The sequence below is a fragment of the Candidatus Krumholzibacteriota bacterium genome, from assembly GCA_016932415.1.
Classification (GTDB): Bacteria; Krumholzibacteriota; Krumholzibacteriia; order Krumholzibacteriales; family Krumholzibacteriaceae; genus Krumholzibacterium.
On sequence record JAFGCX010000035.1, the window covers coordinates 1 to 57671 of the forward strand.

Genomic DNA, 57671 nt, shown 5'->3' on the forward strand with positions numbered 1-57671 from the left:
ATAGAGGATTGCGGCCGCGCCGCAAATGCTCACAACGTTATGTGGCATTTATTTTACTTTCGCGAGAAGAAGGAAGACACATATATTTCGGGCGAGGGGGTAATATCATGAAACATGCTATTCTTGCTCTGTCAATTTCTCTATGCGTTTCCGTTCAGCTTGGTTGTGGAGAGGATAATACTATTTTTGACTTGCCAAGTTGTGATTGCAATGTAACCGATACGGTTACGGTTGATCTCGGGGCAACTTTTACTATTACTCTTTTTGCTGCATATTCAGTAGGGGAATGGTGGGAATTTGAGAAAGGATTTGATGATCAATACGTAGAGCTTGAGTCGTATAAGCTTATTCCTGTAACTCCTGTTGATCCAAATGATGATATATGTGGGATAGCCTATTATCAGAATTGGAAATATAGAACAAGAAAACAAGGCGTTGTATGTGCCACGCTGATATATAGATGTATCAATGAAGATAGATCACAAGATGAAAAGAATGTACTGGTAATAATCGAATGAAAGATTCTTGTTTAAACGCCACATAACAGAGGCATTTGCGCACTCGCCCGATGCGGGCTCGGTTGTCACGGCCGCTGGGGCTGAGTGCTTGCAGATAAACAAGTGGAGGGGCAGCGCCGCAAGGGCTCACAATGTTATGCGTCACATGGGGAAGATGTTATGAAACACGTTTTGATTATTTTCGGAATACTCTTAATTGTAATTTCTTGCTATGATGAGATATCGACGACGATACTAAACCAGCCAAACCTGATATATGAAATTGAGGTTGAGACAGACCGGTGGCGCTCATACGTTGAGCCTTTTCATACCTTTTCATATGATACATTTATTGTGCAAGAGGGAGAGTCGTTTGGTCCTGAATTAGATCCGGGAGAGTATCGCTTCACGCTGTATGCCGCGTTATCCGCTGACTCGGTATTGATTACTTTCGATGAGGGACTTGTTGTTGTTGGGGAAGCGATTGCTCAACCTTCAAGTCATAGATATGTCGGTCTGTCAGAGCTTGAGGCATGTTTAAGGACAAGAAGTTACGATTCCGGGAGTGATTACTGTATAAGAATACTTAAATAACATTTACTAAATTAACCCATTACCTGAGCCCGAGGCTCTCGGACAGTGACTTCGAGTAGTTCAATTACTTTGTTGAAATTCATAGGAAAACGTAGTAAAATACAAAGCAAGCGTAAGAGGTTAAATAATCACTTAGGGGACAATACATTGTTAAGGAGGACAGAGTCCTTTTCAGCTCGCCGTATAATGGATGGGTCTGCGCATTCTCCCTTGTCGATCTGGCAGCAGGGAACCCAGGTTGCCAGGCTCTGACCGGCAGTTGGATCAATTGACGCTCCATTATGGTGAAAGGGGGAAAATATGCTTCACAGATATAGCATGGCGTATAGCACATTGATTATTCTCATGCTAGTTCCTGTTACTCTTTTGTCTCAGACTGGTACTCCGGGATATATAGGACTTTACACTGAAAATTATAGTGATTCCCTGCCTGTGATATCCAGCTATTGCCCATTTGAGGGGATTAACGCTCAAGTCGAGATGTGGATTATTTGCCGACCGAATGAGTTGGGACAATGCGCTGGTGAATTTAAAATTGAGTACCCGGATAACGTAGACTCGGTTTTAGTCACTGTCAGTCCGGATGTATGTGTAATCATGGGCACATTGGGGACCGGAATTTATTATAGTTATTACGAGTGCCAGACTGAATGGAATTGTCCATTTCATCAGACGCTCCTGATTACTTCCCATGAGAGGTCATCCGTGAGTGTTGCGGGGTATCCGGCTACAGGACTGATTTCCTACGCAGATTGCACAGATTTGCGTTCATCCTACGAATGTGTAGCAACTCATGAACTGAACTTGAATTATAGAGATGACGACTACGGATGCACGGAAATCGACATAGGAGTAGAGATAGAATCATCAAGCTGGGGAGTAATCAAGCGGCTATGCAATGATTGAACTGATTACCGCACCGCATAACACGCAGTAAATTTTCAATGTCGCGAGACAATCTCTGAACCGGCAGCTGATGCATCAGGCGTTGAGAATGAGAATGAATAATAGATGGTGAAAATAACGATCTTCTGTATTCTGATGATCCTTGCTGGCGGGTCGCGGGCTCAGCTGCCTCCTAATCCATCCGAGTTCTACGTGGGGACCTGGGCTGACGAGGCTCACCTGGAATCGGTCGTGTGCGGTGACACCGGAACGGTTTTTCAGCTTTATACCATGGCGTGGATCCCCTCAGGATCCGGTCTGAACTATATCACGCTAAGATTTGATTTTCCCGGCTGCCTGGACGGCTCGGCGCGTCCGGTGTTCAGCGAATATTATTTGAAACTGATAGTGGTAGATTATGGGACTGGCGGGACTGAATGGACTGTCCTGTTCGACCAGTGCCCGTCTGGATGGGTGCTTGTCTTCAGGCAGGATATAATGATAATCGATCCTGATCAGTGTGGGGTGATCATTGCGGGAGAACATTCGCTCGCCCGTGATTGCGATTTCGTTCTGCGGGACCTGACTGTTCTGAATGATTTGTCGATAAACGGTCCGGGCTGTGATCCGACACCGACGGGGAACGGCACCTGGGGAAGGATAAAATGCCTGATGGGGAGCGAAAGTTAATTCGATGGGTGGTATTGAATCAAGTTTCAGACTGATTCCAATCGTCCCGGCCGCGCAGCGAGCCATCAGAGCATTACGTAAAAATCAGTCAGTGTCTCCTCTCGCTTTTATAGTCGGTTATATACCTGGGTTACTGATAGGAAGTTTATATTGGCGAGAGGAAACATTTAAAATAAACGCAATGACAGACAAATAAGGCGCTCCTTCCCGGTCATTCAATTATTTCAATTTGAAAAAATCAACATCATTTATTATATTGAACATAGTGAAAAAGGAGGGGGATCATGGATGACTTGAGGCGAGCGTTCTCGTATTTCGTTGTCTGCGTATTCCTTGCTGCCCAGATGTCTTGCTCGGAAAAAGTGAATGAACCTGATACCGAGCCTCCTGCAGTCGGGATCTCTTATCCAACAGATTTATCGACCATAACTGATCAGGTCCACATTTTGGCTGAATGTCATGACGAGAATGGGATTTCGATTGTTCAATTCTTCGTGGATGATGTATTGATCGCTGAAGATAGCAAACCACCATATGATCAGATATGGTATACGGGCTTCTGGCTCGACAGGCAGGGCTATGTGCTATCTGTCGTCGCGAAAGATCAAAATGGTAACATCGGGACTTCAGCACCTGTTACGGTAACTTTGGCAAAGGATTCAGAGTGCGTCCCGGAATTGATCGAGCCTGAAAATGGTAGTGTTATTAATCTGTGGGATGAATACTCGTTTAGCTGGCGGCCAGTGCATGGAGCCAGGGGTTATATCCTTAAAGTGCGAACGTCTGATTTTGAATTCAATCAATATTTTTGCACATCAGGGGGCCCGCAGGAATGTTTCGTGAATCTCAAAGAAACGATCTTTTCTGGACCGATAATGCCCTATAATGCGCCTCCTTTCGGCGATTGGAGCGCTGATGGGTATTGGTCAGTACAGGCTTACTGGAGCAGCTATTATCTTTCGAGTTGGAGCGAAGAGCGGTATGTTCGATTCTCCGATTAGAACAGTTAACAGATGCGATCGCGCATTGTTTAAGTGGGTGGGAGAATGATCATGAATAAGTTTTTCATACTTTGTGCGTCATTTCTGATGATGGTATCGTTGATGAATTCATGCAGTGATACGACCATAAGCCCAGACGGAGATACAGAAACACTTCTTAATGCTAACTTCCGCGAAGCTGATCTCGAGGATAGCGGCTTTCTGACCTCTAATTTTTCATATAGTATTAGTGACGGGAAAGTTATGCTTCAACCTTATGACACCTACGCGTATATGGAATCATTGGAGCAATGGGAAGTTACTCCCGGCTATCTCTACAGATTGACAATCCAGCTTGAAACCGAAGAGTGCGATGACGGTCCAGGTTTTGATCAGACGAATTACTGCGGATTATTATGCAATGATCTTTACCCGGTCTGGATTGTTACGGAAAACCAGGAGTATTTGACAAGGAGTTCCTTTGTAAATGGTATCGACGGTTGGACTTGTTTCTCCGACGAATTCTGCCCCCGGTATGAAACCTATGTGTTTGAAATAACTCAGAACAGTGTCGTCGGCTTTGTTATTGTCGATAATGATCATGTTGAATTTGTAGATTGTGGAGAAACAAATACTGGAACAGTCGAATCGATAAGAATAAGCATCCGCATGGAATCTTCCGGAGGTGTTGGGTTAGGCTCGAATCCTGTTCTTAAAATCCGCAAAATCATACTTCAAAAAGTGACGCTGGAGGATAATTGAAACCGAGAATCGTGTTTCTGTTCCAGCGAATAGAATCTCTCACGCGCCCACGCAGTGAGCGCTCACAAGATAATTCCATGCGTATCCGGTTATCGCGTTTAAGGGCGAGTGTAGTACCCGCTGTAGTGCTATTGACTCTGGCAACTTCCTCTGTCGAGGCCGCGAGAAATAATAAGGCTGCGATTACAGGGACCGGATCTGATTTGAACCAAGAAACCCTGGATTACCCTGAGTTGGAAGTCTATCTGTCGTTCTCGATTTCCAGGCCTCAGCTGGAGGGCGATTTCGACGGAGAATCTTTTTTCGAGGGTGCGGGGCTTGTTCTTCTGGTACCGAAAGTAAAACCCGCCCTGGGTTTCGGCGCGACTCTTGGAGTGAAAAGGCGGCTTGGAAGGACCCTCAACAACGCGCTAGGAGCTGAAATATATGTTATACGTTCAAACCACAACGGCTCATGGCTGGGTCTGCCGGGCGAGGGTGTCTTATGGGATGTAGGCGCCGGCCTCTCCTGGCATTTTCTGACTGACCGCCGCGTCCAGCCCTATTTTAAGGGGTCCATGGGATTTACGGGGTTTGATTTCAATCTCGATGACGTCCCCGAAATCGATACATGTCCCTTTGCCGGCACGAAATGGGCCTTTGGCTTCGGCCTGTCAGTATACCTGAACCAGATGTGGTTCCTCGATATAGGGTTATCAGGCAATAAATATCGATTCGGAGCTCCAGCGGATATCCGCTCCATCGTCCTTGATCCTCCTCTAACTTCCAGCACATTTGATTTTGAAGGCCGCATATGTTTCCGATTCTAAATAGATATCCGGCAGATCCCAAAGATTCCTGAAATCGGCGTTCGAAGGAATTATCCTTGAATAATTATCCATTTCCTGTTGTATCTGGTAGGGATATCATACGCTGAAACAAAGATCGTACAGGAGGAAGCGCCGGTGTTCTGCCCAGAGTGTAGATCCGAGTATCTTGATACTGTCACGACCTGCCCTGATTGCGGGGTGCCACTGGTCGAGCGGCTCGAAGTGCCAGATGAGAATGATGGAGATATATCCCCTTCTGACAGTGAAGAGATCGAATTCGTGAAGATCCTTCATACATTCAGTCCGAACGATATTCTTATGATAAGAAGCGTGCTCGATGCCGCCGGGGCGACTTATTTCATTCAGGGAGAAATGCTGAACTGCGTCAGGCATGCCGCTGAACCTGCCATACTTCTTGTTGCAAAAGACCAGGAGGATGAGGTAAGGAGCCTGCTCAAGGATATGGATCTGGGGTACTTCATAGTAGCGTCATTGAAGACAAAAAAAGGCAAGCCAGAAAAATAACCATCCTGATTTAAAGTTGTGTTTATTTAAATTGCCAAGTATATTTAATCAAGTGGCATGAGACCTCCCCACAATTAAAACTGGCTGATGTGATGACTGCTGTTTTCCTCAGCCATAAGGAGGTATGTCGAGATGAGACGGTTCTCCCGGTTATCTATTTTTGCAATGCTCTTGGTCCTTGTGATCACTCCAGCCGGTTGCAAGGATTCGATACTGACAGCTGACGAAGAAGAGGACGTTATTAATAGCTCGAATCTCGTTCCACGGATCGATCAGGAACCATTTGTGATTATCGACACTCCACCATCAGCGGTGACAATGTTTCCAACCGTCTTCAGATTCAGCTGGCACAGCGGTATCGGTACAGATCCCAAGCGTGTTCGATACCTGCTAAGCCCTGTCGTCGACGAGAACGGCATATACGATCCGATGTTTGATATCATAGGCGATCTGAACGAGAATCCATGGCGATACGAGGATATGTGGTCCCGCTGGTACTCGTATGCCGCCGGTAACGATATGGGCCGAGAAGTCATTATAGGAGACGATGAAGAGATCGATATCAACAAGGCTTATGTATTCGCCGTTCAGGCGATAGCCCCCAGAAAAAATATGACGAAAACATTTTACAGAAACGTCAACGCAAGGAATTTTCTGGTCACCGTGCAGACTTCTCCCATTACTCTGAATATTTCGGAGCCGTTTCTCGGTGGATATGTCTTTATGGGTAATTATTCGATTATCAGCGTCGAGGTTCCCGTTGGGACACCTTTGAATTATTCCTGGAAAGGTGACGCGACCAGGTATGGTGGAGAAATCGCCGGGTATCGTTACGGTTGGGATATCAGCGATCCAGACGATCCCGGGCAGTGGGAAACCGTGTTCTCGCTGGATAATGTTTCGTCGCCGGAAAAAGTGTTCGCGTCTGGAATTCACACGCTGCTTGTCGAGGTCATCGATACGTTCGGATTCTCGACAAAAGGTTGTATGAAGATTACTATAGTGCCATGACAGAAAAGGAGAGCGATATTCCGGCCCAGGTGTGGATCTGAATATCCGCAATTAATAATGTATCAGAATGGTGTTGGGATTGATATCAGCGGTCTGCCCACAGATGATGGTATTTGTGGCCGCTGCCAGTGTTGAACAGAAGTACTTTTTCACCATCCCTGATCCATCCCCTGGCTCTCAGTTTCCTGAACGCCGATAAGGTGGCTCCCCCTTCCGGAGCGGTAAATATTCCCTGCGTCCGGCCGATCAGATCAGCATCATCGATCATCTCAGCGTCCGAGACCGAGACGGCAGTCCCACCACTTTCTCTTATCGCGCGCAGAATCAGGAAATCACCGATCGCGGCAGGCACCCGAAGCCCGGCGGCGACAGTCTTTGCCCCCTGCCAGTATTCAGCGAATTCCGTTCCGTTCTCAACTGCCCGCACAACCGGCGCGCAACCTTCCGGCTGAACACTGACCATGCGTGGCCGCTCAGACCCGATCCATCCAAGCTGTTCCATCTCGTCGAAGGCTTTCCACATCCCGATCAATCCTGTGCCTCCACCGGTCGGATAGATTATTACATCGGGTAACTGCCAGTTCATCTGTTCGGCAATTTCGTAGCCCATTGTTTTCTTGCCTTCAACCCTGTAAGGCTCTTTCAGGGTGGAAATATCAAAACGGCCAAATTTTTTAACGCCCTCGGCGGCGATTTTTCCGCAATCGGTGATCAGGCCGTCGACCAGAGTTACTTTCGCCCCGAGAGCCTTGCATTCGGCGATAAATGGAACTGGGACATCCGAGGGCATAAATACAAAGGCTTTCATTCCGGCCAAAGCGGCGTAGGCGCTCATCGCGCCAGCGGCGTTACCGGCGGACGGGATCGAAACTTCTTTTATGCCGAGCTCTGAAGCGCGTGAAAGAGCTACGCACAGCCCCCGGGCTTTAAAAGACGTCGTCGGGTTCAACCCTTCGTCCTTTATGAAAATATCCTTGAAGTCTATCTGTTCGGCCAAATTTTTCGCGTGAAATATCGGCGTAGAGCCTTCGCCCAGGGAAAGACGATATCTTATCTCTTTTACCGGCAGGAATTCGTGATAGCGCCAGATAGTGGATGCTCTGCCGGCGAGGGCTTCCTTTTGGACAGATTTCTTCGCCGCTTCGAGATCATAGCGGACCAGCAAGGGTTTTCCGCAATCGGCGCATAAATTCCAGATCTTGTCAGCGTCAAAAGTCTTTCCGCACAATCCGCACTCAAGATGAGAAAGATAAGTCATAGATGCTCCTGTTTTGCCGATCGATATTCATATCCGATCCGGTACCCGATGATACTACTTAATCCTGAAAATACCATATACAATATTCTGGAATCGTGTTATAGATAGACCATTACAAACATACGAAAGGAGACTGTATGTCAGGGACGACAAGAGCAAAGATGATCGTTGCGATAGTACTGGGCTTGATTGGAATAATAATAGTCCTGCAAAACTTCCAGCCGGTAGAGACAAAAATCCTCATCTGGAGGCTTACCATGCCTCATGTAGTATTTCTGGGGATCGTTTTTGCTTCCGGATTGATCCTGGGCGCGGTAATTACGTTCATTCTCTATATGCGGCAGCTGAATAAGTGAGTCATCGGTTTCTGAAAAGGTGTGAAATCCATGTTCAGGATATTGATCATACTTATCATGGCGATTTTTTTCAGTTCCTGCGGCGGGAAGAGATCTGAAAAGACAGGTAAAGACCTGACCAGGGCGCAGAAAGACAGTGTTCTGGCCGAATCGGACCTCCCCGGCGCGAAAGTGGTCGGAAAGGCGATTTCTGTTGCCGACTCGGCCGCCGCGAGGGCCGAGCGGCTCTATGGAGAAACACAAAAATAAAGGGTCAGAAAAACCCGGTTCAGAGTGAAATTCTTGCCGATAATCCGATTATTTTAGGTGCAAGTTATCCGGACTTGTGTTAAATGGTATTGATTATCCGGGCGATATGACTTCTCCCGGATAATCAGTTGATGGATAATTCTATCTGACCGGGTATAGACCAGAAATGAAAAGCAACTCGAAAGACGATATCCTCAAATTCGATCTGAGGCCCGGCTTCATGATAGCGGGAAAGTACGAAGTCGTGGAATTGCTCGGCAGGGGCTGGGAGGGGGAGGTATATCGTGTCCGCGAGAAGATGATCGGGCTTGATCGAGCCGCGAAACTCTTTTTCCCACAGCGAAACAGCAGGAATAAGACATCGAATTTCTACGCGAAAAAATTGCACAAATTGCGTCATTGTCCAATTCTGATCCAGTATCACACTCAGGAGAAGATACTGTTCAACGGTGTTTACGTAACGGTGCTGGTCTCTGAATATGTCGAAGGGGAACTGCTTACAAAATTTCTCAAGAGGCAGCCCGGACGGCGTTTGACTCCGTTCGAGGGGCTGCATCTGCTCAATGAGCTCGTGATCGGTCTTGATGTAATACATAATTCGCGCGAATATCACGGAGATCTTCATGACGATAATATCATAATCCGACGGGTCGGCCTGTCCTTCAATATCAAGCTGGTCGACATGTTCGACTGGGGAGCGCCAAAGGGAGAGAATATCCGCGAGGATGTGATCGACCTGATAAGGATTTTTTATGATTCCCTGGGGGGGGCGAAGACCTATCCCGGACATCCAAAAGTGATAAAGGATATCTGTTGCGGGCTGAAAAAATCGCTGATCTCCAGAAAATTCCGTAATGCCGGGCAGCTGCGAAGGCATCTGACTACGATGGAGTGGCAGTAAGAATATCCTTGCTCCCGCAGGGGGGCTGGTAGCGATCAGATAATCCCGGTCATGAAATATTGATTTTGAATATTTGGGGCAATTTTCTGTAATAACAGCAGAAACTCGTTTCAAACGGTGTTCGACCAGAAGGGGGAACCATGAAGATAGGACAAGCAATCCTGGAATTCCTGATAATTTTCGTAATCGCGTTTTGCGTATCCTCGGGCGTCTCTTTCCTGTGGAACCTGCTCTTTCATGGCATGGCTATCGTAGATTGGGAGACATCGAGCCGGCTGGGCGTCATTCTAGGAGTGATAGGGCCCTACGTGATATCGAGGAGCAGCAGGAGCGCGAAGTAAAACAGGCGGCAGAGACCCCACTCAGGAACGATTGGAGGGAAAATGCGCAGGAGACCAGCCATAGCTGTGGTGGCAATAGTGGTATTGCTTACTGCGAGCGATCTCTCTCTCGCCGGAGGGTTATCGATCCGGATGAGAGGCGGGGGCACAAAAGTGACTGGAGACAAGTTCGAGGATTCGCAGTTCCGGATGATCACCGGAGTTGATCTGCTCTATCCTATCGCTAAAAGATTCCACGCCGGATTGCGCGTGGGATATTCAAAATGGGAACCAACCAGCATACCGATCTCTCTTGTCGGATCTTCGCGGATGGTAGACGGCACCATATCGAATGTCGAGATCGCCGGGACGATAAGGTATGACGAACCTTTGACCAGGTTTGACCGACTGAGCATTTTCGGTGAGGCGGGGATCGGGTTCTGTCTTCTCAATTCAAAAGCGGATGTATACTCGCGTCCGGTCATCCCTGATCCAGGTCCCTGGGAGTATCTGTATACGATCGATTCGGAAAACAGGCCCTCTTTCTGCGCAGGCGCGGGGCTGAACTTTCGCGTGACAGAATTGGTCGGCCTGGAAGCGCTGGCCGCTTACAGCTATATTTTTACCGCCGACGAGCCGACAAAATTCTACTCATTTAACGGCTGTATTGTGTTAAATTTGTTCTAGATCGAATTTGCCGAGTTGATAATTGAATGACCAGTACTTAGCGGCCGGGACTGTGAAGGGCTGTTTCTGCCCGTCAGGTCAATGATAAAGGTATAACAGTGGGTATCTCCAGGACAGTCTATACGATGGGGACCAGGGCAAGAGGGACTGACGTCATAGGGATCCGCGACCGACTCCTTCAGTCGCAGTGGTGGAGCAGGGAGCGTTTTCGCGAGCACCAGCTCGCGCGGCTCAACGATCTTATAGCCCATGCCAGGAGCAATTCTCCTTTTTACAGAAAGATATTCGAGGATAACGGGCTTCATGGCGGGGTGTCGGATCTCGATCAGCTTCGCCTGCTTCCATCGACAGGGAAAAGAGACCTGATCGAAAAGAACGATCTGATCCAGAACCAGGGGTCAGGCGGAAAGATGATTCCTTCCCGGACATCGGGTAGTACGGGGGAAGCGCTTCGATTTTCAAGGTCCGCGCCCTGGGACGCCGCGCATCGCGCCGCTATAGCTAGAGGATACAGCTGGTACGGCGTCGAACCATGGATGAGAAACGGTCTTCTGTGGGGTATTCCATCTTCCTTTTCCGGGAGGTTGAAAACGCGTTTCGCCGACGTCCTGCAGAACAGGTTCAGGACAAGGAGTTTCGATCTCAGGCCTGACACGCTTGAAGATTTTTACGACAGGCTCCGGGGAGCTGAATTCCTGGAGGGGTATTCGAGCATGATTTTCGAGCTTGCCCGTTTTATAAATGAGAACCACCCCGGAGATGACAGGCTGCCGCTGAGGATGATCAAAGGGACTTCGGAGAAGATATATCCGTATTACCAGGAAGAGTCGAAAAAAGCTTTCGGGATGAAGATCGTCGGTGAATATGGGGCGGCTGAAACGGGGATCATCGCCTTCGAATGTCCCGAGGGAAGCATGCATCTGAACATGGAACACGTTATAGTCGAAGTCGAAGAAGAGGAGATAATCGTCACGAACCTCCTGTCCCATTCTTTCCCGGTTATCCGCTACAGGCTCGGGGATTACGTCACGCTCGATGAGGATTCAAAATGCCCGTGCGGGAGGGATACGCCGATCATAGCAGAGATCACCGGGCGGACGGGGAAGCTGATCCGAGGAATAAGCGGAGCGACCTTTCCGAGCCTCGTCGTGTATTATATCATCAAGAACGTCACTGGCGACAGCTGCCAGATAAGGGGACTCCAGGCAGTACAGGAACGGGAAGGAGCCCTCATCTTCAGGGTCGCGGCTCCGCCGGATATCGATCCTGATTCAAGGTCGGCGATCGATGCGAAGATAAAAAGGGCGGCGCGGCGCTATTTCAACGAAGAGATCGAATCATCGATCGAATTCGTGTCTTCTCTTCGCCAGGAGAATGGGAAAATGACTGATTTCATCTCTCATGTCCAGCCGCGGCGCCAGCGATCCTAAAGCATGCCAAGCTGCCATAGAAGGAAGATCACCCTGTCGGCGTCGTCCTCTATCTGCTTGCTGACAGGAGTGCCTCCCGAGTGTCCCGCTTTCGTGTCATAGAGAAGCAGGATCGGGTTGTCAGAGCCGTTATTTTCATGCATCAGCGCCGTCATCTTCCGGATATGAAGAGGAGCGACACGCGTATCGGAATCGCCCGAGATATATAGCGTTGCCGGGTATTTCGTCCCCTTCTTCACGTTATGATACGGCGAATAGGCATGGATATATTTGAACTGCTCCGGATCGTCAGCAGATCCGTATTCTGGGACCCAGAAACGGCCGAGCATGAATTTATGGTAGCGGAGCATATCGAGAAGCGGATATGTGCAGACGACCGCCTTATAGAGCTCCGGCCGCTGGTTTTCGACTGCGCCGACGAGCAGGCCGCCATTGCTACCACCTGAGATCGCCAGCCTCGAAGGGCTGGTGTATTTATTGTCGATCAGCCACTCGGCCGCAGCGATGAAATCGTCGAAGACATTCTGTTTCTTTTCGCGTATACCGGCCTTGTGCCACTTCTCACCGAATTCTCCGCCGCCTCGCAGGTTCGGCATGGCGAATATGCCTCCTCTTTCCACCCAGAGGACACCAAGGGCCGAGAATCGGGGGGTGAGGCTAACGTTGAATCCCCCGTATGAGGTCATCAGAACAGGGTTGTCGCCGTCGAGCTTGATGCCTTTTGAATGAACAAGGAACATCGGGATCTTCGTTCCGTCCTTCGATTCGTACCAAACCTGGTCTACAGCGATCGTCTCCGTATCGACAGGGACATCGAGCTTTGCCCAGATCTGCTGTTTTCCCTCGACCATATCGTATCTATATATCGTCGTCGGTACGTGGAATGATGAAAAGACGAAGAAAGCTTCATTCCTGTCCCAGTTGCCCGCGATCCCGCTTACGGAACCGAGCGTGGGAAAGGATATCTGCCGTATGAATTTTCCATCCGGCTCGCAGATATCGACCCTGGAGACGACGTTGTCAAGGTAGCGCAGGCAGAGTTTTCCTCCCACAAGTGAGAATCCTTCCAGAACGCGATCCGATTCGGGGATCACTTCTTTCCAGTTTTTCGGCGCGGGGTCGGACATATCGGCGACCATTATTTTTCCGTTCGGGGCATTCCAATTCGTCTGTATGTAGGCCTTGTCGCCTATTATCTCGGGGAAGAAATTGGCGTCTATATCGTTGACGACAGTCTTGACAGGCCCATTCTCGCTGAGGTCCTTGTAGTATATTTCGACCTTTTCCCCGGCCGAACCGTGGAAGACCAGGATCCCGAGATATCGGCCGTCTTCCGAGAGTCCGGCGCCGATCCCGATTCCCGCTCCGAAACCTTCACCGAATATCTCCTCGTCATCCGCCATATCCGAACCGATTTTGTGGAAGTAGACCCTGGACCCAGAGAGTGGATTGTGAAGGGAGTAATAGAATCCGCTGTTGTCCGGCATGATAGATATTCCGAAATAGAGCCCCTTCGGCAGCTGATCCGGAAGGTCTTCCTTTTTATCGACATTGAAGAGGCGGACGGTCAGTTCATCCTGACCACCCTCACGGATGCCGTAAGCGAGGAGAGAGCCGTCCCTGCTTACGTCGAGCATGTCGACGCTGCTCGACTGGTCCTCGCTCATACTGTTGGGATCGATCAGTACGACATCTTTGCCTTCGAGTCCTTCTCTCATGTAGATAACGAATTGATCCTGATCGGCCGAGCGGCGCGAAAGAAAATACCTGTTGCCGCGGACGGTGGGGATACCGATCCTGTCGATCTTCATCAGGGCGGTAAGCCTCTCAACGAGCTCCTTGCGCCCTGGAAGCTGATCAAGGATCGAATGGGTGTATTCGTTCTCTGCCTTTATCCATGCCCTGGTCTCGGCACTTTCCTGATCCTCGAGCCATCGGTACGGGTCGACGATCTCGATTCCGTGCAGGGTGTCGACGACATTGTCTTTTCTCGTCACAGGTGGACGGGGTACTGTTATCTTTCCAGCGTCAGCGAGAGTGACGGCAGCAAGGGAAAGAGTGAATAAAAGAAGCAGGCCTCGAAGAACAATTTTTCCAAATCCCGGCCGCGCTGATTTACCTGACATGGGCGGTACCTCCCTGGTTGAATCGGAGATGCTGTCCGACAGTTTGACTACCGGTCAGAAGCGTATCAATCAACTGCTGACTGCATTTTTCATCCAAATATTCTTATTTATGCCCGTGATAGACCTTGGCGACAATCTTCCAGCCGTCCTCGAATTTCAGGAGGGACAGATAGTCGGTATATATGAGTTTTCCATCTCGTGACGCTTCGATCTTGGCGCTTGCGCATCCTCCCGTGACGTCAAGAGCGACTATTTTGCAGTCCATTCTGACTTTTGTCCTGTCAAAAGAGGGATCACTTTTGCGCTTTTCGATCCCCGCGATCCAGGTATCTATCGGGTAACGGTTTATCTTGTTACCATCTGCCGAGAAAATTGCGAAATCAGGATGGAATCCATTGCGCATCGTAGCGGTGTCCTGGTCGTTGAAAGCGCCATTGAAGTAGCTTGACTCGATTACTTTCCTTACATCTGCCTGATCGTCGGCGTGGATCGCTCCCGCGTAAAAAGCCGTAATCAGGAGAAGTGCTATAATGAGTGTAAAAGATTTTTTCATAAGGCCCTCCTTTTTTCCGATCTTGTCAATCTACCATCGTATCGGCCTGTCCCGGCCGCCATTTCCATTCCGGAGACTCATTTTATCAATTACGACTGAATTTGAACAGGGATAATTATTCCTTTTGACGATCAGCCTATGCTTGATAGAATCATCCCCGCGGTCCAGGGCGATTGAATAATAATCAGGAATCGAAAGGGAGTCGCAGCGGATGAATGATCTTAATGATAATACGACCGTCAACGTGCCGGTCGCGCCCCGCGAGCGGATCGCCGAGATCGACACTCTTCGCGGATTCGCGATGCTCGGCATCCTGATCATGAATATCCAGTCGTTTTCCATGATGAGCGCGGCATACCTGAACCCGACCGCGTATGGCGATCTCGAGGGGATCAACAGGTGGGTCTGGATCCTGAGCCACATATTCGCCAACATGAAGTTCATGACGATCTTCTCGATGCTTTTCGGCGCCGGGATCGTGCTTATGACCGGCAGAATGGAGGAACGCGGAAAGAGCTCGGCCGGCATTCACTACAGGCGGATCTTCTGGCTTATCGTTATCGGGCTTATTCACGCGCATCTTCTCTGGCACGGAGATATTCTCGTGCCGTACGCCCTCTGCGGCCTTCTGGCCTGGCTGTTCAGAAGGCTTTCTCCGGGCAGGCTTCTTTGGATCGGTTTGGCAGTTGTGGCCGTCTCATCCCTGCTCTTTATTTTTTTCGGGATCACGATGCCGTACTGGCCGAAAGAATCGGTCCGGGGAACGATGGCAAGCTGGATGCCGACCGCGGAGCAGATCGCCGAAGACCTCGCCAATCACAGGGCTGGATGGCTCGGTCAGATGGCTCACCGGAGCAGCGACTCCCTCAAGATGGAGACGGTATATTTCGTAATGGGTTCAGCCTGGAGAATAGGCGGTCTCATGCTTATGGGAATGGCTTTTTTCAAATGGGGGATCCTCACGGGGAAAAGATCGGCGAGGTTCTATCTGTCGATGGCGATGACCGGCCTCGCGACAGGTCTTACTATTGTAATCTTCGGACTGCAGAAGAATTTCGCCGCCGGCTGGGCCATGGAATATTCGTTCTTCCTCGGCTCCCAGTTCAATTACTGGGGAAGTATTCTCGTTTCCGGCGGATATATCGGCATTGTCATGCTGGCCTGCAGATCTGCTCTGTTAAGGGGGATCACCTCGAGACTCGCCGCGGTAGGAAGGATGGCCCTGACAAACTATCTCTCCCAGACGCTGATCTGTACGACGATCTTCTACGGCCACGGATTCGGGCTCTACGGCAGCGTAGAGAGGAAATGGCAGATCATGATCGTATTCGCAATATGGATCCTCCAGTTCTATCTTTCTCCTCTCTGGCTCAAGTATTTCAGATTCGGACCGATAGAGTGGGTCTGGCGCTCGCTTACGTACTGGAAAGTACAGCCGATGCGGCAGGTATAATTATGGCATATCTGGTAATTTTTTCAGGATCTGCGATTTGGAACGGTTATTGATTCAATAATAGATAATTATTGACCTGGAGGGTATTTCGAATGATTTTCTGTCGTTTTCGACAAGGAGGCGCGAAATGAGAGCTGGAAATCTTTCACAGGCTGTTTTCGCTTTATCGCTTATCTTTCTGGTATCGCTGGCTGGTTGTTCCGGATCGGACAGCGGAGGGAGCAATCCTGATCCTGATACTACAGCGCCTTATGTGACCGGAAGCTATCCGGCAGATGGCGCTACGGGAGTCTCAAGGACAGGTCCGTTCTGGATCTCCTTCAGCGAAGCGATGGACGAGGAAAGCTTCGATGGCAATATCATTGTCTCCGGGGCCGCGTCGTTCGATTTCTACGCGAACGATAATTGTGACACTCTTTTCTTTGCTCCCTATTCCCTGCTTTCGGCGAATACAACTTACGGGATCGGGATCGAAGCGGATGTAGAGGATCTTGCCGCCAATCCGATGGGCGCCGCATATGATCTCTCTTTCACGACCAATTCCGATGTCGATAATACTCATCCCCAGGTCTTGTCGGTCTATCCGGCCAATGGCGCTACCGGTGTAAGTTCAGGTGAAGTGATCGTTATCACCTTCACTGAACCGATTATTCAGTTCGACGACTGGGATACCCCGGCGCACATCATAATCACCCCGATGCCTGAAGATGGATACTTCGAATTCCAGGGAAATTCAGTCTTTATCTATCATTCGCCATTCCCCTCCGAGACCCTGATCAGTGTCGAGATCACTTCCCTTGTCGAGGACCTGTCGGGAAATAATCTATCGCTGCCGTATTACTATTCATTTACGACAATCGCCGATAATGTCAGGCCATATCTGGCCAGCGCCTCTCCCTCGAATCACGCGACGGGGGTGTCGACCGAACTGGAGACGATGAGTTTTACATTCAGCGAACCGATGTATCCTGAATTCGATATGCCTGACGAGAACGTCGACGCGAGGATAATGCAACTCTTTGCCGGAAACCCCGAATGGAACGAAGATTATTCCTCGCTGGAAATATCGCTTGCCAACGATCTTCTTCCCGGGTGCACCTACTGGGTCTATTTCGAGGATGTCACCGATATGGCGGAAAATCTTATTACACCAAATCCGACATATTATTACTTCTCCACGGCCGGGGAGACTTCGTACTATCCGGTCGGAGATATGTACACATGGTATTTCATCAGTGAATATGCCGAACCGGCCAAGGTCGCCCAGGCAGAGCCCGATTACGAAATGTACAGGAGAATAGAAAACTATAACCCGTCGACGGGATATTTCGATGATGTCTTCAAAAGATGGGATGGAACGATTGAAGACAAGTCGTTCCTCCGGCTCGATGGAAATACAGTCTATCATGTCGGTCGCGAGGAATATGATGACGGGGTCTCGGTAATGACGATGATTTGGGATGATCCGATGCCTTACATCAAGCTCCCGGTCCCCGATCATGCCGGTGAATCATGGTCCGTATCGGCGACGCTCACGGTCGAATCAGAATTGGTGATGTCGATCTCCGGTACATGCGAGATCGAATCGGGGACAACGACTGTAGAAGCCCCCGGTATGACGGGAGTATTCCGTCAATGTTACGTGCACCATCTGTATGTGACCGTGCAGAACTATGACGAAGGAGAGCCGAGCGGCACGAGCGACGTTCATCAGATCACCTATCTGTGCGAAGGAGTCGGCCCGGTCATGTATACCGATTTCAGCAGCGATCCCCCTTATGAACAGTATGATTCATCGATCATAAACTGGTACTTTGGATCTCACGAGTAGGGCAATGACCGATCTTTACAATTCAGCCGGCGGATGGGAAAAGGTCCCGTCTGCCGGCTGTGTCTATGATTCGTTCAATAAAACCAGCTTAACCAGAGATTAATATAAATAGGAAAGGGTATCTCTCTTGACTTTTAGAGAGCCTCTATTTATGTTGCCAACGAAAAGAGGTTCTCAACACGACAGGAGGAATATTAATGGCTGATAAGTCGTTTAATGCCTTTGAAATGGCGCAATCGCAGTTTGACAATGTGGCCAATATTCTGGATCTCGATGAAGGTACAAGGGATCTGCTTCGTTTTAACCAGAGAGAGTACCATGTGAGCATCCCCGTTCGCATGGATGATGGAAGCTTTAAAGTATTCAGGGGTTTCAGAGTTCAGCACAATGATTCCAGAGGTCCGGCAAAGGGTGGAATACGTTTTCATCCGATGGAAACAATAGATACTGTGAGAGCCCTTGCCATGTGGATGACATGGAAGTGTGCCGTAGTGGATATTCCTCTGGGAGGAGCCAAGGGTGGAGTGATATGTGATCCGCATAATCTCAGCGCCCGGGAACAGGAAGGCATATGCCGAGGGTGGATCCGTCAGCTCTCGAGGGATGTGGGACCTCTAAACGATGTTCCAGCGCCGGATGTAATGACATCACCACAGCATATGTTATGGATGCTTGATGAATTTGAAACCATCAGGGGGGCTAAATACCCGGGATTTATTACTGGAAAACCTGTGGGGATGGGAGGCTCGCTTGGCAGGACAGAGGCGACCGGGTATGGAGTAGTATTCAATATTCGTGAGGCTCTCAAGGAGTTGAACATCTCCCCCGCTGATACGACAGCGAGCGTTCAGGGTTTCGGTAATGTCGCCCAGTACGCTGTCGAGCTTTACACAGAGATATGGGGAAAAGTCATCTGCATATCCTGCTGGGACCAGAAAGACCAGGTCTCTTACAGTTTTAAAAAAGCTGATGGGATCGATCTGAAGGAACTAAAAAATATTACGGACAGATTCGGTGGAGTTGACAAGAAGAAAGCCGAAAGTCTGGGATATGAGATTCTTCCTGGTGGCGCCTGGATCGAGCAGGAAGTCGATATTCTGATTCCGGCAGCTCTCGAAAACCAGATTACGATGGAGAATGTCGGTAAAATCAGTGATAAGGTGAAGATTATTGCCGAGGGCGCGAATGGACCGACGACACCTGGAGCAGATAAAGAGATTGCCAAGCGCGGCATTTTCATGATTCCTGATCTTCTGGCGAATGCCGGTGGCGTAACCTGCAGTTATTTTGAACAGGTCCAATGCAACATGAACTATTTCTGGGAGAAAGACGAAGTTCTTGGTAAGCTTGACACGAAAATAACAAACGCATTCAACGCCGTCAATGAAATGGCAAAATCCCGAAAGCTGTATATGCGCGACGCGGCTTATGTCATAGCCGTGGGACGCGTGGTTGAAGCGTGCAGGGAACGTGGCTGGATCTGATGGTAGAAAGAGATTAAAACCGGCATTCAACAGGAAATTTGATTCAGGACTGAAACGAAATCAGGCTTATCGTTTTGCCAGGGTTTGCCGTTGGTGATTCGATGGGATATTTATACTGGATATAGAGACTCACGAACGTGGGCCGGTGGGTATTTAATTACGATTTTCCTCCCGGGTTGACGGGAAACCCCGGTATACGCTGAGAGTATCTTCCTGCGAGAGGTGTTCGCTGATGGCCAGGAAAAGATACAGTCCTCACAAAGGTTCACTTGTTCCGTTCGACCGCACTTTATTTTCAAACAAACATAAATTTACATATATCGGAAAGGGGGAAATCGGTGGCAAGGCCCACGGATTGGCCGAGTTCAAAGGTATTATTGAATCGGGGGTCTTCGACAGGTTTTCTCCGGATATTTCTGTAACGATACCCGCGTTAACGGTTATTACTACCGAATATTTCGATCAGTTCATCAGGCAGAATGACCTCAAAGAGATAGCGTTTTCAAGCGCGAGAGATGATTTGATCGCCAATACCTTTCTGCAGGCCAGGCTTCCGGTTCAGCTGCTTGGAGATCTGAGGTCGCTGGTTCAGCAGGTCCATACGCCTCTGGCGGTGCGTTCTTCGAGTATGTTGGAGGATGCCATGTTTGAACCGTTCGCAAGCGTGTACGGGACAAAAATGATACCGAATAATCAGCCGGGCGTGGACTCAAGATTCCATAAACTTGTCGAAGCGATAAAATATGTCTATGCTTCGACCTTTTTCAAAGCCGCGGCAAATTACATGAAAGCTACTCATCACACCCTTCATGACGAGAAAATGGCTGTCATCATCCAGGAAGTCATTGGGACAAGGTTTGGGGAGCGATTCTATCCACATATATCAGGCGTAGTGCGTTCATACAATTTTTATCCATACGGAAACGCCGAGCCGGAAGAAGGTGTGGTGGATCTGGCCCTGGGAATGGGGAGAACTATAGTAGATGAAGGAACAGCCTGGTCGTATTCGCCAGCTTATCCTAAAACCGGCCCGCCGTTTAATTCTGTAAACGATATGATGAAAAGTTCCCAGACAAAATTCTGGGCTGTGAACATGCAGGCTCCGGGCAGGTACAATCCGGTGGATGAAGTCGAATATATGGAAAAATACGACCTTACCGCAGCGGAATATGATGGTTCCTTAAGTTACATAGCTTCAACACTGGATTTACAGGATGGAAGAATTACATCCGGCACTGGTATCACGGGCCCAAGAATCCTCGATTTCGCGCCGATTCTCAAATCAAAAATGATACCACTGAACGAGCTTCTGGAAACGCTTCTCAAGATAAGCGAAGATCGGCTCGGTATGAGAGTCGAGATCGAATTCGCTTTGCGACTGGACAGGATGGACTGTTCTCCTGCCGATTTTGGTTTTCTTCAGATCAGGCCGATGGTTGTATCCGACACTGAGGTTGAATTGAACCAGAGTGAACTGATCGGAGATGGGGTTCTCGTCTCGTCAGAGACAGTACTTGGAAACGGGATCCTGGATACTATAAGAGATATCGTTTACATAGACCCCGATCGGTTCGATGTAAGCAACTCGAGGGAAATCGCCGGGCAACTGGATAAATTCAACGAAATTCTTGTTGATTCAAAAAAACCCTATCTTCTCATAGGCTTCGGCAGGTTGGGAACATCGGATCCTTCATGTGGAGTGCCAGTTACGTTCGATCAGATATCCGGGGCAAAAGCGATAATCGAATCCTCACTTCCAGATCTGGCTTTCAATCTAAGCCAGGGATCGCATTTCTTTCATAATGTTACAAGTTTCAGGATTTTTTATTTTTCTGTAAATCACTGGAGCGAGTATGGTATTGACTGGGACTGGTTGAAGAAACAGAAAGTGATCAGAGAGACGGAGTTCCTGAAACATGTTGAGCTTCCTTCTGCTTTACTGGTCAAGGTGGACGGACGGAAGGGCAGGGGAGTCATATTTTATGAGCGAAAAAAATAATATTACAGACGATCTGATCAAATCTTTCCTTGAAAGGGAAAAGGAACTGAAATGTCTTTACAGGATCGAGGAGATCCTCAAACAGTCTGATAAAGATCAGGATCAGATTTACAGCAGGATCCTCGACGCCGTTCCGCCGGGGTTACAGTATCCGGATATTTGTAAAGCCAAAATAACGCTCGGAACGAAGATATTCGAACCTTACAGGTTTGTGGAGACGGAGTGGGTTTTAAAAGCTGATATTCTGGTCCAGGAAAAGAAGGCTGGAGAAATCAGTGTCTATTATTCAAGGGAAATGCCTCCGGAAGATGAGGGTCCTTTTCTTAAACATGAGAAAAGGTTGCTTGAAGCGATAGCGGACCGGCTCGGCAGTTCGATTCTTCACCAAAACCTCAAGGATGCGGAAGAAGAGTCCGGAACCGATCATGGAGATGAATCCCACGAATGGAACGTCGTACTCAACCTCCTGCGCCATACTGACAGAAACTTGTTTATAAGCCTTTCGGAGAGGATGCTGAATCATCTCAGCTGGACCGGATTATCAGAAATAGAGGATATCCCTCTGATATCAAAGAAAAACAGATTGGATGGGGCCGCTGATCTGGACAGGGAAAGCAACAAACCTCACATGAGAGAGAGATCTGAACTTTCAGACGCCAATTGCGAACAGATATTCAAGGTTGCAGCCAAACACTATACTGATGAGAAGATCCTCGATTATCTGCAGAAATGGATAGCGGATGATAAATTGAAATACCTGGTGCACGTAGCTAACCGCAACCTTACTCTTGCCGAGATCATTTCGGCAGTAAGGAGATATAGGGATATCGCGCATGAGGGTATCGATCTATCTCCCGTCGCGAGAAAAGGTGTTATCGTATCTTTGATAAGAAGGTTTTTTTCAAGCCAGCTGAACTACATTCGATTGGCCAAGAATTACGTCAGAAACAATGACTTCTTTGATATCATCGACAGAATAGTTTTTACAAGGGACAGTCACGGCAGGCTGGGAGGAAAAAACGCCGGCCTATTCCTGGCGGAAGCTATAATAAAGAAATCCAATGATTCCAACGATCTGTTGAGAGCGGTGAAATTTCCCAGGAGCTGGCACGTCACATCCGATGTCATCCTGGGATTCCTGAAGTACAACAATATGGATGAGGTGGTCGAACAGAAATACAAGGAAATAAACCAGATTCGGCAGGAATATCCATATGTCATCCGGACCTTTAAAAACGGGCAGTTTCCGCCGGAAGTCGTTCAGGGTCTTTCGATGGTTCTCGACGAATTCGATGAAAAACCGCTTATAGTAAGAAGTTCGAGCCTTCTCGAAGACAGCCTTGGCGCGGCCTTTTCCGGCAAGTACAAGAGTCTTTTTCTGGCGAACCAGGGAAGCAAGCAGCAGAGGCTGGAAGCGCTCATGGACGCGATCGCGGAAGTCTATTCATCGGTATTCGGCCCCGACCCGATACAGTACAGGGCTGAAAGGAATCTTCTCGATTTTGCCGAAGAGATGGGAATCATTATCCAGGAGGTCGTTGGAAGGCGGATCGGCGATTATTATTTACCGGCTTTCGCCGGGGTGGCTTTCAGCAGGAACGACTTCAGGTGGTCTCCAAGAATAAAAAGGGAAGATGGATTGATGCGTCTCGTTCCCGGACTCGGAACAAGAGCCGTGGACAGGATAAGCGAGGATTATCCGATCCTTATCGCTCCCGGGCAGCCAGGGCTCAGGGTCAACGTGACGGCGGAGGAAATCGTCTATTATTCTCCGAAAAAGATAGATGTTATAAATTTAAAGACAAATTCCTTCGAAACGATCGATATAAAGGAACTGTTGAAGAAGCATGGCGCTGAACTGCCGCTCGTAAATAAAATAGTATCAAAATTTGAAGATGATCATCTGAAAAAACCTATGGCAATGAATGTCGATTTTGCCAGGGATGATCTTGCGGTTACGTTTGAAGGAATAATCAATGATTCCGACCTGATAAACCAGGTCAATGGGCTTCTAAAGCTTCTGGAAAACAAGATGGAATCATCCGTCGATATAGAGTTCGCTCATGACGGCGAAAATTTTTATCTTCTTCAATGCAGGCCCCAGAGTTTCAATGTGGACAGCGCGCCGGTGGCGATACCAAAGGATGTACGGAGTGATAGAGTAATATTCTCAGCTCATAAGTATGTTTCGAACGGCCGCGTTCCCGATCTCACTCACATCGTTTATGTGGATCCACAGAAGTATTCAGAACTTGGCAGGAGGGAAGATCTGGTCAAGGTTGGAAGAGCTGTCGGGGAACTGAACAAGCTTTTACCAAAGCGTCAATTCATTCTCATGGGTCCCGGCCGCTGGGGGAGCCGTGGAGATATCAAGCTTGGCGTCAGTGTCTCCTATTCAGATATTAACAACACGGCAGTGCTTGTGGAGATAGCCAAGAAGAAGGGCAACTATATGCCGGACCTTTCATTCGGCACGCATTTCTTCCAGGATCTGGTCGAAGGGCAGATCCGCTATCTTCCGCTCTACCCTGACAACGCGAAAAACGCTTTTAACGAAAAATTTCTGCTTGGTTCGAAAAATATACTTGGAGATATGTTGCCGAAGTATTCATCGCTTTCCGATGTAATCCGTCTTATTGATATTCCGGAAGTGACCGGCGGTCTTGTTTTCAGGGTCCTGATGAACGCTGATCTGGGCGAAGCTCTGGGTATTCTTGACGAACCGGGAAAAGAAGCAGACACGGATGACCGAGAGATCGTTAACTATGAGATTCCTACTGAAAAGTACTGGTTGTGGCGGCTTCGCATGGCTGAACAGATAGCGTCAGAGCTGGATCCGAACCGTTTCGGAGTCGCCGGTTTCTATGTCTTTGGAAGCACGAAGAACGCTACCGCGGGATTGAAGAGTGACATCGACATATTGATTCATTTCAGGGGAAATAAAAATCAGCGAGGGGATCTTACCGCATGGCTGGAAGGTTGGAGCCTGTGCCTGGATGAAATCAATTATTTGAAGACCGGTTACAGGATCGGAGGATTGCTCGACGTCCATATAATTACCGATGATGACATCCGTAACAAAACGAGCTATGCCGTCAAGATAGGGGCGATCACTGATGCTGCCAGAGAGATACCCCTCAAAGGGAAAGACTAGTCTTATACAAGTTCACGGCTGATCTCTTCGATATTTTCCAGGTCGAATCTTACAAGCGCGAGTTCCGGCCCGTCATGAGCTGCTGATACGGCGAGAGTCCTTCCGATGTGACATTTCCAGGAACCGGTGATCCTGGCTGATTCGTGAATATGGCCGTGCATCGTCAGAAAAGGTTGCTTGTTCTCGATGAACCTTTTAATGGCGATACTACCGACATTGACATCGAGTGGAGCGTGATCGACTTTGATGCCGTCCAGTGCCGCGCGGTCGAGGTCTGTCTGATAGGGTGGAGAGTGAAACAGGATAATGGCATCGTTCAGTTCAAGGTCGCCGCTCAACCTGTCCAGGTCAGCCTTTATAGTTCCGAACTTCAGGTTATCCGGTTTTTCGGGCACAGAGCGGGTTCCTTCTTCAGGAGAGATACAACCTGGATCGACATATCTTGACACGTCATATTTTTCCCAATCCTTGAGCAGAAATGGAGTCGGTGGGACAAAAGAGTATCCAAAGATCATTCTCCCTTTACAGGTCGTTATTTTCTCATGGATATAATCAATAGTGCCTTTTTCTGTCGCCTCTATCATCGTAGCTTCATCAGAACGCCCGTCATCGTTACCCAGGATCATGAAGATCTTCGGATACGATTTGCCGAGGTCATTGCGCAACTTTTCAAGCTCCTTAAGTAAGTATCCGTTAATAAAACCTTCAGGGCCGAATTCATCGCTCCAGGCATGAGGGAGTATGTCACCACCGATAAATACAACCGAAGGGTGTTCTTTTTTTATGGCATCGAACAGTTTCCCGAACCTGTCGATTTTACCGTGAAGGTCGGAGACGAAAAAACATTTTAAATTTTGATCCTCACTCATCCGTAAATCCTTGCCAGGCAGAAACAGACTGCCTGGCGCGATTGAAATCATCAGACGCGCGGGTTTCCGCAGCGCATGGTCTTGCCAAGTATATCCCGATATAATGACATTACATAATATAAAGCAATTTCAACCCGTGCAACGCACAAAACCGTATTTTGTGGACATCGATATTTGGGATATGATAACATGCGCTACCACTAAATCACTTATGCCCGTCTTCGCGTGGTGAATGCCTTTTCCCAAAGGGCAGCAAAGAGGGGTAGATCGACAGGGGCTGCACAGGAGAAAGGAGACCATTACCGGCCGTTTTCAGTTGCGCAGGCACATAAATGCCGTACTTCCCACCAGTCAGATGCCCCGGGAGTACTCCCCGAAAAGTATTTCCAGGGTCAGCGACACAAACGGTTAGGAGTGAAAATGACAAAAAGATCGATACTTGTATCAATCTGTCTGTTACTGATTTTGATGCCTCTCTCAAGCGTCCAGTCAGCCGCGCCGCGACAATTCTCTCCGGTGCAGAAAGGTTATGTGGGATCGGCAGAATCGGTCCTTCCATACGCCCCCAACCGGATACTGATTAAATTCACCGATTCAAGTTACAGGACTTCCAAGCTGAACATCAATCTCGACAGGGGCGCGACTCCCATCGATGAGATGACAGGTCTCGCGTCGGTCGACGCGATAAGCCGCGATCTGGGCGTCCTCAAGATATCGAGGCCATACATAGAGCCAAAGAACAGGATCCTCTCTGTTCAGCTCGGAGTCGACAGGTGGTTCCGGGTAGACCTGCCGAATGGCGTTGATATCGAGGATGTTGTTGCGCGATACGCCGCCGACCCCAATATAGAATACGCAAAGCCCGACTATCGGGCTTTCCCGGCCGCCGTGCCAGGCGATCCCCTCTACGCCGACCACTGGGGACATAATAACACGGCGCAGCTTCCCGATCTCGACTGGGGAGGCACCTACAGCCATACGCTGCCGAACACAGTCGGGACCCCCGGTTTCGACGCCAACGCCCAGGGAGCGTGGGACGGAAGCCAGGGATTCGGAAGTTCCAGCATTATCATAGCCATCATTGATTCAGGAGTCGATATCGATCATCCCGACCTTAACCTGGTCAGCGGATATGATTTCGGCGATAACGACAGCAATCCCGACGACAATTCCGCGGCGCCCGGGCATGGGACCTGCTGCGCCGGTGTCGCCGCGTCTCTGGCCAATAACGGCCGGGGCGCATGCGGAGCGGCGCCAGGATGCAGGATCATGCCGGTCAAGGTGGCCAACAGCGCCGGTTCGATGTACTTCTCATCGATTGAGAACGGCCTTTACTGGGCCGCAGATAACGGCGCGGATGTTATAAGTATCAGCCTTGGCGCTCCTATCAGCAGTGATCCCGCCACAGACGCTGCCATCGCCTACGCGTACAACTCAGGATGCGTCATAGTGGCGGCGACAGGTAACGAGAACGACAACGCGATCAGTTACCCGGCCATCAATGCCTATGTTGTCGGTGTAGGGGCAGCTTCGCCATGCGGCGACCGCAAGCGATCGAGTAGCAGCAGCACTGAGTGCAACCCCGGCGTCAACACCGATCCGAACGGTTATACATGCGATGGTGAGCGCTGGTGGGGGTCTAACTACGGAACAACCGTGAAAGACGCCGCCGGCGCGGTCGATATACTCGGCCCGACGATCCTTCCGACGACTGATATCGGCGGAAGCGGGGGATATACCAGCGGAGACTACGATCCGTTCTTCAACGGAACATCGTGCGCCACTCCTTACGTCGCGGGAGTCGCCGCCCTGGTAAAATCGAAGAACCCTGCCTGGACGGCTGCCCAGATCCGCGACCAGATCTGCGATACGGCGATCGATATAGTCAATGTCGAATCAGGCAGCGGTTGGGACCGTTACAGTGGATACGGTATGGTAGACGCTGAAGCGGCAGTCGGTGGAGGAGGACCGGTCGCTCCGGTCGCCGAGTTCTATGGCACTCCTACCAGTGGAACGGAACCTCTGACTGTGAACTTCACCGATCAGTCGACAGGCGCGCCTACCAGCTGGGCGTGGAGTTTCGGCGACGGCGGTACTTCGACGGCGCAGAATCCGAACCATACATATAACAATGACGGTAGTTACACGGTGACTCTGACCGTCACGAATTCGGTCGGTTCCGACGCTGAGACAAAAAGCGGATACATCACGGTAAGTCCCTGCGTAGCCCCTGTCGCCGCTTTTACCGGCTCGCCGACATCGGGAGACGCGCCTCTCGCGGTCAGCTTCACCGACCAGTCGACCGGGGCGGCCTCCTGGTCGTGGACTTTCGGTGACGGCGGCACATCGACCGCGCAGAATCCATCCCACACCTATACTTCCGAAGGAACGTACACTGTCTCGCTGACTGTTGTGAACTCCTGCGGCAGCGACGGTGAGACGAAAAGCGGCTATATTACAGTGACCGAGGCTGTCGGCGGCTGGGAAGTCATCACCTACGACGATTTCGAAGGCGGATTCGGTAACTATACTTCCGGCGGAGGAGATTGTTCCCTCTATACGTCAGGCACTTATGCTCATCAGGGGAGCAACGCCGCCGATATCCAGGATAACAGTGGAGTAGCTTCGTCGTTCTATCATACGGCCAGTTACAACGTGTCCGGATATACAAGTCTTGAAGTCGATTTCTGGTTCTACGCCTACAGCATGGACAACACGAGCGAGGACTTCTGGGTGCAGTACTTCGACGGATCGACATGGCGTACCGTTGCTACGTACGCAAGGACGACCGATTTCGAAAACGGTGTTTTCTATCACAAGGTCGTTCAGATCCCCGCCAGCACTTATAATTACCCTGCGAACGCGAAGCTCCGGTTCATGTGCGACGCGAGCGGTAACGCAGACGACGTCTTTATCGATGAAGTCGAGTTCAGAGGCTTCGGCACTGGTGGCGGATCTGTCGCTCCCGTGGCTGCGTTCACCGGAACACCTACTACCGGTGATTATCCACTGGAAGTGACATTCACCGATCAGTCGGAGAATGATCCGGAAAGCTGGTCGTGGGCGTTCGGCGACGGCGGGACTTCGACCGCTCAGAATCCGACCCACACATACACAGCTGCCGGGACATATACGGTGACACTGACTGCAGCCAACACGGCAGGTTCCGATGATGAGGTAAAAACAGGGTACATCACAGTGACCGAACCGTCGGCGGGAGGCTGGACGACGATCACTTACGACGACTTCGAAGGCGGATTCGGCAGCTACACCGATGGCGGAGGAGACTGTTCGCTGTACGCTTATGGCACTTACGCGCATCAGGGGAGCCGAGCGGCCGATATCCAGGACAACAGCGGTACGGCTTCTTCGTTCTATCACACAGCCAGTTACAATGTTTCCGGGTATTCGAATCTCGAGGTCGAGTTCTGGTTCATGGCGGTAAGCATGGACAGGAGCGAAGACTTCTGGGTCCAGTACTTCGATGGATCGGCATGGCGGACCGTCGCCAGTTACACCAGTTCGACCGATTACGACAATGGCATCTTCTACAACAAGGTAGTTCAGATCCCGGCCGGGACGTATAACTACCCGACGAACGCGAAGATACGTTTCATGTGCGACGCGAGCAACAACACCGATGATGTCTATATCGACGAGATCGAGTTCAGAGGGTACAGCGGTGGAGCGATGGCTTCCGGGGCGATAGCCCAGGTGGAGACTGGGTCTGATATTCCGGAGGCCTTCAAAGTCTGCCAGAACTATCCGAACCCGTTCAACCCGGTAACCACGATAAGGTTCGAACTTCCGAAGGAAGGGTACATGAGGCTGGATATATTCAACGTAGCCGGCCAGCGGGTAGCGAATCTTGTCAGCAGGAATATGGATGCCGGAGTGCATGAGATCCCGTGGAACGCGGCGGGCCAGGCATCAGGCGTCTATTTCTACAGGATCATGTACGGTGACAAGAGAGTGACGAAGAAGATGATCCTTCTCAGATGATCGGGGCGATCATCGATCTGCCGCTACGGCCCTGGCAGCGCTTTTCCGGTAAGGAGAGTCGCTTGACTGGAAGTCTGTAGCAGTTGAAAAGGGAGGCCGGCTCTTTAAACAGGAGTCCGGCCTCTCTTGCGTAGCATTTTGATTTGAGTTCTTATCTGAGGACTCCGGCATCCGGTTTCACCCCTGATGATAGCCACTTGCGAAGCATGTCGAAAGCGTCGCCGGTCTGACCGGGAGTGAATCTGCAATGTCCGTCAGCTTCGACCCTCATCATCACGAACTTATCCCCGTTGCCTGCTATCCTGACCGTTGTGTCATAATTGTCCTGCAGTGCAGGAGGTACGCCGGCGTCATATGTCGTATGGACAGCGAGTACAGGATCGCTGATATTGCCGGTCGGCGTGTAGAAGCGGTGCAGGTAGTCGAAGGCGCCAGACTCGAGTCTATAGCGGGGAACATCGTTGTTGAGCGATCTTTCATCACCCAGGCCTGTATAGAGGCTGTTGCAGTTATCGATCGGGTTTCCACCGGCGCGAGCGGCGATCTCCCTGTAAAAAAGGTGGTAGAAGGAGATCGTGGCGACGAGGTCGGACAGACGAATATCCCACTGGCGCGCGAAAAGCCGCGTCATGGAGGAATCGGCCGCAAATGCCGCGGCGACGATCTGCCCGGAAAGCTCGGGAGCTTCGATGACCGGTCTGGCGTCATCGGGGAGATACTGGCCGAAAAGCGCCTCGAAAGTGACGAGCATGTCGAATACCGTATCCTTTATGAAGACCAGAGAAGGTGCCAGCGGGCCGCAAAAAGGCAGAGCCCCGTCATAGTTTTCAGGATAGGTCTCTATCGTGGCAAGAGTGATAATACCGCCCATCGAATGTCCTGTCACAAAAGTCGTATCGGGCCGGCCGTAATTTTTAGTGAAATGTTCCCGCAGCTGTTCGGTTTCCTCTATAGCCTCTGCCACCGCCCAACCCTGCCTTGAATATCCAGATTCGGCGAACGCGAAACCGCGCGAGAGGAAAACAGCACTCAAAGCGTCTGCAAGAGGCCTCCATTGACGGCCCTCGGTAAGGTAGCCGTGGGCGTACATGACAAGACCGTTGTTCCAGTTCTCCGGGATCTGGATCCGGTATGGAGCTTCTCCGAGTTCGCCGGTCTCGTCGACACGGTCGATGGCGACAGCGGTGCCGCATGCCGCAGTGAAGACGATCATTAACGCGATTATGAAAATAACTTGATGGTTCACATCGATTCTCCTTTCAAGTTTCCGCCTGGCCGGCGTCTAACGCGCAATTCTACTCTTGCCATAAGGGCCATCAGTAGCGAGGTCGAAATGATCGCCCGGAAGGCATAGACAGAGGCGAGTATCCCCTTGCTCGAAAGGAGGGAAAAGACAGGCGCAAGGAGAAGAGCGAACCAGACGGCAAACGATTCGGTGTTTTCATCGGAGTTCCAGAGCCGCCTTACCACGGGGAAATAGGCGATCACCAGTATGGTCTGGATGAGCAGGTTCGCCGCGATATGTCTTCGGGTAAAAGCCCAGAAAGTGATGATCACAAGGACGGCTATCATGCAGCCGGTGTCAAATCGCGTGAATCTCGTGCTTCGGTCGCCGAGAAGGAAAATGACGATAGAAAGATAAACGCAGAGGATAAGATCTGAGGAGTTCAGGATATTATCGAGAAGGTTGTAGTTACCTCCGAAAAGGTATGTCGTGAGGCTTCCTCCCACAGCGATCGAAAAGAATATCCACATCGCCAGCGCCGGTTTGATCTTTCTGCGCCTTATAAGAACGGTGTTTCTTACGGCGATGAAAAGGTTGATAGCCAGCACGGCGGCTATTGAAAATGTCCTCACCAGCGGTCTCCTTTTCGCGGGATCATAGTGGAAAATCAGCGGGAAGGGAAGGTCAGTTTCAAGGGAAAAGTAAAAATCTCGCGGGCCGCAGTCAGAGTTCTCTCCACCTGCCAGCAAGCTCCTTAGTGGCCGCGCCTCCGTTTCCTCCGGGAGGGGTCAATCCGGCGGGTAATGGGGAGGGGAGATACCCGGTATTGCCGAGGATCTCAATACCTGAGGGGATACTCTGGTCAAGGAAGTCTTCTGTCCAGACAGCGCCGTTTATACCAATGCTGCCATTTAATCTGAAGAGGTCGCCGGCGTAGACAAATCCGTTGATCGTGGAGTGATTTTCGACCTGGCAGGTGTTTGGAGTAATGACAGCGCCATTTATCGCCGCCTGCTGAGAAAGGTATATGTTATTTCCGGTTGAGATGAGCAGATTTCCACTTCTTCCAGTTGTAGACCCGATCTCGATCGAGTTGCCTGACAGAGTGATAATACCGCTCGCTACGATCGAGATATTATCAGCCAGCGTTGAGTGATGGTTTATTGTGACATTTCCATTCACAACGATGAGGGCAGAGCTTCCCGAGACAGTCAGATCAGTGTGGTGGCCCAGCGTAAGATTCCCGTTTACCAGCACCTCCGCGGCAAGGGCTCTGTCACCCCAGCTTTGGTTTCCAGTTGGCAGTATGGCGGCTTCGGCGATCTTTGCCTGGTATGATGAGAGATCAAGCTGTGGCGTTGAAGGCGCCGGGTTCATTTCGGTGCATGGAATAGCATCGCCTCCGATGTGATAGGCCGATTCGCCTTCGGGGACGTAAAACTCAGCGCCCGATATATTCGCCCCGCTATAGACCCTGATGCTTCCATTTCCATAAACATTGCCCGCTACCCTGCTCGAGTTCTCGAGCGTAAGATCATTGTCGCTCCACTGAAAGATCGAATAATCAGCGACTGAACCGGATGATTCGACCTCGTTCCTTACGCTTCTTCTCACTCCGTTTACAACACCTGAAGCTGTAATAATATCCATCGATTCAGCCGCCTGGAAACTGGCAACGACGCCCGTTTCAAAGATGACTGTTTGTGGACTGATCGTGCCGTATCCTTCTGAAGGGGGGCCGTAGAGTTTTTCAGAATATTTGATCTCCCAGAAAGAATCGTTCAGCCCCGCCTCGGCGAGAAAAAGAGCCCTCGCCCTTTCAAGAGCGACGACTCCTGAAGCTGAACTCTGACTGACCAGTACCTGGACTGCGAGGGCAAGAGTTCCGAAGATCGTGATCATGATCGCAAGTGTAACGAGAGTCATACCTGACTGGTTGCCGCGTTTTTTTTTCATAATTTTCACCAGCCAGCCGCTATTTGGGCGGCCGGCATCGTTTGCCAGGGTGAGGGTAACGTTCAGGGCGTTATAATCGATATAACTGACCTCCTGAAGTGGTTTTCGGTCATCTGAAGGAATAATTGATTAAATAATCACAGCAAATGGTTTTTGGTCTCTTCTCATCGGTTGAAGTGCAGAGTGTCGTGGGCGTTGAAAAGCGTAATAAAAGATTTACGTTCCACTGAGTGAAAATAACCGGGTGTATCCATCTAACCCTTAAAAATAATAGACATTTACAAAAATTTCTGATATATTTCACATGCAGAAAAGAAATGGTTCTGCCAGGATTGAATACGACATTTTCAGATTGACCTAGAGGCCTTTCGCGGAAGGGTTTATAGATGAGTCGATTCCGGGTATCCCTCCCCCTGCTGAAGGGGTATTTTTGTCTTTTTCTGGCCTTTGCCATTCTCCTTCCATCCTCCGCGGCAGCCCAGAAAAAGGGACGGCTGGCAGGCAAGGTCATCGATATACTCAGCAAAAAACCGGTAAAAGAGGCACTTGTCGCGATCCAGGGAACGACTCTCAGCACCCTGACAGATGAAAAGGGCCACTTTTCATTCGATCTTTCAGAGGGGAAGGTCTCGATTTCCGTATACCACCAGGAATATTTCGTCTCCAACTACCAGGACCTCGAGATATCGAAGGGCCGTATCACAACATATGAATGCGAGCTCGTCCCCGGCGACCCCGGCCATAATATTTTCTTTTCAATGGGGGGAATAAATGTCCTCGAATCGCGCGAACTGATCCCGGAAGAGATAGAGACGGTGCACATGATCTCGAGCGCCGAGATCGAGCACCAGCTCTCGACGAACCTCGGTGACATACTCGATATAATACCTGGGGTGGAGAGAAACGCCCCGCCGGGGCTTTCGAAGAAGACCCAGGTCGGTCTGAGGGGCACAGCCGATATCGTTGAAAACCAGAGCCTCGCCCTCGCTGGGACGAAGATCGTCCTTGACGATATCACCCTCTCGAACAACGCCAACCTCCAGACCGGCACAGGGACGGCGACATCAGTGACGTCGTCGACCGCGGGAAGCGGTATCGACCTCAGGACGATCCCCGCCGACAATATAGAAAGTGTCGAGGTGATCACCGGAGTCCCTTCGGTCGAATACGGGGATGTCACAAGCGGTATAGTCAGGGTGAAGACGAAATCGGGGAGGGTGCCTCACAGGTTGAAGATAAAATCGAACCCCGATACGAAAGAGGGGAATATCAACGGCGGATTCATGATCGGCGGAACGAATATCACATATAATGCCAACACGGCGTACAGCCAGAGGGATATCAGGCGAGACGGAGACGAATATGTCAGGTACGGAGGGCAGCTGTCGATCAGGAACGAGCTGATGGACAAACGCCTCAAGATAATGAACAAGCTCTATTACACCGGAGTCCACGACGAGAACGACCTCGACCAGGATGATCCACTTTCAATGGAACAGAAGAACAGGGACAAGACGTTTATTTACGGGCATACTGTCGATTATGAGGCGAAGGATGACCTGAAACTCGAATGGAACGCAAATATCAGCTATACGAAACGGGACAGTTACTATCAGAGGTTGACCGGCGCCGATACGAGGATCATTACTGACGAGACCGAACCGGGGACTTACGAAGGCATCTTCGGCGCGGGATCGTACCTTTCGCGGATATGGACCAAAGGAGAAGAGTGGAATTTCAGCGCCAAATCGAATCTCCGGTGGGATTTCAATCTGATCGACCACGACAACTCCCTTCTTGTCGGAGCGGAGTATACATTCGATGACAACGTCGGAGAGGGAAAGATCTTCGATCCGCTCTATCCGCCGGGAGGCGCTACCGGTCGCAGGCCTCTTTCATTCGACGCTGTACCGGCCCTTCAGACAGCAAGCCTCTATATCGAAGATGAGATCGGTGGTTCGTTCCGGATGCGTCCGTGGAACCTCAATCTCGGTTTCAGGTATGAGATGTATACGCCGTTCAAGCTCCATCTCGACGGTATTTTCAACGAAAAGGGTGTCGTCGAATCGAAGAACGGGACGTATCTCAATCCCAGGGTAAGATTTAAATATGAACTGGCTGACAATTCCCAGGTAAGGCTGAGCTGGGGAAAGTCCTCGAAGATGTCGCCTATGACTAACATATTCCAGGGGCCGACATATATCGACGTGATTGAATTAAACACGACACCCCCGCCGGACTCCGTTCCGTTGATTACGACCTATGTCTATAACTATGATAACTCGCGACTGATGGGATACCAGGATGAAAAGTTCGAAGGTTCTTTCGACCAGAAGATAGGTCCTCTCGGCATAATCCTCACTGGTTTTTATACTTCATCGAGCAAGATGCCGCGAAGCCAGGATTCCCCCGTGATGATAGAGAGGTATTCGTGGTCAGACTGGCCGGATCCGGAAAGTGCCGTACCAATCGATACAATATATACCGACAATAATGCCTATTACAAGAATGTAGGATGGTACGAGAATTACGGGCTGGAATTCCAGCTCTACACGAAGAGGATCGAGAAGCTCTCGACCGTATTCCGCGTGAACGGTTCCCTCTACAGGTCAAGGTCGGGATCTGACGGGATATATATGTCAAGCCCAAGGCCTAACCTTGCGCTCGACAGGACTATCTATCCTTTCTATGAATATATCGACAAGGAGAGGGACAAGATGGTGATCAGCTACAGCGCCGACTGGCTGATCAAGAGACTCGGCATGTGGGTGACCTTCTTTGTCCAGCATACAGCGCTCGACAGGAGAAAGGACGCGATCGACCCGAACGCCAGCGCCACGGGGTATTACGACCCGATCGAAAACAGGTATATATCGATCTCTTCGGACCTTTCGACCGAGCTCGGGCTTGACAGGACGATCGACGATGAGGATATCATCTGGTACAGTAAACCGGGAGACCGGTTCCTCTTTAACATCAATGTGACAAAATCAGTGGGCCGTTCGGCGGAGATATCGATGTTCGTCCATAACGTTTTCGATGACGCTGCCTATTTTCTCAATAGGCAGGAATCTATGGAGGCAAGAAATCACAGGATATTCTACGGCGTGGAGTTCAGCATGATGCTGAACGATCTTTTCCGCAAATTTTAGGTGAACCGAGGTGGCGAAGTGAAACGAATAGCGTTGATTCTGATGGCAGCTGCAGCTCTTACTATTTCCTGCGCCAACGAAAGACCCGATATGATCGACGGGGGGGGAATGATCCTGGTAACGGTTGTCGATACCTCCGGGGTCGTTTCCGGCAGTTCTCCCGAAAATCCTGTCGTTCTTGGGGAGGCTAACGTGATCGTACAGGCCAGGACTCACGTCTACTCCAGCGAGGTAATGACAGGCGAGGAAGGCGATGCCGCCTTCCCTTTTCTTCCTTCAGGAGAATATTCGGTAATAGCGAGAAAAGAACTCGTTTTCGGAGCGCAGAAAAAGATCTTCTCCGGATATGCAGATATAACGGTCGAGGGGAGCAATACGATCGAGGACACGATTTACACCACTTCAGCGACCGTGACAGATGGCCTGATAATAAACGAGGTGTTCTATTGCGGGTCAGACAGGTCAAAATATTACTTCTATGACCAGTTCGTCGAGCTTTACAATCCTACCGCCGATACTCTCTATCTCGACGGCGTGATCCTGACGAGAAACTCTCCCTCCGACCGCGATGAGATCGAGGATATAGACGTTGTAAGGGCGACATACGCCTTCCAGTTCCCAGGGACCCCGGTGACAGGGAGGGAATATCCCATAGCTCCCGGAAAATACCTCGTGATCGCCGCCGACGCTATCGACCATACCCAGTACGCCGACAACAGCATCGACCTCTCAGGCGCCGACTGGGAGTGCGTCAACTTTCTCGGGCACGACTATGATGTCCCCGGCGTGCCTAATCTGACAAGCATACATCCCGAGAGCGGGACCGATTATATGATCAACCTCTCGCATGAAGCGGTAGTTATCACTACCGGAGAGGAATGGGACTGGGAGATATATATCAACAGCGCCGGATACGAGAGCATCAGATTGACGATGCCGCTGAGCACGGTGATCGACGGGGTCGAATATGCCTCCAGTGCCGATAATGTGAAGGAACTGACAGTCCGCGTCGACGCGGGGTTCGCCGGCATAGGATGCAGCAAGTACAGCGGCCAGTCGACCGAGAGAGGCGAGGTGGGAGTAGATACGAACAATTCGACGTTCGATTTCATTCTTCTTCCAAGGCCGACTCCCGGGTACTCGCATCTCGATGAGGAATAGATAAGAAGACAGGCATTAAAAAAATGAAGGGATAGAGGGCGTCGTGAGAATATTTGCGATGAGAACAAAAATATCTGCGGTCCTCCTGACGGTTTTTGTCTCCACCTTTGCCGCTGGAGCCGGAGCTGACGAGTTGAGGGTATCGACGCTGGCCGGGGCATCACTCGTCATTATCGACAGGGACACGGAGATCAATCCTTACGATTTCGGTAGGAATCCTGCCTGGATCCTTTCAGACATGGAATATTCCTATATCAGGTTTTTCTCGGGGTTGGAGGAGATCTCGGGCAACCTTCGCCGCAATTACGATCCGGGCCTGCAGACCGATCTTTACGCGGGGTTCCAGGGGATCAAGAAGCTCGGTGAGCGACACGCGGCCAGGGGAAGATTCGATTACCGCCGTCTCTGGCAGCGGGACGTATATCACAGCCTGGAGAAGGACCAGTACAACGACCCGTTCTATCTTACCGATCTCAATAAAGGAAATTTTGAATATTACGGTCCGACAACGAGCGTCGACTATGCCTACCGGATATCCGACAGGATTTTTCTGGGAGGAGGATTCGATTACGAAATAGATACAGGGTTGAAACAGGAATATACGAGGCCCGAACTGGTGCATAACTACTTTCGCGGTAATCTAGGGGTAGTATGGGAAGCGAATGAAAAATATCAGTTCGGAATGATCTACAGGCCGACAAGGCTTCAGAACAAGACTTATTTCGATGACACGGACGAGGGAATAGACAACCTCATACACGCGTATATCGGCGACGGCATTTATGAGACTCGGAATTTCGGATCGTACACCGTTGCCGAGGTCATGTACGGGCATGAAGCGGTAGCGCAAATCTTCCGCAGGGGTGAGGCGATAAAGGCCGGGCTTACCGCGGCATATTCGTTCGGGGAGAATGATGTAACTTTCGGTTCCTCGACACAGTACAAAAAGTTCCACTGGGAAGAAAACAGGTTCGACATACAGATGAAGGGAAGATGGACCGGGGAGTCTCCATTGTCGGTCGGCGCGAGCGCGAGGTATTTCCATGCCGACGGCTGGGCGACGCGGCCGGAGATCTCAAACAACGTGATCGTCTATGAAACGCCGTTCTCATTCATTGAAGCGGGAATCGGAGGGGCGTACACCTTCAAAGCGTCAGACCTCACCCTGGCCGCAGAATACCACGTCAGGCTTTACGACGCCAAGGTCAGCGATTACAGCGGGGGATTCCACAGGGAAAGCACCGTGACGACCAATACGGGAAAGGTATCCCTTGAGAAGAGATTTTTGAATGTATACTCGATACGCACCGGGTTCGAATATATCGATTATCCTGTAGACAGGTGGCTCAAGCTGCCGCAGAACATAGATATCATGAAGTTTACGGCGGGGGGCGGATATTATATCAGGGGATGGGAGATCGATCTTCATCTCGAGTATGAGGACTGGTCGAAGGATGACCTTGACGTGGGCAGGCGCGGGCTTGGCGCGATCGTCTGGTTCACGAAGATAGTGGAATGAAGCGCGGGAGGCCGGGAATGTGGATATCCGTTCATCAGCGGCCAGACGGGCCGCGCCGGCGCATGATTTGGATCAGAGAAGTTACAGGTTTTATTTATTGTATTCCGAGAGGGGGTGATCGATTTTCCGGGGGACTAAATTCAGATTTATACAGGTTCTGATACAACAGCACAGGAGGTGCACAAATGAACAGACTATTCGCTGTTTGTATCGCTTTCGTCCTGATCTTCTCCGCGGGGTCTGCCAGCGCCCAGTGGAATGTCGAATACATGCAGGATCCGGACATCGACTTTAACGGAGTATGCTTTCCTTCCTCGACGGTGGGATACGCTGTAGGCTCCGGAGGCGCCATATTCAAGACGACCAATGGCGGAGAAGACTGGATCGCGCAGACCTCACCGACAGCTCTTTCTCTTTTCGATGTTTTCTTCACAAGTACGACCGATGGATTTGCCGTCGGCGATAATGGCGTGATGATTTACACGAACGACGGAACGAACTGGTACGTACACGCCCAGAGCCAGGTCCTGACGACGGCAGATCTTAATTCCGTCTACTTCGTTGACAGCTACGCGTGGACAGGCGGAGATTCGGAAGATATCTTCCGCAGCACCGACAGCGGCGCTACGTGGTACCTTTCCGCCGCTCTCGGATCTAACTCCGAAGTAGAGGGAATCAGTTTCGTCGACACTCTCACCGGATACGCCGCTGTCGATGGAGACATGATTGCATATACGACAGATGGCGGAATGAGCTTTACCCTTTCGTCAAGTATCGATGTCGGACCGGCCCCGTATTCGAGATTCGATATGGAAGAGATCTTTACGATCGACGATACTACGGCGATCGCGACCGGTTGGGGATCACTCGTCGGCGCGCAGCCGACGCTGATCATAATCAGCGAAGATGCCGGAGAAACATGGGATATCGCCAACGCCGATTACCACTGGGATACTTATACGTATGGATTCGGCATCACGATGTTCGATGACGGCGAGCTTATGATCGTCGGCGGCGGCTCGGGGTGTCCGGGAATCCTCCTTCACAGTACGGACGGATACAACTGGACCACATCGGCGGCCTTTACAGGTGAAACACTTAACGACGTCGCGGCTATTCCCGGAACGAACACGGTAGTCGCCGTTGGCGCCGGCGGATTCATCGCCAGGTCGACAGACAAGGGATACACATGGAGCTATATGGGAACCCCCAGCTGGGGATTCGCCGGATGGCAGAAGTATGTCGCGTATGGCAACAGGATGTACGGTGTCGGCGATGGCGGACTTTTCGGCGTTCTCGAGCACGATGGCAGCAGCTGGACAGGCGAGATCCAGACAATAGCCGTCGATAACTTCGTATCGAGGCTATACGATGTGGCCGTCTTCCCCGAAGACGGTATCATCTACGCCTGCGGTTCGCAGGGATCGTTCTACAGGTCGAACGACATGGGGGCGAGCTGGACCATGCTTGAGCATTCGTTCAGCGCTACCGACGGGTTCTGGGGCATGCACTGGTTCGACAAGGATAACGGCGTGCTTGTCGGAGAACTCGGCGGGGACGATGTGATCTACACGACGACGAACGGTGGGGATGACCTCACACAGGTCTGGTTGAACGTCACAACCCAGCAGCTCAACTCTGTCTCCTTCGCCCCTGGAAGTTCCACGATTGGAGTGGCGGTTGGCGATAATATGGGAATCGTATACACGACCGACGGTGGAGCGAACTGGGCCGTGGCGACGGAAGATGTCGTCTCGACACTGGATGATCTCGAGGAAGTCCATATGGTGACTGCCACCGACGGATGGGCAGTCGGCGACAACGGTACGATCGTCAAGACGACTGACGGCGGCGCCAACTGGGCTCAGCAGCCTACATGGACGACCGTGACCGAGCTGAACGATGTCTATTTCAACAATCCCGGATTCGGCTGGATCTGCGGCAATGCCGGAGAATGCCACTATACGGACGATGGCGGGACGACGTGGAACGACATCAACACAACCGCTGAAACGGGCAATGATATAAACACGATCTACATGCAGGGAGCACTCGGCATCCTCTGGGCCGGCGGCGATTATTTCGTGATGCTCACCGACGATAATCCTGTCGTCACCGATGTCGATCCGATAAGCATACCGTTCGCGCTTGAACAGAACTATCCGAACCCGTTCAATCCTTCGACGACGATCAGGTTTACGATCAGCCAGAAGGGTTTCGTCTCGCTCAATATCTTTGACGTAGCGGGACGGATGGTGGCGAAGGTAGTAAACAGGGAAATGGATGAAGGGGATCATGCCGTGAACTTCCAGGCAAACGGTCTTTCCTCCGGCGTCTATTTCTACAGGCTTGAGACAGGCGACGAGGTTCAGACCAGAAAGATGATTCTTCTTCGCTAGTATTAGAGTCTATATTTGTCGCGGGGGCGGTATTTACCGTCCCCGCAGGAAAAAGAATAAACAGTCCGGAGTAAAGTCAAGGGGATGCCGCGGGATAGGGTAAACTGCATCAGAGAAGATCAGGAATTCTGAAGGTTTCCCGTCAATATCAGTATTAAACCGACTTCTGAATTTCCGGGGGAGGAAGGAAGAAATATGAGAAAGAGCGTCTTGTTACTGGCGCTGATCGCAGTCCTTATGCCATTGAATATTGACGGTTCGGCTGCCGCAGATTCGATGATGGGAGAACCGATAAGGTTGATGCGTCATCCCGACATCAATAACGGGACAATAGTATTCAGCTACCAGGGGGACCTGTGGTCGGTTCCCGAAAACGGAGGACTGGCCAGGCGTATTACTGTCCATGAAGGAACGGAAGATTACCCCAAATTCTCTCCGGACGGCATGAGGATCGCGTTCACCGGCGACTATAACGAAAGAAGAAACGCCCTTTTCGTTATGCCGGCTGTCGGAGGGGTGCCGGAACCATTGACTTATCACTCCTCCTCGGCCCAGGCTGTGACCTGGACGAGAGATGGAAAATCGGTCATATTTTCATCGGCAAGAGAATCATTCACCCGGTTTTTCAAGCAGTTTTTCACCGTGCCGGCTGACGGCGGGCTTCCAGTCGAGATCGGACTGGGAAAGGCGAGTTTCGGCACTTTTTCCGATGATGGCGCCAGGATGGCTTATAACAGGCACCCCGGGCGCTTCTGGTGGTGGAAGCGTTACAAGGGAAGTCAGAACACGGATGTCTGGATACACGATTTCGAAAAAGATACTTTCAAGCAGATAACAGATTACGAGGGTAACGACTCCTGGCCTATGTGGACGGGAGAGAAGATATACTTTATCTCCGACCGAAACGGCGATATCGCCAATCTATGGGTCCACGATCTTTCAACCGGCACGGAGAAGCAACTGACCAGCTTCGGGAAACACGGTATAACGTGGCCTTCCATCAGTCCGGACGGCTCGAAGATCGTCTTCGAAAGAGAAGCGAGGATATATCTTTTCGACACCGGCACTGAAGAGGCAAAGGAAGTCGTCGTATACGCGCCGATCGATGACCGGACAAACATGGTCTCCTGGGTCAGCCCGCTGGAATTCGTAAGAAGCTTCGATATCTCTCCGTCGGGCAAGAGGATCATCTTTGAGGCGCGAGGGGAGCTTTTTTCAGCTCCCGCGAAGCATGGCGATGTGCGAAACCTCACTGAATCGTCAGGATCGCGCGATTCATCCCCGGCATGGTCGCCTGACGGCAAATGGATAGCATATATATCCGACAAGAGTGGAGATGACGAAGTCTACCTGATCGACCAGATGGGAAAAGATCCCGAGCGAAAGCTTACCTCTTCAGGGCACTTCAAGAAAGGTCTCATGTGGTCGCCTGACAGCAAGTACATACTCTTTTCCAATGAAGATAATGCCCTTTATCTTCTCGATGCCGGAAACGGGGAAGAGACCCGGATCGTCAGGAATGAACATAGCGACATCACCACGTACAGCTGGTCGCCTGACAGCAAATGGATAGCGTATGATTTTTCCCGCCGCAACAGAAAAAGGGATATCTATTTTTACGACCTTAAGAAGAAGGAACATCATCAGCTTACGCATCATCTGGCCGACGATACCGAGCCGGTCTTTACGCCTGACGGTAAATATCTCCTGCTTATTTCCGAGCGTTATCATGGAGCGCGCAAACTCTGCAGGCTGAGCCTTCTTCCGGAAGAGAAGGAACCGTTCATTTATCCCGACGATGAGGAGATCATTGATGACGACGGGACGGACGCTATAGAAAAAGACGATGGCGACGATGAAAAGGACAAGAAAGACAAAAAGGATAAAAAGAAGGAAAAGAAAAAAGATGTAAAGGTCAGTATAGATTTCACCGGTATCGAGGAGAGGATAAGACCTGTCCCGAAGACCGGAGGGCGGATGCTGAACAACGTCCAGGCGGCCGACAAGTATTACTATTATCTTGTCCTGAGCGCTCAAAGAGTGATGATGAGAGTCACCTATGACCTCTACGCTTTTGATACGGAAAAGTTCAAGACAGACAAGATCGCTTCGACTATTTCCGCTTACGGTCTGGCCTCGGGGAAAGAACATATCGGCATCTTCGATGGAAGCAATTTCATGATCGTCAAGGTAGGAAGCAAAGCGTCAGCGAAGAAGACCGACGATGACGAAGATAAAAGCGGCAAGCTAGAGATCAAGCGTAACACGACGATGATGCTGGATCGCCGCGCTGAATGGGGCCAGATATTCAACGAGGGCTGGCGGGTCATCAAGTATCATTTTTACGATCAGAACACCCATGGGGTAGACTGGGATTATATCCGGGATTATTACGGAAGCCTCCTTCCTTACGTGAAGAGCCGCAGTGAACTCAATACGATGATGACCGAGATGGTCGGCGAGCTCAATGCTTCCCACCAGGGAGTGAGCGGTGGCGATGGCGAGCAGGTTGAAAGAGTACCGATGGGATTCATGGGAGCTCGTCTGTATCTCGATGAGGATTCCGGCCTGCCGAGATTCGACAGGATCTTCAGGGGGGACAAGCTGTCGATCAGAGACAGGTCCCCGCTCGACAACGAATTCGTGAAGATCAACAAGGATGATTATCTCCTCGCGATCGATGGCGTCGAGATCAAACCGTTTGAGAATTTCTACAAGCATCTGGTGGGTAAAACGAGAAACAAGGTTTCGATCATGACTAACGATAAGCCGACTTTGAAGGGCGCGATCGAGACGAAATTCCAGCCGATATACCAGGATATCACCCTTCAGTACAACGACTGGGTATATCAGAACGAAGAGGCAGTCGACAGGGCCAGCGAGGGACGGATCGGATATATGCATCTTCAGGATATGTCGGGATCGGGATGGACCGAATTCCGCGAAAAATTCGAACAGTACCGTTACAAGGACGCGATGATAATCGACGTTCGGTATAATGGTGGAGGCTCGATCGACACGAGGGTGATAGATTATCTCGAAAGGCGCCCATATCATATTCAGCAGTCGAGGGGAGAGTCACCGATCGAGAGGCCGACTGATGTCTTTGCCGGTGAAGTAGTCGTACTCTGCAACGAGTATTCATATTCCGACGCCGAGGTATTTCCAAGCGCGGTCAAGGAACGCGGGCTCGGAACGGTCATCGGCGTACCGACGCTCGGATTCGTGATAGCGGTCGTGCCGCACTATCTGATTGACGGCGGCGCGATAAGGAAGACATTCATCGGTATATGGGAAGCGAGCAGCATGGCGCAGCTGGAGAGCCGTGGAGCGATACCCGATATCATAGTGCCGAGTCCTCCCGAAATGGAAAAAGCGGGGCGGGACGTGCAGCTTGAAAAAGCTATCGAGTTCCTGAAAGAGAAGTGCTGTGATCCGAGGAGCTACGATTACAAGACGAAAATCGAAGAAAGATAGAGGAAGCTTTTCTTTAAAGGGGCTGGAGATATCTCCAGCCCCTTTTTTTGTCCAAAAATGTGATCATTATCTGTCAGCGCATCCGCTGGCGGTCTTCTCGGCGCATTCCGCCTTTTTCTTTCCATAGGCCAGATCCTCGATGAACGGTCTGGGATCTATGATCTTTCCCTTCTTATAGATGAAGTGATCGCCGCGGTTTTCCGGCGCGACCATCCCTGTCTTGCTGAATTTTTCACTGATCCCGCCGATGAATTCCCTGTAGGCGCTGCCGTCCGCGGAAGCATGCATCGGGATAAATACCATCGGTCTGAGTTTTTCAAGAGTGTATTCGATCCCTTCCTTCACCTGGTCAGGCTGACCGAGGCTGCAACCCCTGATCCCCATGAAGCAGATATCGGGGCGGGGACATCTCGCGGCAAGGAAATCGATCTCTTCAGTGAATTCATCCATCAGTCCGGTCTCCCCGTTAGCGTGGTCGCCAGCGTGGAATATCGTAAGGCCGTCTACCTCGACAAGCATCCCTACTCCCGCGTCGGTCGAATGGATCGTGGTAAGCTTTATATCACCGTATTTCTTTTCCATACGCTCCGTCATGAATTCATATGGCGGTACGCTGTCTCTCGGCTGGAGCCCGAGAAAATAGTTAATATCAGCGATCTGGTCCTTCCACTCGAATATTCCGGGATAGTAATGGTCCCCGTGGAAATGGGAAGCGAAGACGCTCACCATCTCTCCAGATAGTTCTGCCGGGTCGATCCTTCCGTTACAAAGGCCTGGCTTGTCGGGATCTTCGCGCTGTTTGAAATAATCGAATATCAGAAAGTGATTCCGGGTCCTGACCGCCCAGCCGCTGTGGCCGAGAAAATATATGGTGGCTTCATCCTTTCCCGGCCTTCCCAGTGAAGAAGGGGACCTGTCGATCGCTTTTGATCCGGCGCGAGCGCCTTTTGCCTTGAGCAGACTGGTGACCGCGCCATTCCCATAATATCCGGCAAGATCGACTGGGGATATGCCGCAGGCGCCCTTACTGTCCGGGTCGGCTCCGGCGGTGATAAGCATGCGGGCTATATCGCTGTAACCGCCTATCGCTGCGAGCTGCAGAGCTGTCCTTCCGCACTTATCCTTTCCCAGTTCAGGCTTCGCGCCCGCTTTTATCAAAGCTTCCACCTGACCGGCTTTTCCCTTTTCGGCTGCCAGCACAAGCGCCGTGGCTCCGTTTTCGTCGACAGCGTTCACATTGGCTCCATGCTCTATGAGCAGGCTGGCCATTTCCATGGAACAGTTGTCAGCGGCGTTCATCAAAGCTGTTTTTCCCTGATATCCCCGGGTCTCCGTATTCGCGCCGTTTTCAAGCAGAATACGCGCTGATTCCACCGCGTCTCGCCATGTCGTGAAAATAAGGGGAGTGACATCGCCTTTTTTGACAGGGGGATTGGGGTTCGCTCCATTTTCAAGCAGCATGCGGACGATTTCAGTATTGTCAGACCCGGCGGCATAGGCGAGAGGAGTACCTCCGTTTATCGACTGGGTTTCCAGGTCGGTCCCGTTCGCGACGATATGAGCGGCGAGCGCCGGAAGACCCCGTTGACAGGCATAGTGAAGCATGGTCTCTCCGTGGGGATTTCTGAAGTAGAGATCTGCTCCCGAATCGATCAGGATCTGGACCATCTCGTCATTACCCCTATAGCAGGCAAAGCTGAGAGGGGTATCGGCCTTTCGGTCGCGGTGATTGACATCAGCTCCCTGTTCGAGCAGGAACCTGACCATTTCATGGTGCTTGCGCATCGCGGCGATCCCAAGCGCCGTACTGTTATCGCTGTCCCCGGCGTCGACATCGGCTCCAGCGTCGAGAAGGATACGGGCGATCTCGATATTTCCCACCGTTGCCGCAAAATGGATCGGCAGTTCGCGAAAAGTGTTGTCCGCGCGTTCATTGACCGCTTCGGGGACATTCCTCAGTATTTCTTTTACCCTGGCTGCATCTCCCGCCTCTATCGCGGCATGGATATCGCCAGCAACAGATGGAACTGTAGCTCCCAGGATAAGGACGGCGGCTACCAGGGGGATAATAAAAGATCTCATCCGTGTGCTCCTTTCGTTTTAAGATGGCGCGATGACCCTTCGTACTCCGATTGGGACGGGGCGGAAGCGGTAAGCCGCGCAATAATGCGAACAGATTAACATGTGTAAAAAATAACATCACCGTCGCTCGAAGTCAAATCTATTTTTACGCGGGGAGCGTGAAAAAGATCATTTCGCCTGGTAGATCACGAAATACTGTTCCGGAAGATAATCGTACGATCCGACGACTTTGAAACCGGCTCCTTCCATATCCTCATCCATCGTTTCGCGCGGGATCTGCTGCTCCGGAGGCGGTCCCCAGGGTCTTTCCTCCATCGGTTTAGGCCGATAGTCGATGATCACGAATTTACCGCCGGGTGCCAGCCCATCGAGGACTTTTTTCGCGTAGGCGGCGCGGTCCTTGACGTAATGGATCGTATCTATCATGAAGATCATATCCATAGATCCTTTTTCCAGAAGGGGATCTTCCGGTCCGACCTTTACCAGCTCGACATTGTCGATCTTCTCCACTTCAAGTCGTTTTTCGAGGTAGTCGAGCATCTCCTGCGAGATATCGCGCGCCCAGACCTTTCCATCCGGACCGACAGCTCTCGCGAAACGGACGGTGAAATAACCCGTTCCCGCACCGATGTCGGCTATACGGAGCCCGGGCTTGAGATCGAGGGATTCCATCACCTTATCGGGGTACTGGCTCTCGCCGCGGTCCTCCCGTTCAAGAAGGGAAGCATATCCTTTAGACCAGGCGTACCTTACCAGTTCCCTGAACCACGGCTCAGCCCTGAATCTCTCAAGGTCTTTTTCGTCCATGATCCCGCGCGCCCACCAGTAACCGGCGTCGATCGCTCTTTTGAGCCAGATATAAGTCTCCATATCATTGCCAAGGCGGCTGTGCGTCCGGGCGATATTGAATAAGGCTTCCGCGTGGTCCCATTCGAGAGTCTCATTCATTTTTTTCGCTTTCTCGAGAGCCGTCGAATAATCGCCGCTTTCATACGCTGTGGCGAACTCCTCCCGGAGAGTTTCGATATCGGCGGACTCCTTCTCCTGCGCGAAAAGGCGGGGTGTGGAGAAAAGGCAGAGAACAGAGAAGACAAACGCCATGACGGCGATGGATCGAGGCAACCTGGACGATAGACCGGTGTACATGGAAAAACTCCTTTTTGAAAGATCCCGGAACGGCCTATGGACGATCATTTCCCATCATGACCGCCCGGTGGACGCGGCCAGAGGAAAACTCCGCAAAATCACGGTCCGCTTATAGAGAGGGACCAGTATTAATACGAATGAAAGCATCAAGAGTTTCCGGTAAATAATACGAAACATTTGGGTGCTCAGCGCGGTATACTAAACCGGTGGCAGCGCTTCCGTGATTCCTTCGAAAGGATAGGCAGCCGGATCACATCGACTGGAGATAGAATGAATACCGAGAAGAGGGAGCGCGGCATCACCCCGGGCATTTCAAGACAGATCGGAAGTTTTTCAGCAACGAATATCGTCGTCGCCAATATCATAGGGGCGGGGATATTCACTACATCGGGGATCCTTGCCGGCTATCTTCCCGGGCCCCTTGCCGTCCTTTCCTGCTGGCTCTTCGGCGGGTTAATAGCGATCGCCGGGGCTCTATGTTATGCCGAGCTTGCCACCAGGATGCCGTTTGAAGGAGCTGAATATATCTATCTCAAGACCCTTTACCATCCAGTCCTTGGTTTTCTTACCGGGTGGACAAGCCTGATCGTCGGATTTTCCGCGCCGATAGCTGCTTCGGCGATCGGCTTTTCCGAGTATACCTTCGCCGGTCTGAACGGAGATCTGATATCCCTTCAACCCGGCATGTTGATGATAGCGAAGAAAGCGGTCGCCGTCGCGATAATAGCGATATTCACCGCTATTCACTATACCGGCGTAAGGAGAGGGTCGAGGATCCAGAACATACTTACGATCGTAAAGATCGCCATCGTGATCGGAATCGCCGTGGCGGGGCTTGCCGCAGGCAAAGGAGCCTGGTCAAACATCGGTTTCCGCGAAAGTGTCGGACCATGGTCATGGCCCTCTTTCGGAACGGCGATGATGCTGGTGATGTTCGCCTACAGTGGATGGAACGCCAGTGCCTATATCGCCGGGGAACTGAAGAATCCGCGGCGGACGCTCCGAGTTTCTCTTATCTCCGGGACGGGGATAGTCATAGTACTGTATCTCGCGATCAATATATTCCTTTTCCATACGATCCCTTATCAGCAGATCAGGGGGACAGTAGTAGCCGTCGAACAGGCTTCCGTTATAGCTTTCGGCAGCTGGATGGGGAAGGGGCTTAGCCTGATGGTCGGTCTTGCCCTGCTTTCTTCCCTCAGCGCGTTCATAATTATAGGTCCGAGAGTATATTTCGCGATGGCCAGGGATAAGCTTTTCCTGCCGTTTGCTTCGAAAGTACATCCAGGATACGGGGTGCCGGGGCGTTCGATCATCATCCAGGGAGTCATCGCGATGGTGATGGTATCGATCGGATCGTTCGAGCAGCTGCTCGTCTACCTCGGGTTCGGGCTGAGCATCTTTCCCTGGCTCGCCGTCGCCGGCATTTTTATCGCCAGGAAAAGAAAGACCGGTGAATCGACAGCGGTAAAGGTTCCATGGTATCCATTCGTCCCTCTGTTTTTCCTTATCAGCATGCTCGCCCTTATGGCAGTCGCATTCTATAACAGGCCCTTTGAATCGGGGGCGGCGATTGTATCTGTCGTCGCCGGTATCCCCGTATATTTCATCTGGGTCCGGGCGTTGGGCGGAGGGAAAAAGATTAACGAAAACTTCTGAAAAAACAGAGTTTTTTCTTGACTGTGACGATAAATCTAGTATTATTACTATAGATATAGTAGATATATGGTCGTGTTAGGAGGATCGATGAAGAGAAAACCGAAACTGACTCCGGCAGAGTGGGAGATCATGGAAGCTGTCTGGGATCTGGGGGGTGAGCCATCAGTACGCGAGGTCCTCGAACATCTCTTTCCGAACGGGGAAAAGGCTTATACGACGGTGCAGACTGTCTTGAACACTCTTGAGAAGAAAAAGCTGCTCACCCGGCACAAGACGGGACTGGTCAATTTCTATTCTCCAATCTGTTCGAGGGAGGAACTTACCAGAACAGAGTTATCGTCAATAGTCTCGAGGATCTTTGGAGGTTCGATCCCGGCATTTGCCAATTCGCTTCTTTCGCTTGATAGCGTCGATCTCGACGAGATCAAAAAGATCAAGAGACTTATCGATCGGCGCGAGAAGGAACTCAGGGAGAAGGAATCATGACAGATCTGATAAACCAGTTCGCGCAGGCATGGGGAAAATACTTCGGAATCGCGATATTGCAGAACAGTATTTTTCTCACTCTAATTTTTATTTTACTTTACCGTCTTCGAAACAGCGGCGCCTGGATCAAATACATTATCGCGATGACAGGGATATTTAAACTCCTGTTGCCCCCTTTCATCCCGTCGAGCCTGTTGCCGGCTTTCTCCAACATCGAAGTGGCCAGATCTCTCCATGGCACAGTGTCATCTGACTTCGGCTCCATTCCTTTCACGGCAGGTTCTGAATTTTCCGGTCAGGCCGAAAACGGGATCGGGATAATCGGCCTTGTATTTCTTCTCTGGATGGCAGGCGTGATCAGCTCTATTGCCTTATCAGCCTTTTCGACCATCCGCCTGCGCGAGAAGCTGAAAAAGGCGAAGCAGTTTCCCGATGAGTATTCCATGGTCTATACGGGAGACAGGAGGACAGGTATCTGTCTTTCCGGAGAGATATCATGCCCGCTGAGTCTCGGCATCTTCCCGCGAAAGATATTCGTTCCAGTTCAATGGAACGACTGGAGCATCGAGTGCCGCAGACTTGTCATCCTGCACGAAATGGCCCATATAAAAAGAAAAGACAGTGTCTTTCAGATATTTCAGTTATCAGCTCAGGCGATCTATTTCTTCCACCCGATGGTCAATATCCTTTGTTCGAAACTGAGGGAATACCGGGAGATGGCCTGCGACGATATTTCAGTGGGAAGTAAAAGAAGCACTTCAATAGAGTATTCCAGGTACCTGGTTGAAATCGCCGAGAAGATGGTAAGCGATCAGGTCGCTTGCCATTCGGCGTCTGCCCTGATCAGGCAGAAGAACGAACTGTTGAGTCGAGTCATCTATCAGATGAGAGGAGGAATGATGCGTTCTATGACAAGAGGCAAGGCAGCAGTGATAACGGCTTTGTCTGCTATCATGATCCTGCCCTTTTCATGGTACTTCAGCAGCGCTTCAATCGAGCAACCAGGTTTTCAAAACGCGCCAGCAGCGTCACGATCGGAAAATTCAGCAAAAGACGATCTCCCGGCTCCCGACAGTGAAAAAGGTCTGAGAGTGACCGTCGATAGCGATAATTCGGTCTGGTTTGAAGAAAAGCGCGTCCCGATCGAAGAATTGTTGGAGATTCTTAAAGGCAGGTTCAAAGAGGCCGGTGAATATCCGATCATAGAGATAGATTGTGACGCAGATGTCGTAATGAATACGATCTTCAGTCTTCACAGGCTTCTTTCGGAAGCGGATATGACGAAAGTCAGATACAAGGTAGAGGGAAACGGCGGAGTGCCGCTGAGGCTTCCCGACAGGGAGGTGATAAGGCGGATGGAAGAAGTACCGGAGCAGCATATAGCTCCGGTGGTCATCGCCTCATCAGGAGAAGTGGACTTCGATGGCGATCAGATGGGGTTGGACAAGCTCCAGGCCGTCCTCAGAGATCGCCTGTCGAAAGACCCGGGGCTCGTTGTCTCTCTGTCGTCCGACAGTGATACGAGATATCTTGTCTTCATCAACGTACTGGAGAAAATCACAGGGGCGGGCGTGAAAAGAGTCTTTGTGGAAACGCCTGAAGTGAAAGACTGAAAGATCGTCGCGGGTTTTTCAACGTCGCCGCTCATCTGCCGCGAGTTATCCAAAAGAGATGATCCGGGGGCCGGGAACGCCCGTCTCCCGGATCATCGTCAGTCTGCAAGTTTCCACAATTGACGTTTGGCAAGCACGGTTGTCGAGCCGACTTCCTGGAAATGCAGAGCTGTCGCTTCGCTTATCCCGGCGTAGTATTCTATCCCCTCGGCGGTTTCAAGATAGAGAGTCGAATATATGACGCAGGCGGCAAGGTACGATCCGAACAATGACGGGTGATTCCAGTCATCCTGGTGAAGGTAGTGAAGTGGATTGTGAAGTTCCGTTATTATAGCGCGAAAAGCCGATCCCACCGGTGCTATGACGAAATCGACCTGTCCGGCGAATAGCAGCGTATTGTCGATTATCCTCTGCTGCATCACGTCATATGTCTCGAAGATCCACGGAAATTCTTTCATAAACGTCATGCCGTCCTCGTAAGCCCATGGCATGAAATAGACCATCTTTGTCCGCTCGCAGTTCCCGTGTATCTTTGCTTCAAGGGTCACCAGGGAAGGCAGAAGGGGGTGGAGCAGCGTCGTCGAGCTGAAAGGGTTATCCGGTTCAGGATAGGCGATAGTGGTGCATCCACCCTGCAGGAATATATAATCCCATTCTTTTTCATTTATCCTGAGCGCCGTGGCAGAGCTTTTGGCGTGATAGTCGAGGTACCTGCCTGGAACGATCTCGGTCGATATATTGATATCTTTTCCCGAAGCAGCGATAAGATCTCCGACCATTGACGGCAGGTCGTTCGACGCGAAATAACTGCTGCCTATGAAAAGAATATCGAGCGGAGTGTCCGGTTTTGTTTCGGGAGCGCTCACACTCTCCGGTCCGCAGGAAACAAGTAAAACAATAAGGCCGGGAATGGTCAATATCACCAATTGTCGCGGGAGCCTGTAATATTTCATCTCTACTCCTTCCTCGCGGATCACAATTCTCTTTTATATCCTGAATTTATCCTGTTCGAACGATAGAAAGAGAAATTTTAGATCAAAGACAGCTTCAGCTTCCCTGACAGCGCGATTTCCCCGATGAATGACGCCTGGAGGTATTATCCCGCTGTTCATAAGTCTTTTTCCGCCTCCGGGCGATTTTAATTTTCATTAAATTGCCAGGAAGGTATATTTATGGCGAATCTTCAATTCGGCGGGGAATTTCAATGGCAGGTCCGATCATAAAATTCAACCATAGGCGCGTTCTATCCCATGCCGGGTTCTGGATCGCCTATCTCGCGATCAATACTTTCATCTATGGTTATCCCGAGGGGAATTACAAGCTCCAGTTATCTCTTTTTCTCCTCTATATGCCAGCGACAATGCTGGCGACGTACTTTACGACATATCTCCTGATTCCGTATTTTCTTCTGCGAAAAAAACTGACCCTCTTTTTTCTCCTTACCCTGGTCTCCTCTTTTCTGTTCGGCATGCTGCAGCAATTGAATGTCGTATATCTGGTCGTACCGAAGTATATGCCTGAATATACAGGTCGGTATACATTGATCTCGTTCGGGATCACATACCGGATCGTTGCGATATATACCACCGTGGCGATAGCGGCGTCGATCAAGCTGCTCAAGTACTGGTACAGAACGGAGTATTTGAAGCAGCAGGTCGAGAAGGAAAAGCTAAGGGCAGAGCTCGCATACCTGAAGGCACAGATCCATCCTCATTTTCTCTTCAACACTCTTAACAACCTCTACGCGCTTACCCTGAAGAACGATTCCCGCGCTCCGGAGATCGTCCTTAAGCTTTCCGAGCTTCTCGACTATATTCTTTATGAATGCGGCACGCCGGTGATCAGTCTGAAGAAGGAGATCGCTCTTATGGAAAACTATATCGAGCTTGAAAAACTGAGATATGGTACGAGGCTCAATATTGATTTCCGCGTCGACGGAAAAGATGACAGGATCGAGATCGCCCCGCTGCTTCTCCTGCCACTGGTGGAAAACGCCTTCAAGCACGGCACCAGCCATGATCCCAAAGATCCCTGGATGCGCATACGACTTGATATCGATGAGAACAGGATAGAATTTCTGGTAGAGAACGGAAAGTCAGGAAATGGAAAAGGCGAAAATGGGCAACATCAGGGGATAGGGCTGGAAAACGTCCAGAGGAGGCTTGAGCTTCTTTATCCGAAAAAACATGACTTCGAATTGTCTGACCTGGATGAGAGTTTTTCGGTAAAAGTCAGCATCATTTTCGATCAGACGGAGAAAGACGGCATATGAAAAACCGGTGTATTATCGTAGACGACGAACCGCTCGCGATAGAAGTGATCGCGAATCATCTCGAGCGGTTCAGCGAGTTCGAGATAGCGTCGACGTGCGCGAACGCCGCTGAAGCTCTGGAAGTCCTGAAATCTGAAAAGATCGACCTGATGTTTCTTGATATCCAGATGCCTGATATCAAGGGAACCGATTTTCTCAGGTTGCTCGACAATCCGCCGGCAGTGATATTCACGACCGCCTACCGCGATTTCGCGCTCGAAGGATACGAGCTTTCAGTTCTTGACTATCTTGTGAAACCTGTCTCTTTTGACAGGTTCATGAAGGCGATCAACAGATATCTCGATAGCCGCGGAAAGAAAAAAGAACGATCCGCCGCCGATGAACCGATTCCGTCGGGCAATGGATATATCAACGTGAAAAGCGAACGGAAAACTGTCCGCGTTCCGCTGGACCGGATCATCTACCTTGAGGCGATGAAAGATTATGTCAATATAGTATCGACAGATGGTCATATCATGACGAACACGGCGATGCATATCCTTGAGGCAGGGCTGCCTCCGGAGAATTTTCTCCGTATCCACAGGTCGTATGTCGTGTCGATCGACAGGGTGAACTCATTCAATTCGGAGATGATAGAAACAGGTAAAAAGCAACTTCCGATCGGGAGAAGTTACAAAAAACGCGTGATGAAGATCCTCGAGTCGCCTCGAAGCGGATGATGACGTCAGATCTGCCGGTGTTCTTTTCCGTGATCGCGGCGCCGCGCGGCTGGCATCTTCAATTGCCCCGGATGTCACTTTCCTTTGACTAATTCGCAAAGATTCTCGATGACATATTCGATCTCGCCGGCAGTGAGTTTCGGATAGAATGGGATGGTCAGCGTCCTCGATCCGATCTCCTCTGCCGCTGGAAAATCCCCCTTTTTATAACCGAATCTTTCCCGGTAATATGTCATCAGGTGAAGGGGATGGAAATTTATCGACATTCCTATGCCCCTTTTCTGCATTCCCGCCATCACCGCGTCGCGCCTGTCAGGGTCTACCAGAAGAGTGATCAGGTGGAAGGCGTGAGTGGCTTCAGGCCTTACGGAGTGCAGTTCGATACCTTCGATCCCGGAAAAGGCGTCATGGTACCTGGCGTATATCTCCCGGCGCCTTTCAAGCATCGACGGGAGTTTTTTCATCTGTTCGTTGAGTATCGCGGCGTGGATATTGTCCATGTTGTATTTCCATCCGAGGATACTGACGTCGTACTGTTCGAAATGATCGGTATAGCGCTCCATCGCGTTGCGATCGAAACCGTGAAGCCTGAGCTGGCGGAGCAGTTCGTTCTTGTCATGGTCCTTCACCGATATCGCGCCTCCCTCGCCGGAGGTGATGTTCTTGGTCGCGTAAAAGCTGAAACAGGCATAGTCGCCGTAGTGGCCGGGTTTTTTGCCGTTCCACTCAGCCTCGAGAGAATGAGCGGCGTCTTCGACGATGAAGAGTCCGTGCCTGTCGGCGATCGCGCGGAGAGCTTCCATATCGCACATCTGGCCGTAGAGGTGTACTGGCAGGATCGCGCGGGTGCGCCCGGTGACGGCGGAGGCTACGGCCGCGGGATCGATATTCCCCGTAGACCGGTCGATATCGGCAAGGACAGGAGTCGCTCCGGTCATCAGGATGGCATTGACAGAGCCTATGAAGGTAAGCGGCGTGGTGATGACTTCATCCCCCGGACCGACGCCCCCGGCGAGAAGGGCGAGCTGCATCGCCGCCGTGCAGCTTGTGACAGCCGCCGTGAAGGGAAGGTCGAGGTAGCTGGCAAGGGTCGACTCGAATTCGGCCACTTCGTTACCGGTCGTAAGGAAGAGCGACCTGAGGACTCCGCCGACTCTCGCGATCTCCTCCTCCCCGACGCTGTGCCTGAAGAATTCTACTTTTCTCAATCTTTCCTCTCTTCATATGGATCGACATGGACGAGTACTTTTTCGACTTCGGGGTACTCTTCAGTTATCCTTTCGACGACGGCATCGACGATGCGATGGGAATCGGCAACCGTCATGAGCGGATCGACCTGTATGTGGATCTCCATTCTTATCCTGTCGGCATAATACCTTGCCATAAGATCGTGGCATTCACGAACGCCGTCGATATCAGCGGTCAAGCCCCGGACGCGGTCGAGGAACTCTTTTGACGGCGAAGTATCTATGATCTTCTTAAAGGCGCTTTTGAGAATACCGAATGAGACTTTAATAATAAAGAAAGAAACGAGAAGGGCGGCATATGAATCAAGCACCCTGAGAGAAGGGTTGTATATCGCCACCGTTATTCCGACGAGGGTTATCACGGAGGATATAGCGTCTGAACGATGGTGCCAGGCGTTGGCTATCATAGCTTCGCTTCGCGCCGTCCTGCCGATCCTCACCGTCAGATGATAGAGGATCTCCTTAAACGCCACTGAAAGGGCGGCGATTATTATGGTATACCCGTGGGGGATCGCGATCTCACCCCTGTATATCGCCATCGAAGCGTCTATCCCTATTCTGAAAGCGGCGAGAAGGAGCGTCACCCCGACGAAGAGCGTGGCTACGCTTTCGATCTTGCCATGGCCATAGGGGTGGTCTTCGTCGCTTTCCTTCGCGAGGAAATGCAGGCCGATAAGTACGACAATATCGGAGATGAAGTCAGAGACTGAATGTATTCCGTCGGCGAGAAGGGCCCTGCTTTGGCCGAATATGCCTCCGAGGATCTTCAGAACGATAAGGAAAGCATTGATCCAGATACTGGCCCAGGTGATTTTTCTTCCAGATTCGATCCCGTGACTGTGATGAGCGTGGCCGCTGTGACTGCTCATTATATCCTCTGCCGTTACTGTCCCATGAGACGGGACCGCCCCGGTAAGGGGAGGTCCCGCTTATGGCAGCGATTATATTCTTTGCTTGATCCTAGCGCAAGTAGACTATTTTCCTCGTCTGCCGGAATTTCCCCGCTTTTATCCTGCAGAAATAGACTCCCGAAGTGACGGAACGTTTCGCGCCGTCTTTTCCGTCCCAGGCGGTGAAATGCCTGCCCGGTTCCCTGGTGACCTTTTCAAGTGTTCTCACCAGGCGTCCGGCAGGATCGAAGATCGATAGTTCAACGTCGCATCTCTCTGAAAGGGTATACGCTATCGTCGTGTTTCCATTGAAAGGATTCGGGTAGTTCTGTTCCAGAGCGGTCGCGTATACCGGAGTGCCAGGTTCTTCCTCATCTTCTCCGACCCCCGTTGGATCGAAGACGGAGAAGAAATCGTCGCTGGTGTCCTCTCCCTCGTTCAATCCGGAGTCGAAGGCGACCACCCTGATCAGGCACGAGTCGGCGACCATGGAAGGAGCGAACCAAACATAAAGCGAATCGTTATCCTCTCCCTGGGCGACAAGTTCAAAATCGTCTCCACCGTTCGAAGAGAACCAGATGCTGACTGAATCGACACCGATATTGTCCGTCGCTATCCAGGCGATATTTACCGGGTCTCCCGTCTCGAAATATTCTCCGCCGTTCGGCAGGGTCACTGTCACGACCGGATCGATATTATCGACGCCGGAGACGCACGCTCTGGCCTGGGGCGAATATCCCCCCGCGTATCCCGCGAGGTCCACGGCCGACACCCGGTAATAATGACATCCGTCAAGATGCGTTACGTCGAGAGTGGTCAGGCCTCCGGTGACAGTGCCGAGGAAGTTCGTCTCGAGCGGCCGGAACCGGTCGGTAAGTGAAGAGTATATGGCGTAATAGTCAAGCCCAGGAGATGACAGGGCGGACCATTCGATATGTATCGTCGAATCGTTGAGCGCCGAGGCGGTAAGCCCGGCGATATGATCAGGAGCTGCAAAGAGAGCCCCTTCTCCTCCATACGCCCCCATATCGGCCGTCGAGCCGTCGGGGTCGCCGCCAAGGGAAGGATCGCCGCCGTCTATCCCAGCCGAGTGAAGGGCAAGGTGATAGTCCAGGGCCGTAGTGTCTGCATAATGGGGATTTTCAAAGATATTCGTACTGTCCGAATCGATCATGAAGAGATCTTCAGGGAAATTTCCGAAGATGTCGTTGTACTGAAGAGTGATCTTCACCTGGCTTGTCGC

43 protein-coding genes (1 of these 43 running past the window's edge) are annotated in these 57671 nt (G+C 50.9%); 30 read left to right on the forward strand and 13 right to left on the reverse strand.

What is annotated here, in order from left to right; translation table 11 throughout:
• The first annotated feature begins 107 nt into the window (after positions 1-107).
• From JW814_11800 to JW814_11835, 8 genes are all read left to right on the forward strand, one after another.
• Positions 108-518 (forward strand): hypothetical protein, encoded by a 411-nt coding sequence (locus JW814_11800; GenBank protein MBN2072129.1) that lies wholly within the window; start codon positions 108-110, stop codon positions 516-518.
• Positions 519-677: 159 nt separating this feature from the next.
• Positions 678-1091, forward strand: coding sequence for a hypothetical protein (locus JW814_11805; protein ID MBN2072130.1), 414 nt, complete (start codon positions 678-680; stop codon positions 1089-1091).
• Positions 1092-2102: 1011 nt separating this feature from the next.
• Positions 2103-2666, forward strand: coding sequence for a hypothetical protein (locus JW814_11810; GenBank protein MBN2072131.1), 564 nt, complete (start codon positions 2103-2105; stop codon positions 2664-2666).
• Between the two features lie 284 nt (positions 2667-2950).
• Positions 2951-3667 (forward strand): hypothetical protein, encoded by a 717-nt coding sequence (locus JW814_11815; GenBank protein MBN2072132.1) that lies wholly within the window; start codon positions 2951-2953, stop codon positions 3665-3667.
• Between the two features lie 51 nt (positions 3668-3718).
• Entirely contained in the window at positions 3719-4408 is a 690-nt protein-coding gene (locus JW814_11820) for a hypothetical protein (GenBank protein ID MBN2072133.1), read from the forward strand.
• A 233-nt stretch (positions 4409-4641) separates the two neighbouring features.
• Positions 4642-5217 (forward strand): hypothetical protein, encoded by a 576-nt coding sequence (locus JW814_11825; protein MBN2072134.1) that lies wholly within the window; start codon positions 4642-4644, stop codon positions 5215-5217.
• Positions 5218-5352: 135 nt separating this feature from the next.
• Complete coding sequence (locus tag JW814_11830) at positions 5353-5742, forward strand: hypothetical protein (protein MBN2072135.1); 390 nt, start codon at positions 5353-5355, stop codon at positions 5740-5742.
• Positions 5743-5874: 132 nt separating this feature from the next.
• Positions 5875-6753 carry a hypothetical protein gene (locus tag JW814_11835; GenBank protein ID MBN2072136.1) on the forward strand — a complete coding sequence of 293 codons (879 nt, stop codon included), beginning with the start codon at positions 5875-5877 and terminating at the stop codon, positions 6751-6753.
• Between the two features lie 85 nt (positions 6754-6838).
• On the opposite strand, the gene JW814_11840 is transcribed toward JW814_11835, so the two are convergent.
• Positions 6839-8011 carry a threonine synthase gene (locus JW814_11840; protein ID MBN2072137.1) on the reverse strand — a complete coding sequence of 391 codons (1173 nt, stop codon included), beginning with the start codon at positions 8009-8011 and terminating at the stop codon, positions 6839-6841.
• A 137-nt stretch (positions 8012-8148) separates the two neighbouring features.
• On the opposite strand from JW814_11840, the gene JW814_11845 reads away from it, so the two are divergent.
• From JW814_11845 to JW814_11870, 6 genes are all read left to right on the forward strand, one after another.
• Positions 8149-8367: a LapA family protein gene (locus tag JW814_11845; protein MBN2072138.1), complete on the forward strand. Its 219-nt coding sequence runs from the start codon at positions 8149-8151 to the stop codon at positions 8365-8367.
• Between the two features lie 30 nt (positions 8368-8397).
• Entirely contained in the window at positions 8398-8616 is a 219-nt protein-coding gene (locus JW814_11850; GenBank protein MBN2072139.1) for a hypothetical protein, read from the forward strand.
• A gap of 166 nt (positions 8617-8782) precedes the next feature.
• On the forward strand, positions 8783-9517 hold the full coding sequence (locus JW814_11855) for a protein kinase (GenBank protein ID MBN2072140.1): 735 nt from the start codon (positions 8783-8785) through the stop codon (positions 9515-9517).
• 140 nt (positions 9518-9657) lie between these two features.
• Positions 9658-9858, forward strand: coding sequence for a hypothetical protein (locus JW814_11860; GenBank protein MBN2072141.1), 201 nt, complete (start codon positions 9658-9660; stop codon positions 9856-9858).
• A gap of 42 nt (positions 9859-9900) precedes the next feature.
• Entirely contained in the window at positions 9901-10524 is a 624-nt protein-coding gene (locus JW814_11865) for a hypothetical protein (protein MBN2072142.1), read from the forward strand.
• 98 nt (positions 10525-10622) lie between these two features.
• Entirely contained in the window at positions 10623-11954 is a 1332-nt protein-coding gene (locus JW814_11870) for a phenylacetate--CoA ligase family protein (GenBank protein ID MBN2072143.1), read from the forward strand.
• Here the strand turns inward: JW814_11870 and JW814_11875 are convergent.
• Together JW814_11875 and JW814_11880 are read right to left on the reverse strand one after the other, a co-directional pair.
• Positions 11951-14080: a S9 family peptidase gene (locus tag JW814_11875; GenBank protein MBN2072144.1), complete on the reverse strand. Its 2130-nt coding sequence runs from the start codon at positions 14078-14080 to the stop codon at positions 11951-11953. The two genes, JW814_11870 and JW814_11875, sit on opposite strands and share 4 nt — an antisense overlap.
• A 103-nt stretch (positions 14081-14183) precedes the next feature.
• Complete coding sequence (locus tag JW814_11880) at positions 14184-14633, reverse strand: nuclear transport factor 2 family protein (protein MBN2072145.1); 450 nt, start codon at positions 14631-14633, stop codon at positions 14184-14186.
• 211 nt (positions 14634-14844) lie between these two features.
• Here JW814_11880 and JW814_11885 point away from each other — a divergent pair, with 211 nt between their 5' ends.
• The 5 genes from JW814_11885 (at position 14845) to JW814_11905 (ending at position 24554) form a co-directional block, all read left to right on the forward strand.
• A complete protein-coding gene (locus JW814_11885; protein ID MBN2072146.1) occupies positions 14845-16086 on the forward strand; it encodes a DUF418 domain-containing protein in 1242 nt (413 codons plus the stop codon).
• 127 nt (positions 16087-16213) lie between these two features.
• Positions 16214-17917, forward strand: a complete 1704-nt coding sequence (locus JW814_11890; protein ID MBN2072147.1) for an Ig-like domain-containing protein — start codon at positions 16214-16216, stop codon at positions 17915-17917.
• Between the two features lie 197 nt (positions 17918-18114).
• The gene (locus JW814_11895; protein ID MBN2072148.1) at positions 18115-19401 is read left to right on the forward strand and encodes a Glu/Leu/Phe/Val dehydrogenase; all 1287 of its coding nucleotides are present in this window, start codon (positions 18115-18117) and stop codon (positions 19399-19401) included.
• A gap of 232 nt (positions 19402-19633) precedes the next feature.
• Positions 19634-21400: a hypothetical protein gene (locus tag JW814_11900; GenBank protein ID MBN2072149.1), complete on the forward strand. Its 1767-nt coding sequence runs from the start codon at positions 19634-19636 to the stop codon at positions 21398-21400.
• Positions 21384-24554 (forward strand): nucleotidyltransferase domain-containing protein, encoded by a 3171-nt coding sequence (locus JW814_11905; GenBank protein ID MBN2072150.1) that lies wholly within the window; start codon positions 21384-21386, stop codon positions 24552-24554. Before JW814_11900 ends, JW814_11905 begins: the two co-directional genes overlap by 17 nt.
• A gap of 2 nt (positions 24555-24556) precedes the next feature.
• On the opposite strand, the gene JW814_11910 is transcribed toward JW814_11905, so the two are convergent.
• A complete protein-coding gene (locus JW814_11910) occupies positions 24557-25423 on the reverse strand; it encodes a metallophosphoesterase (GenBank protein MBN2072151.1) in 867 nt (288 codons plus the stop codon).
• Between the two features lie 420 nt (positions 25424-25843).
• On the opposite strand from JW814_11910, the gene JW814_11915 reads away from it, so the two are divergent.
• Positions 25844-29425: a PKD domain-containing protein gene (locus JW814_11915; GenBank protein ID MBN2072152.1), complete on the forward strand. Its 3582-nt coding sequence runs from the start codon at positions 25844-25846 to the stop codon at positions 29423-29425.
• Positions 29426-29576: 151 nt separating this feature from the next.
• On the opposite strand, the gene JW814_11920 is transcribed toward JW814_11915, so the two are convergent.
• The 3 genes from JW814_11920 to JW814_11930 form a co-directional block, all read right to left on the reverse strand.
• Positions 29577-30671, reverse strand: a complete 1095-nt coding sequence (locus tag JW814_11920) for an alpha/beta fold hydrolase (GenBank protein ID MBN2072153.1) — start codon at positions 30669-30671, stop codon at positions 29577-29579.
• Positions 30668-31282: a hypothetical protein gene (locus JW814_11925; protein MBN2072154.1), complete on the reverse strand. Its 615-nt coding sequence runs from the start codon at positions 31280-31282 to the stop codon at positions 30668-30670. Before JW814_11925 ends, JW814_11920 begins: the two co-directional genes overlap by 4 nt.
• A gap of 91 nt (positions 31283-31373) precedes the next feature.
• Positions 31374-32606 carry a hypothetical protein gene (locus tag JW814_11930; protein MBN2072155.1) on the reverse strand — a complete coding sequence of 411 codons (1233 nt, stop codon included), beginning with the start codon at positions 32604-32606 and terminating at the stop codon, positions 31374-31376.
• 386 nt (positions 32607-32992) lie between these two features.
• On the opposite strand from JW814_11930, the gene JW814_11935 reads away from it, so the two are divergent.
• The 5 genes from JW814_11935 (at position 32993) to JW814_11955 (ending at position 44314) form a co-directional block, all read left to right on the forward strand.
• Positions 32993-35758 carry a TonB-dependent receptor plug domain-containing protein gene (locus JW814_11935; protein MBN2072156.1) on the forward strand — a complete coding sequence of 922 codons (2766 nt, stop codon included), beginning with the start codon at positions 32993-32995 and terminating at the stop codon, positions 35756-35758.
• Between the two features lie 18 nt (positions 35759-35776).
• Positions 35777-36919: a DUF4876 domain-containing protein gene (locus JW814_11940; GenBank protein MBN2072157.1), complete on the forward strand. Its 1143-nt coding sequence runs from the start codon at positions 35777-35779 to the stop codon at positions 36917-36919.
• A gap of 58 nt (positions 36920-36977) precedes the next feature.
• Complete coding sequence (locus JW814_11945) at positions 36978-38438, forward strand: hypothetical protein (protein MBN2072158.1); 1461 nt, start codon at positions 36978-36980, stop codon at positions 38436-38438.
• Positions 38439-38623: 185 nt separating this feature from the next.
• Positions 38624-40837, forward strand: coding sequence for a T9SS type A sorting domain-containing protein (locus JW814_11950; GenBank protein MBN2072159.1), 2214 nt, complete (start codon positions 38624-38626; stop codon positions 40835-40837).
• A 195-nt stretch (positions 40838-41032) separates the two neighbouring features.
• Positions 41033-44314, forward strand: a complete 3282-nt coding sequence (locus JW814_11955) for a PD40 domain-containing protein (protein MBN2072160.1) — start codon at positions 41033-41035, stop codon at positions 44312-44314.
• Between the two features lie 66 nt (positions 44315-44380).
• Here the strand turns inward: JW814_11955 and JW814_11960 are convergent, their stop codons facing one another.
• Positions 44381-46396 carry an ankyrin repeat domain-containing protein gene (locus JW814_11960; protein ID MBN2072161.1) on the reverse strand — a complete coding sequence of 672 codons (2016 nt, stop codon included), beginning with the start codon at positions 46394-46396 and terminating at the stop codon, positions 44381-44383.
• A gap of 168 nt (positions 46397-46564) precedes the next feature.
• Entirely contained in the window at positions 46565-47542 is a 978-nt protein-coding gene (locus tag JW814_11965) for a class I SAM-dependent methyltransferase (GenBank protein ID MBN2072162.1), read from the reverse strand.
• A gap of 270 nt (positions 47543-47812) precedes the next feature.
• Between JW814_11965 and JW814_11970 the strand changes: the two genes are divergently transcribed.
• The 3 genes from JW814_11970 (at position 47813) to JW814_11980 (ending at position 51300) form a co-directional block, all read left to right on the forward strand.
• On the forward strand, positions 47813-49201 hold the full coding sequence (locus JW814_11970) for an amino acid permease (GenBank protein MBN2072163.1): 1389 nt from the start codon (positions 47813-47815) through the stop codon (positions 49199-49201).
• 87 nt (positions 49202-49288) lie between these two features.
• The gene (locus JW814_11975) at positions 49289-49687 is read left to right on the forward strand and encodes a BlaI/MecI/CopY family transcriptional regulator (GenBank protein MBN2072164.1); all 399 of its coding nucleotides are present in this window, start codon (positions 49289-49291) and stop codon (positions 49685-49687) included.
• Complete coding sequence (locus JW814_11980) at positions 49684-51300, forward strand: hypothetical protein (protein ID MBN2072165.1); 1617 nt, start codon at positions 49684-49686, stop codon at positions 51298-51300. The genes JW814_11975 and JW814_11980 overlap by 4 nt, the downstream gene beginning before the upstream one ends.
• A 98-nt stretch (positions 51301-51398) precedes the next feature.
• Here the strand turns inward: JW814_11980 and JW814_11985 are convergent, their stop codons facing one another.
• Complete coding sequence (locus JW814_11985; GenBank protein MBN2072166.1) at positions 51399-52166, reverse strand: hypothetical protein; 768 nt, start codon at positions 52164-52166, stop codon at positions 51399-51401.
• A gap of 338 nt (positions 52167-52504) precedes the next feature.
• Here JW814_11985 and JW814_11990 point away from each other — a divergent pair, with 338 nt between their 5' ends.
• Positions 52505-53572 (forward strand): histidine kinase, encoded by a 1068-nt coding sequence (locus JW814_11990; GenBank protein ID MBN2072167.1) that lies wholly within the window; start codon positions 52505-52507, stop codon positions 53570-53572.
• Positions 53569-54291, forward strand: coding sequence for a response regulator transcription factor (locus tag JW814_11995; GenBank protein ID MBN2072168.1), 723 nt, complete (start codon positions 53569-53571; stop codon positions 54289-54291). The genes JW814_11990 and JW814_11995 overlap by 4 nt, the downstream gene beginning before the upstream one ends.
• Before the next feature lie 74 nt (positions 54292-54365).
• On the opposite strand, the gene JW814_12000 is transcribed toward JW814_11995, so the two are convergent.
• From JW814_12000 to JW814_12010, 3 genes are all read right to left on the reverse strand, one after another.
• Positions 54366-55499, reverse strand: a complete 1134-nt coding sequence (locus tag JW814_12000) for a DegT/DnrJ/EryC1/StrS family aminotransferase (GenBank protein MBN2072169.1) — start codon at positions 55497-55499, stop codon at positions 54366-54368.
• Positions 55496-56407 carry a cation transporter gene (locus tag JW814_12005; GenBank protein MBN2072170.1) on the reverse strand — a complete coding sequence of 304 codons (912 nt, stop codon included), beginning with the start codon at positions 56405-56407 and terminating at the stop codon, positions 55496-55498. The genes JW814_12000 and JW814_12005 overlap by 4 nt, the downstream gene beginning before the upstream one ends.
• Positions 56408-56498: 91 nt before the next feature.
• Positions 56499-57671: the 3' end of a right-handed parallel beta-helix repeat-containing protein gene (locus JW814_12010; protein ID MBN2072171.1), read on the reverse strand. Its footprint extends 2313 nt past the window's final position; the window shows 1173 of its 3486 coding nt (coding positions 2314-3486); the start codon falls outside the window, past its right edge; the stop codon is at positions 56499-56501.

Bases quoted from the DNA above. Each gene is read 5' to 3' on its own strand.
- JW814_11805 (MBN2072130.1), top strand. From the start codon at position 678: ATGAAACACGTTTTGATTATTTTCGGAATACTCTTAATTGTAATTTCT.
- JW814_11845 (MBN2072138.1), top strand. From the start codon at position 8,149: ATGTCAGGGACGACAAGAGCAAAGATGATCGTTGCGATAGTACTGGGC.
- JW814_11815 (MBN2072132.1), top strand. From the start codon at position 2,951: ATGGATGACTTGAGGCGAGCGTTCTCGTATTTCGTTGTCTGCGTATTC.
- JW814_11960 (MBN2072161.1), bottom strand. From the start codon at position 46,396: ATGAGATCTTTTATTATCCCCCTGGTAGCCGCCGTCCTTATCCTGGGA.
- JW814_11905 (MBN2072150.1), top strand. From the start codon at position 21,384: ATGAGCGAAAAAAATAATATTACAGACGATCTGATCAAATCTTTCCTT.
- JW814_11900 (MBN2072149.1), top strand. From the start codon at position 19,634: ATGGCCAGGAAAAGATACAGTCCTCACAAAGGTTCACTTGTTCCGTTC.
- JW814_11890 (MBN2072147.1), top strand. From the start codon at position 16,214: ATGAGAGCTGGAAATCTTTCACAGGCTGTTTTCGCTTTATCGCTTATC.
- JW814_11990 (MBN2072167.1), top strand. From the start codon at position 52,505: ATGGCAGGTCCGATCATAAAATTCAACCATAGGCGCGTTCTATCCCAT.
- JW814_11980 (MBN2072165.1), top strand. From the start codon at position 49,684: ATGACAGATCTGATAAACCAGTTCGCGCAGGCATGGGGAAAATACTTC.
- JW814_11840 (MBN2072137.1), bottom strand. From the start codon at position 8,011: ATGACTTATCTTTCTCATCTTGAGTGCGGATTGTGCGGAAAGACTTTT.
- JW814_11885 (MBN2072146.1), top strand. From the start codon at position 14,845: ATGAATGATCTTAATGATAATACGACCGTCAACGTGCCGGTCGCGCCC.
- JW814_11865 (MBN2072142.1), top strand. From the start codon at position 9,901: ATGCGCAGGAGACCAGCCATAGCTGTGGTGGCAATAGTGGTATTGCTT.
- JW814_11995 (MBN2072168.1), top strand. From the start codon at position 53,569: ATGAAAAACCGGTGTATTATCGTAGACGACGAACCGCTCGCGATAGAA.
- JW814_11965 (MBN2072162.1), bottom strand. From the start codon at position 47,542: ATGTACACCGGTCTATCGTCCAGGTTGCCTCGATCCATCGCCGTCATG.
- JW814_11945 (MBN2072158.1), top strand. From the start codon at position 36,978: ATGAGAACAAAAATATCTGCGGTCCTCCTGACGGTTTTTGTCTCCACC.
- JW814_11880 (MBN2072145.1), bottom strand. From the start codon at position 14,633: ATGAAAAAATCTTTTACACTCATTATAGCACTTCTCCTGATTACGGCT.
- JW814_11855 (MBN2072140.1), top strand. From the start codon at position 8,783: ATGAAAAGCAACTCGAAAGACGATATCCTCAAATTCGATCTGAGGCCC.
- JW814_11820 (MBN2072133.1), top strand. From the start codon at position 3,719: ATGAATAAGTTTTTCATACTTTGTGCGTCATTTCTGATGATGGTATCG.
- JW814_11875 (MBN2072144.1), bottom strand. From the start codon at position 14,080: ATGTCAGGTAAATCAGCGCGGCCGGGATTTGGAAAAATTGTTCTTCGA.
- JW814_11930 (MBN2072155.1), bottom strand. From the start codon at position 32,606: ATGAAAAAAAAACGCGGCAACCAGTCAGGTATGACTCTCGTTACACTT.
- JW814_11800 (MBN2072129.1), top strand. From the start codon at position 108: ATGAAACATGCTATTCTTGCTCTGTCAATTTCTCTATGCGTTTCCGTT.
- JW814_11915 (MBN2072152.1), top strand. From the start codon at position 25,844: ATGACAAAAAGATCGATACTTGTATCAATCTGTCTGTTACTGATTTTG.
- JW814_11860 (MBN2072141.1), top strand. From the start codon at position 9,658: ATGAAGATAGGACAAGCAATCCTGGAATTCCTGATAATTTTCGTAATC.
- JW814_11970 (MBN2072163.1), top strand. From the start codon at position 47,813: ATGAATACCGAGAAGAGGGAGCGCGGCATCACCCCGGGCATTTCAAGA.
- JW814_12005 (MBN2072170.1), bottom strand. From the start codon at position 56,407: ATGAGCAGTCACAGCGGCCACGCTCATCACAGTCACGGGATCGAATCT.
- JW814_11850 (MBN2072139.1), top strand. From the start codon at position 8,398: ATGTTCAGGATATTGATCATACTTATCATGGCGATTTTTTTCAGTTCC.
- JW814_11935 (MBN2072156.1), top strand. From the start codon at position 32,993: ATGAGTCGATTCCGGGTATCCCTCCCCCTGCTGAAGGGGTATTTTTGT.
- JW814_11895 (MBN2072148.1), top strand. From the start codon at position 18,115: ATGGCTGATAAGTCGTTTAATGCCTTTGAAATGGCGCAATCGCAGTTT.
- JW814_11975 (MBN2072164.1), top strand. From the start codon at position 49,289: ATGAAGAGAAAACCGAAACTGACTCCGGCAGAGTGGGAGATCATGGAA.
- JW814_11810 (MBN2072131.1), top strand. From the start codon at position 2,103: ATGGTGAAAATAACGATCTTCTGTATTCTGATGATCCTTGCTGGCGGG.
- JW814_11910 (MBN2072151.1), bottom strand. From the start codon at position 25,423: ATGAGTGAGGATCAAAATTTAAAATGTTTTTTCGTCTCCGACCTTCAC.
- JW814_11835 (MBN2072136.1), top strand. From the start codon at position 5,875: ATGAGACGGTTCTCCCGGTTATCTATTTTTGCAATGCTCTTGGTCCTT.
- JW814_11955 (MBN2072160.1), top strand. From the start codon at position 41,033: ATGAGAAAGAGCGTCTTGTTACTGGCGCTGATCGCAGTCCTTATGCCA.
- JW814_11950 (MBN2072159.1), top strand. From the start codon at position 38,624: ATGAACAGACTATTCGCTGTTTGTATCGCTTTCGTCCTGATCTTCTCC.